This is a genomic window from Prescottella soli, assembly GCF_040024445.1.
GTDB lineage: Bacteria > Actinomycetota > Actinomycetes > Mycobacteriales > Mycobacteriaceae > Prescottella > Prescottella soli.
In genome coordinates this window covers 1656430-1712592 of record NZ_CP157276.1, presented here as the reverse complement: position 1 = coordinate 1712592, position 56163 = coordinate 1656430, and the positions used below count along the sequence as shown (strand labels likewise).

Below are 56163 nucleotides of genomic sequence, written 5' to 3'. Positions count from 1 at the left end.
GAGGTAGTAGCAGAAGCTCCCAACCCGTTCGAGCCGTTCGGTCATCACGACTGCACTGGCTCGTCGCTGTTCCTGGCCACGTGGCAATTCTCGCACCATTCACAACGACGTTCACGCCTCGCTGATCATCAGGAAGTAGCCCACTGACCCGACGATCTGCCGTGAGGCCGGTCGGTTCGCGTGGGGGCTGGTCATCTGGTTGCGGTCGGGCTCGGTAGTGAGGTGGCGGGCGACACCCGCGTCCGCGGCCCTTCCAGTCAGATGGCCAGGGCGGCCACGATCACTGCAATAAAGATAGCCAAAGCGGCTGTTGCAGTGACGATTACGGATGCTTCCAGTAGGACGGGAAACAGTGTTGCGGCTGCGCTGGATCCGGAAGCGACCATGAGGGGGTATCCGTGTTTTCCTTTCGACTGTGCGGCGCCGTCGTGGTTGTCGTTGTGCGCAGCGGTGGTGTCGTTTCTGGCCTCGGACACGACGTTGGTGATCGGATTTGTCGATGGAAGCCCTGGGGTTCGATTCGCGTGGTGCATGTCGCGTCACTCCCGATATTCGAGGAACTCGTATCGGTGATCGAGGTGTGGAATCCGCGACAGCGCCGATACGAGCAAGTGCTCCAGCATCGGCTGACTGTTTCAACCTGCTGCCATGGTAGTGGCAGTTGTCACAGGCGGCAAGGTCGTCGGCTGCTGCGGTGCCGCTGTCACCTGTCATCCCTTACCTGCCCCGGTCGGGTGGGAGCCTGCGGCGCCGCCGCCATCATGCGCAGCCGCGATGGGGGAACAGCTGTGGTGCTGGACCGTTGGGTGTGCGACCTGCTGGAAGTCTGACAGGTCAGAACCAGTGGCGGCGGCCACGAACCCCGACATCGAGGATGCCGAGCAGTATGACGGTCAAGCCCATGGTGAGGAGCGCGACGCCGAACAACTCCAGGGCGTCCATGTGGTTCGAGAAACCGACCAGCGTCAGCGCTGCACCCAAGATCGTCATTGCTCGCTCCGTGCTTGGACAGATCCGGTGCTAGGACACACCACCTGATCGGCCCATGTCAAGAGATGACTGTGTACCTGGAAAACCGTCTGGTCGCGAGAAAAGTTCCTGGTACTTGTGCGTGCGGTCGTCAACGGCGGGTCTGGGTGCTTTCTTCGATGAACTGTTTGAACTGCGCCATGTTGCTGTGAACGAGGTGGTTGAGATAGCCGAGTTTGTCGGCGAGGTTTTCGACGAATCCTGTGGGGTCGATATCGATGTGGGCGGTCACACGAGTGTGAGTGTTGTCGATCGGGCGGAAGGTGATGACACCGGCGTTCTCGGGGCCGCTGTCGGAGTGCCAGCCGAGTCGTTGGTACGGGTGTAGGTCGATGATGTTGGCGTCGAATTCGCGGGTCACGCCGGCGAGGTGGACCACGAAGTGCAGGTGACTGTCGTCGAGTCGTCGAACTTCGCGGACTCCGGACAGGAACTGCGGGTACGTCTCGAACTGTGCCCACCGGCCGTAGGCGATGTAGACCGGGACGTTCACATCGACGACCTCGGTGATGCTGCTCATGGTGGGCGGCTACCCGAGTCTTCGGCCTCCGAAACCGGGCGGTGGGGAGGGAGCACGACGACGTTGGAGACGGTGGTGATCGTGTGGACGGGGGTCTCGCATCACCGGAAGACGGTGAATGTGCCGCCGGGGCTCGACCTGACGCGTGTGGATCTGGGGACGCGTTCGCGGCGCTGTCCGATGCCGGGTTCACGGGCGTGGACCGTGAGGGGATCGGGGTCCGGGTCCTCAAGCACGATGCGTCGGCTCCGGGGTTCGATCCGATCTGATGCAGGCAGGACCGGACCGAAGGCACCAGTCTGATCCCGCCTGTGAGTCTGGTCGATCGTGTTCGCGCGTTACCGATGATCTCGACCGCACGAAACCGACCTAGTGCGAGTGCGGCCGCGACGCCGCGCGCTGCGCTCGTGGGTCGGCGGCGGCTCGTAGCGGAGGCGTCGGCGCGGAGATGCCGCTGCGGGCCGCGGCGGCGGCTGTGAATCGTCACCGTAGTTGGCATTTCCCGGCGCTCTGACCTGCGGTGTGACAACTAGCGTGACGACGGCAGCGCGCGATCGTCGTCATCGAAGTTGGCAATTGTTCGCAGCCGTTCGTTGGCCAAATCATGTCGCCCGAGTGCCGGAGAAGATTGGCCATGCAACTTTCCTGGTGCACCGATCTGGCCCAGCTGGCCCTTCATGCGCTCAGTCGCCCTGAACGGCTCCATGTGGGAACGACGCCCTCGTCAGCGTACGAACCCCCAATGGAGCCCAGTAATGCGCTCACGAGCTCGGGTGTCCCAAAACGTCTTCGACGTGAACTGGTTTCGAGACACATCCAATGGGACGCGTACGCGGCCGTTCGCACCGCCGGACTGCTGGCAGAGGTCGGCCCCGACCGCGTCCCTGCAGTCTGGTTTTCGGCGGCATCGATCACCGTGGAATCGAGACGTAAGGTAGGTAGATAGGTAGGTCACGGTCAGCAAACCGCCAAGGGGGCTCGACGTGCCAGTCCGATGCCGACGAGCGGTCAACGGTCCTTCGCGCGATCCGACCGGCGGCGGGCTCCACGAGGGCGACATGGGGCTGGCATCGGTAGCTGGTGGCTCTCGGGGAACGGCGTCATGATCATGCCCCCGGTTCCCCGGCCGGGTAGTGGTCCGTCCCAGCAGAGATTGACCCGCTATGGCTGGAGTGCAGCCGACCCGCCGCTACGGCCGGTGTTGTTTGTCAACCCAAGATCGGGAGATGGTGCGGCGGGCCGGGCAAGGGTTGCTGAACGGGCACGGGATCGCGGGATCAAGGTGGTCGTCCTCGATCCGGGCCAGAGCCTCATGGAGTGCGTCGACGAGGCGGTGAAGCAGGGCGCGGATGCGCTGGGGATGGCTGGTGGTGACGGGTCCCTGGCGGTCGTGGCAGCCGCCGCAGCCGCGCAGGGGGTGCCGTTCATCTGCGTCCCGGCCGGGACACGAAACCACTTCGCGTTCGACCTCGGAGTGGACCGGCAGGACGTGGCGGGCGCGCTCGACGCGTTCACCGACGGGGTAGAGCGGCGGATCGACCTGGCAGAAGTGAACGGCCGCGCGTTTGTGAACAACGTCTCTCTCGGGATCTACGGTGAGGCGGTCCGCCATCCGGCCTATCGCGACGCCAAAATGCGCACCCTCGTGGAGACTGCCGAGCGGGTGGTCGGCCCCGGTGCAAGGACTCCGGCGCTGCGCCTCGTCGACGACGTAGGGCGCCAGCACGCTCAGCTCGCCGTCGTGCTGGTGTCGAACAACCCGTACGCGTTGGACCCTCCTGTCCTCGGCACTCGCCGCTCGCTCGGTGAGGGCCTTCTGGGCATCGTCATTCTCGACGCACCGGACAGTGGGCGGCATCCTCCAGGGCGCGCCTGGAGCGCAACGGACTTCGAGGTCTTCGCCCCCGCGCCCGTGCACGCGGGTATCGACGGTGAATCAGTGGTGCTGAGTCCACCGCTCAGGTTCGCCATTCGCCCGGTAGTCCTTCGCGTGCGCATCTCGTCCCGGCATCCTGGCGCCTCGCCCTCCGCTCGCCTCCGACCTCCAAGGTCACCGAGGAGCGCTTCACCGGTCGTCCGCCAGGAGGAGCCCGAGTAGTCGGCCGGATACGACGCCTTCCTCCCGCCCTGGCGGCCGATTCCTACGGTCGCGTGCGCCCGCCACCATGGCCGACGTTCCGGCTCCGAGGACGGAGCCGAGCACCACGTCACCGGGGTAGTGCACAACGGTGTGCACTCTCGAATAGGCCACCCCACTGGCGAGCAACCGGATCGGCACTGCAAACACCGGGTAGTGTCGGCCCACCGTATAGACGAACGCAAAAGCCGAGGCGGCGTGACCGGATGGGAAGGACGCGGACTCCGGCATGGGAACAAGACGGGCTTCGAGCCGACCCGGATCAGGTCGCTCCGGACGCTGCGCTCGGTGCGCTGATCGCGCAGTTTCTCCCGAATCCCAGCTGCCGCTTGCACGGCTGCCGCCGGCGGGCGCAGACATCGTAGTAGGTGGACGGCGCGATCTTGCAGCCGTGTGCGGTCAGCACGCGCCAGATCGGCTCGACGCCGTACTCCTGCTTGTGGTCGTCGATGTAGCCGACGATCACCGAGTGCGGCGGTCGAGCTCCGCCGCGAAGAAAGTCGATGCCGACTTCAGTATATCGTTGGCGCGCTTGAGTTCTCGATTCTCAGCTCGGAGCTTGCGGAGTTCCTCGGCCATGTCGCTGGTCACCCCGGGGCGCTTCCCTGCGTCGACCTGATCGCGACGAACCCAGTTCAGCAGGGTCTGTGCCGAACCGATGCCCAACTTGGCGGCGACCGACACGATCGCTGCCCATTCCGACGAGTACTCGCCGCGGACCTCGGCGATTCACAGCGGCGGCCGGTGTGAATGGCCAATCTAGTTGTCATTTCACGGGCGTCTGACCTGGGGATTGACAACCGCGGTGGCGAGAGACCCCTTCGAGGGTGGTCAAGATAGTTGGCAATTGTTCACACACCTGCCGCGCCCACCGAGCCGGTGGCGCTACGGGCGGGTTCGGTGGCTGTCACGTCCCGTACGGCGGGTGGGGGTTGATGGTGTCGGCTGTCCAGCCGAAGAAGTGGGTGTCGGGGATAGGGAAGGCTTCGAGACGTGGGTCGGTGAGGATGGCGTCGATGCAGGCGGCGCTGCCGCCGACGTAGGTCGATTTGAGGTCGATATCTGTTGCCACGCACCAGGTGTGATCGTCAGGCCACCACAGGTTGGCGCTGTAGCCGCCGCCCCGGTGGTGCGGGGTCGTGCCGAAACGAGCCTCGGCGGCGTCGATCGGCCCGTGGAGGACGACCATGTTCCGGTAGGCATCGAGGAGTTCGATACCGGGCGGGGGCCTGCCTTCGTCTCCGTATCCGTCCCAGATCGCGAACCAACACACATCCGGTGTGGTGGTGTGGTTGCGGAGGATCGATGCGAGGACGCGGGCCTCCGGTTGAGGCAGGGAGCCTTCTTCCGGGTCGTAGCCGGGACGATGGGTCCCGGTGATGGTCTGCCAGCTCATCGCAGCGTGAGCGATCGTGCCGTGTTGCTCGGCGACCGTGCGCCAGTTGATTCGAGTCCACTCGTCGCCGCCGCCAAGGTAGACGGGGTGGAAGACACGGGCGTACGCGTCGAACACCGGCGGAACGAGGGCACCGACCTCCGCTGCATCTCGGCGCAGCGCCTCCGCGATCCAGCGACCAGCTTCCGGACCGGCGGAGAGTGTCAGTTCCTAGGGCGCCCAATGCCAGCGCTGCTCGTTTCCGGCCATGTGCTCACCTTAGAGACCAGTGAGCCTGTGGCCGGGGGATCGGTCGTCAAACGCGAGGTCGAGGTCGTCGACGCTCCCGTCCGGGCGGAGCGCGGTTACGGCGCTGTCGGCCAGTCAGACCGTGCCGTCGGTGGTGGCGGCCGGCCGTGGTCAGGGGAGTGGACAGGGGCACGACTGTCGTCGGCCTGTCCGAGTCCTTGTCGAGCAGCACGAACAGCCACTGACCGGCCTCGCGGGGTGGCAGGTCGTCCGGGCCGGTGCCAGGCCACCACCCTCTGCGGCCGATGCCGCGCGGCCGGTACGTGACGGTCCACGGCCGGTCGCCGATCAGTCCCAGGCGAAGCCCGTGATGTGACACGGGACGGATCGGCTCGACGGTCAGATCGTCGAGGACTCGGTAGACCGTCTTCTGTGTGTACAGCCGCAACGGGTTCGGCGACAGACTCGCTGACGACAGATTCGAATACAGCTCGAGGATGGGCCCGAGCCGCACAGCCCCGTCGGTTGCGATCGACACGAGCTGTCGGCCGCGCGGTTCCGGAGCGCTGAGCGAGACGGTCAGCAGGAGAACGAATCCGCCGTCGGTGGCCGTGACGGCGTCGACCGTTCCTGTCGGTAGATCGACCGGCGCTGGGTCGCGGCCGGGGACGAGGATCCGCGCGGGGCGGTCCAGGATGTCGAGTGGCGCGAGGTGGCCGGACCTGGGGTCGCGTCGCATTCGGTGCTCGGTGTTCCCGATCGCGAGCAGGACCCCGTCGCAGAGCGCGATCTGCACGGCCGGCTGGCCGTCGAGACAGGTCACGTCGGCGCCGCCGTCGGGGCGCACCTCGACCCGGTGAACACCGTCGGGACCTGCGACCCAGCAGCGCCCGCCACGACCCGCGGCCGCGGGTCGGCAGGAGGGATGTCGGGATCGAGATCGACCAACGCCCTCGCGTCGCACCAAATGCTCACCGCCGCAAACGGTCTCGGCGTAGGAGCCATGAGCGCTGAAAGGCGCCTCGTCGACGTCGCCGAACGGGCTCGCAGCGGCACGGTGGAGTCGGACTGGATCGATCGGGTGATAGCCACTCTGCAGTCGGCGTTCGCACCGCCGCAGGCCCTCGGGGTCTCATGATGTCCCGACGTTGGCCGTCGATGTGATGGGTGAAACGAGCACCGGGGTGAATCGGGAGGTCAACGCTGGGTCGTCCTCCGGCCAGGATGGCGACCGGTGGAGTGGAGGCGGTCCGACTAGCGGGTGTGTACGAGTCCAGGCGACGCACGCAGCCGCGCCGGAAGAGTTCATGACGCAGCGGCGGTTGCACGTAGGCGTCGGGAGCTGCGGTCGCGTTCGGTCAGCGCTCCCCAGACCCCGACCAGCTCGGGTTGGGTCGACGCGTCGTGTCTGCAGTCGATGATGACGGGACAGTCTGCACAGATCTCCTTGGCGGCAGCCTCTCTCCGTACCTGGGCCCCGTGACGCTCGTTGTCCGGAGGGAAGAAGAGATGCTCGACGGTGTGTCGGCATCGGGCGTGCAACCGCCACCCCAGGCCACCCGCCTGCGGGTTTCCGGAGTCGCGCCGCCCTCGACGTAGGTGATCCATGATCGGTCTCTTCTTCAAGCACCGCCGCTGTCAGGTCGTGTGCAGATCGGCGCTGTCGGCGAGGAGAGGGCGGAAAGGCCATCTGTTCCAGACGGAGTCGTGCAGGATCAAGGTGGGTGCCAGAATGTTCAAGCCGGACACCGCAACCCACAGTTGCGGCGGCACCTCGGTCCACGACTCGAATCGTCCGGCGATCCCGATCAACACGGCATACAACACGGCGGCCAGGACGCACATCACCGCAAGTGACAGTGTCCGTTCCGTCGCGGCCGAACGGATACCCCGCAACAGACGCCCGTCGAAGGCGATGGTCATGACGAACACCGCCGTGATCGCCATGGCCGCTGCGGCCGCGATTGCGGTCGAGGACACGTCGAACTCTCGCCTGGCGACGACGTACAGCGCTGTTCCTACCATCGGGATGGTCGTGCCGGTCACCGCGATCCGCACCCGGCGAGAACGGATCCCGTCGAAGGGCCAACCGCGCAGCAACACCATGACCACGACGTCGAGGCAGGCGATCCAGGCGAGCCATCCGACCAGTTCCAGGGCGTCGACCGGGCCACCGGGATTGAGCACGCCCAGCACCTGCAGGACGGATGGATCGATGCCGTCCCAGTTCGCGACGACGAAGTAGGTGGCGACGGCCAGGACCGAGCAGAAGGCGAATGCGAGGAGTCCGTCCCGGATCGGCTGGGCGGTGTCGAACGGCCATTTCTCCAGGACGAACGTGACGTGGAGCATCGACACGAAGGTCAGCACCCCGAGCGTGGTGACGAAGGGGAAAGGTGTGAGAACACCCTCGCTTTGGGCGGCGGCAGCGGAGAACAGGCCGGCAACGTCGAACCGCCCGACCACGGCCAGCGCCAACCCGGCAAAGGCGACGGCCAGGACGATCAGGGCCAGGGTGGTGCCGAACGCCGCAACGATCGGGGGCACCGTGCGCGAGCCCCACCGGGTCCATCGTGGCCACCACACCGAGAGAACCAGCAAGGGTCCCAGTCCGAACGTGCTGAGGGTTCCGATGGTCTGCAGCGACCGGAGGGGGCCGGGAAGCAGCATGGTCAGGACGAAGACCACTGTCGTGACCGCGAGCGTGCCGCAGGCCCTGCCGAGGAATCGGCGGGTGTCCTTTCCGTCGATGGGTGTGGGATTCGAACTGGTTTCGGGGGCAGTCCCGATGAGGGTGTCGTCGATATTCATGGTGGAGCCTTTCTGCGCGGGTGCGGCCGCCGGGGCCGCCGCAACGGTGGACGTCGAAGGCGGCCAGGGCGCTGTGACGTCAGCGCTGGGCCGGGCCGGCGCACTCGAATTGCACGGAGCTTTTCGCTGTGACGTGGGGTTCGACCAGGTCGGTCACGAGGCGCAGGTGCTGCGGCGCCGCCAGGTACGCGGTGAGGGCGGCGCGATCGCGAAACACCGCGGCGATGGCATAGTCGGCGTTGCCGTGACGGAATTCGAGGTCGCGGCCGTGTCGGTAGCTTTCGATTCCCTCGGACGAGGCTGCGAGTGTGTCGAGCGCGTCGGTCAGCCGCGTGATCGTTTCCGGGGATGTGCCGGGCAGGAAGGTGAAGGTGATGACATGACCGATGGACACTGGGTGGGACTCCTTCTTGGCTGCACCGGCGGCGAACCATCGGTGGGGAAGCTGTGGTGGACGGCGGGGATCGGTGAGCACCGCGCGATGCCGAGCGGCCGCCACCGGCGGTGTCCCGGCACTCCGGTGGCTGCCACCGGAGTGCCGGTTCGCTCAGCGGCCGGGGGAACTGGCCTGCATGACTGCTGCGGCGACGGCCGGCGCGACTCGCTCGTCCAGGGGGCTCGGGACGATGTGCTCGCAGGTGAGATCTTCGGCGGCGATCGTCGCGATCGCATGAGCTGCGGCGATCTTCATGGCCGGAGTGATTTTCGTTGCGCGGGCATCGAGTGCGCCTCGGAAGATACCGGGAAAGGCCAGGACGTTGTTGATCTGGTTCGGGAAGTCGCTGCGGCCGGTGGCGACGACGGCGGCGAACCTGCGGGCGACGTCGGGGTGGACTTCGGGATCCGGGTTGGACAGCGCGAAGACGACGGCGTCCTTGGACATTCGTGCCAACGCCTCCTCCGGAACGGTGCCCGAGGACACACCGATGAAGACATTCGCACCGTCCAATGCGTTCTCGTAGCCGCCGGTGACCCCGCGGGGATTGGTCCGGGCCGCGTACGTGGCCTTGATGCCGGTGAGATCCCCTCGATCCGGGTGGATGATGCCGCGCGAATCCACCAGTGTCACATCCGGCACGCCGGCGGCGAGCAGGATGTCGGTGACGGCGATCCCCGCGGCTCCGGCTCCTGAAATGACGACACGCAGCGCGGCGAGCTCACGGCCGATCACGGTGGCGGCGTTGGTCAGGGCGGCCAGGACCACGACGGCGGTGCCGTGCTGGTCGTCGTGCGTGACCGGCATATTCAGTGCTTCGATGAGGCGGGTTTCGATCTCGAAGCATCGCGGGGCCGCGATGTCCTCCAAGTTGACGGCCCCGAAGCTCGACCGCAGCCGCACGATAGTCTCGACGATCTCGTCGACGTCGGTGGTTTCGAGGACCAGCGGAATGGAGTTCAGCCCGGCGAATCTCTTGAACAGTGCCGATTTACCTTCCATCACCGGCAGCGACGCGCCCGCGCCGATGTTGCCCAACCCGAGCACCGCGGTCCCGTCGCTGACCACGGCGACCAGCCGCGAGGCCCACGTGTGGGTGTAGGCGACGGCGGGGTCGCGGTGGATCGCGCGACTGACTTCGGCCACTCCTGGGGTGTAGGCGATGGACAGGTCACGCCTGTCTTCGAGTGGCGCGGTCAACCCGATCTCCAGCTTGCCTCCCAGGTGTGCCTGAAAGATCGCCTCGCCGGTCAGGTCGATTCCTGCCGAGGGCGTGGTCGAAACCCTCACGTGATGTCCTAATCTGTTCGGAAGGTGAGCGGCAACGTGCGCGTTGTCAGACGCCTGCGGGGGCGAGGACGATGTCGAAACGCGCTCGCGCCCAAGTGCGGTCGCCGAGGCTACGGCCGTCCGGGGTGGGAGATCCCGGCGCCTGCACCGCGAATTCCTTGATCAGTGACTCCTTGACCCCGAAGACGCTGTCGCCGATGTCGATCTGCGGATCGCCGTCGACAAAGATGTGCGTGACCAGGGGACGTAGACCGTCGGCGGTGACCATGAAGTGCAGGTGCGCCGCACGGACCGGAGAACGGCCCACGGACTCGAGCATCTTGCCGACCGGCCCATCGTGAGGGATGGGGTAGGGCACCGGTGTCAGGCCCCAGAACCGGTACTGCCCTTGGTCGTTGGTGAACAGGTGCGCGCGACCGGCAACCCGCTCGTCGGTGTATTGCACGTCGTAGTATCCGTCCTCGTCGCACTCCCACACCTCGATGCGGGCGCCGGGAACCGGTTTGCCGTCGGTGTCGGTGACGGTGCCTTCGACCCAGCACGGCTGCCCCGAGGCGCCACCGGCGATGTCACCGCCGAGCGGGATCTCGGGGGCATCCTCGACGAAGAACGGACCGAAGACCGTCGCGTCGGTGGCGCCCTTGTGTGCCTGGTTGTTGACGGCGATGGTTTGCATGGATGCGCCGAGGACGTCGGAGAGTAGGACGAATTCCTGGCGCTTGTCGTCGGTGATGTGCCCGACGGCGGTGAGGAATTCGATCGCCGTGTTCCATTCTGCTTCCGTCAGCCGAACGTCGCGGATGAATGCGTGCAGGTGCCGGGTCAGCGACTGCATGACTTCCTTCAGTCGCGGGTTGGGGGCGGCGTCGAACGATGCGACGACGGTGGCGACGAGTTCGTCCTCGAGTGCCTGCTGCTGTGGGTTGATCGGCGCTTCGGTGTGAGTGGTCATTTTCGTGTTCCTTTCACAGCACGGGGGTTTCGCCTGCATGGGCTGCGCGCAGGAGCGCTTCCAGATCGGTGGCGGTCACCGGGCGGGGATTGGAATCGGGGACGACGGGCAGGATCAACTCCACGGCCTCGGGAATCTGCGTCTCGTCGAACCCGTAGTCCTTCAGGGCTCGGGGGGCGTCGAGCGTCGCCCGCAGCGAGCTCAGTCCCGCGACCGCGGTACCCGTCCCGAACGCCGCGGCGATCCTCCGCTCCGCCTCGTGTGCGGCGGGGGCGTTGAAGGCGAGGACGTATGGCAGGACCGTCGCGTGGGTTTGGGCGTGGGGCAGGTTGTAGGCGCCGCCGAGGACGTGACAGATCTTGTGATGCAGACCCGATCCCGCGGACGCGAACGCGACCGCGGACAGGTACGCGCCGTACAGGGTCTGCTCGCGTCCGCTCACGTCCTGCGGATCTCCCTTGATCGCGGGCAGTCCCTCGGCGAGCGCCCGGATGCCCTCGGCGGCGAGGGCGCGGTTGATCGGGTCGGTGCGTGGCGCCCACATCGAGTCGATGCAGTGGGCCATGCCGTTGAGGCCGGACGCGACCGACAGTTCCACCGGCAACGATAGCGTCAGGTGCGCGTCGTAGATCACCGTGACGGGCAGCACCCGGTCGTCGACGCCCGTGGTCTTACGGGCTGCCTCGGTCAGGCCCCACACGTTGGTGGCCTCGGAGCCCGCGTAGGTGGTGGGCACGGCGACGATCGGCAGTCCCGTCGCCAGGGCGACGGCCTTGGCCAGCCCGGTGGTCGAGCCGCCGCCGACACACACCAGCAGGTCGACAGCCTTGTCCACCGCAACTGCACGTGCCGACTCGGCCTTGGCGATCGGAACGTGCGGGGCGACGTCGTCGTGGAACACGGCCACATCGATGTGTGTCGTGACCGCCTGGGCGACTCGGGCTTCGGATCGGGACGCGACGACCATGACCCGTCGGGCCCCGAGCCGGGCGACCTCGTCGGCGAGGCTGTCGGCAGCGCGTCCAGATCCGAACAGCACCCGCTGTCCGAGCGTGACGTGATCGAAATTCAGGTTCATGGGAACAGCTCTCTTCATCGGGTCGTGACCGGTGCGCGATCGGTGGTGGTCAAATGCAGCCCGTCGAGAATCGTGCCGAGTGAGTCCCGCAGTGCCGCCGCGTCGGGGGCGGTGGCCGCGACGTAGAAGTCGGGGCGCAGGATCATGAAGTCGGCGCCGATCTCGTCGAGCCACCTCCCGTAGGTGCCGTCCACGTCGACCACGTCGCAGTCGGCACCCGCCGGCCCGATCCGGACATAGCGTCCGTCCAGACGGTCCCACAGGCGGCGCTGCTCGTCGGTGAGCACGTCCGCGGTGGATGCACCCCGGCCGATCACGGTCCAGCCTCGGCCCACGACGTCGTCGAATCGGCCCCGTCGGCCATTCGCCTCCACGACGCCCTGAACGGACAGTTCCCCGGCATGAGCGGTACCCGAATGCCACAGGCCTGGTCCGAGCGAGGCCATGTCGGTGTCGACCGGGGTGCCGTCGGAGGCGGCGAGTTCGGCGATCATCTGCTGGTCCCGGGCAGCCGCGTCGTCGGCGTCGGAAATGCAGATGATCTTGCCCAGGCGAATCGAGAAGTCGATGTAGTGCTGGACGTGCCCCTTGCGTTCGGTCCCATAGGTATCGAGCACGTCGTCGCTGGATCTGCCCGACAGCACGAGATCCAGGCGCCATGCCAGGGCCAAGGCGTCCCGAAGGCCCGCGCACATACCCTCGCCGGCGAACGGCGGCATCAGATGTGCGGCATCGCCCGCGATCAGTCCACGGCCATTGCGCCAGTTTTCCGCCCACCGTGCCTGGAATCGGTAGACCGCAGAACGCTCGAGTTCGGCGTTGGCCGGGGTGACGCCCCACGGTTCGAGCAGATGCCACGCGGATTGCTCGGAGGCCAGTTCCACTGGGTCCTCCCCGGGCAGCACCATGTACTCCCAGCGGCGGCGGCCGGGTCCGCCCGGGACGATCGTCGTCGGCCGGGCCGGGTCGCACAGCTGCCAGTGCGTCGGGCCGAGATCGAGACCCGAGATGTCCGGCATGATCATGTCGAGGATAAGCCAGTCGAAGAAGAATCCGTGGTCGGCGAAGTCCAGGCCAAGTGCCGTACGAACGAAGCTGTTGGCACCGTCCGCCCCGACGACGTACTTTGCCCGGATCACCTCGGTGGCCGAGTCGCCGTTCGTGCAGGTGACCTGACCGGTCAGCACGACCGCGTCGTCGTTCTGCTCGAGGTCGGTCGCCGTCCAGCCGCGCAGCATCGTCACGCTCGGCAAGGTCGCGGCGATCTCACGAAGCCGCTTCTCGAGTTCGGGCTGGGAGAACCAGTACCGCGTGCGCCACCCCGATGCTGCGATGGATTTCCAGTCGACCTCGAGGAGGTCTTCCCCTTCGGCGTTACGCCAGTAGTAGAGATCGTCGTGGTACTCGACCGCCGGATCGTTGTCCGAATCGATGCCCAGAATCGCGAGAATGCGGGCGATCTCGTGGTCGTAGGTGACCGCGCGGGGCTGTGCGTACGGAGCGGGCCACTTATCGACGATCGTGACTCGGTGACCGCGCTGACCGAGCAGCACGGCCAGCAGCGTCCCGACGGGGCCACAGCCCACCACTGCCACATCGGTGTCGTATGCGGCGGCCTCGGTGCGAGCCGTCTGGGTGTCCGTCATTGCACGTCCTCTTCGAGAGTGAGCTGGGTCATAGGAATGAAACAAGAGTGACACAGTCGTCAACATTGAGCAAGAACTCATTTATGGGTCTTCGCTCATCCGTGACCCATCCCCGCCCTGCTCGCGGGGCGATCGCGTAGCGTTTGCGATGTGCCTGCACCGTCGAAATCCTCCGCGACACCCCCTCCGGCGTCGCGCCACCAGCGTCGGCGCGAGAAGACCCGGGCACGGCTCATCGACGCCGCACGCGCTCTCGTGGCCGAACGCGGAGTCGACGCGGTGGGCCTGTCGGACATCACCGAAGCCGCAGACCTGGGTGTCGGGACGTTCTACAACTACTTCCAGTCCCGTGACGAGATCGTCGAGGCGGTGGCCGAGGAATCGATCGAATCACTGGGCGCCAGAATGGATTTGATGACCGTCGACATGCCCGACGCTGCGGAGGTGTTTTCTTCGTCGCTGCGTCACCTCGTGCGCCACGCGATCAGCGATCCCTTGTGGGGGTGGTTCGTGGTGCGACTCGGTGTGGCTCATCCGAAGCTCATCGACATTCTCGGCCCCCGGGCAGCGCGTGACCTGCGCAAGGGCGTCGACAGTGGACGCTTCACGATTTCCGATGTGGAGATTGCCACGGCGTGCGTGTTCGGCGCCCTGCTCTCGACCCTGCATCACGTGGTGTCGGCGCCGACGCAGGACGGCACCGACGAAGTCTTCGCCCAGGCGATGTTGTGCATGGTCGGAGTCGTCCCCGACGAGGCACGAGTCGTCGCCTCCCGGCCACTGCCTCCACTCCCCGAAGTGTCGACCCCTCAATAACGTTCCGTGGGATCCCCCGGCACTTCCCGCCAGCAGACCACTGACTGGGAAGCGCTGACCAGTGCGAACCCGATAGCCCATCCGGTGGGACTCCCGTTGCCTTGGTTAGCGCCCGCTCTGGCAGACGGTGTTGGCGCCCAGCCACATGTGCTGTGAGTAAGCCTCCTGAAGGCGCCCAATGTGAGTGCCCTGTAAGTGGAAAGGACTCCGACCTCCGGTGGATGCCGCCCAGACTTACGGTGATGACCCGGAGCCGCCTGTCGCGAGCACGAAGATCAGGCTGGAGCGCTACATCGAGGTCGAACTGGTCGGCTCAGACAACGCCGAGCTGCGCAAGCTCACCCGCGCGACCATCGAAGTAGCCCAGGCTGTGAAGCACTGGCGTTCCACGATTTCGAGGACCGAGTCCGGAATCGCAGCTGACGCCGTGATCTGCTCGCGAGTATGTTGCGGCGGATTCAGTCGACGAACGGAATGATCTCGGACCGATAGGTTCCCACTTCGGAACGCAACCCGCGCCAACGAGCGACGGCGGCCTGTCACCATCCGCCGGCTGGCCAACAACGATGACCGTTCACGCGCCGGTGTGAATCGTCATCGTAGTTGGCATTCGTCGGGGCTCTGACCTGCGGTGTGACAACTAAGGTGACGACGACAGGGCGCGATCGTCGTCATCGAAGTTGGCAATTGTTCGTGGTCGTTCGTTGTCCGAACCATGCTCAGCTTCGACTGCCAACTCCAATACGCCGGGTGCATCACGACGAAGTGATCACAGGGCGGCCGCCCTCGCCTGAGAATGGGCACCTACGCCTCAGCTTCTTGAATCAGCGCGCCACTCATCGGGATCGAACCGGTATCGCCGCCGCGTTCGTCGATCGGGTGTTCTCCCGCCGTCCCCGAGGTGCTGCCCGCGGAGCGGGCGATCTCTGGAGAATGAAGTACTCCGGGACGATCACGCAGATCAGGACCGACGCCCACACGCTCGATGAGTAGATTTCGGCGAACGTGAGCCCCGGGAATGATCGTTGCAGCGCGAGGCCGAGGCCGAGGAACGCGCGGAGGAGCACCGCCGCGAACGTGAGTGAGTAGTTGCGGATCATCCAGATGCGGTGCAGCTGCACCTGGCCACGGCGGATTGTTCGATATCCCTGAACGAGGGTGTATGTCCATGCCGCGATGAGGAGCGTGAACCCGACCTGCACCGGCACCCCGTCGAGGGTGAAGGCGGTGGCGAATACCGCGGCAATGGTCGCGAACACGATGCTCACCATGTAGACCCTGCCGAGGATGCGATGCACCCGCGGGAACGAGTTGCGCAGAGGTGTCGCGAACTGGAAGGGACCGATCAGAAGGGCGAGGCTCGCCGGCAGCGCGTGCGCCACTACGGAGAGGTAGTGCGTCGCTATCTCGGGATCGATCGGAATCCGGCTCCGCGCCGGGTCGCCGGAGAGATAGGCGATCACCGAGAACAAGGCGATCCCCACTGCGGACAGGGTCATCAGGATGAATCCGGCCCACCACCAACGACGGTGGATGGATTGGGAAGGTGTCGATGTCGACATCTGCGTCTCCAATGCTAGTGAGTGATCACTATCTTTAGGCTTGAAGAGAGGGACCTTTGTGCCTCAAGGACTTACCCGGAGTGCAGGAAGCGACGCCCCCAGTCAGCGTCCGTCGCCTCCTCGTCCAACTTCATGACGCCCCCGGCCATGAAGATGAGCCCTTCGGCGAAGAAGCGGTGCGCCTCTGCGGCCCCAAGGCCCGGCATCCGCTCGACCCGCTCGAAGATATGCCGGGTCATTCGCTGCATGACAGCCCGGACGTCGGCATCGTGGCACGCCGCAAATCCTTGGAGGTACATCGACATGAAGTCGCCATCCTCGAGCAGCGATGCCCAAGCGGCCTCCATTGCCGCGAGTGGGTCCGCTGCCCCGGCACCGCGCCGCAGCATCTCGCGTTCAATTCGCGCCGAGACGAGTTCGAGCACCGCGATGAACAACTCCTTCTTCGTCGCGAACAGCCTGAAGATGTTCGGCTGAGAAACCCCGGCGTCCGCCGCAATGGTCACTGTCGAACCCCCATGGAGGCCTTTCTGGCTGAACTCGCGAAGCGCGGCCGCCAGTATGTCTTCTCGTCGCTGCTCGGCAGACTGGCGTTGACGCCTCGGGGGGGACGGTTCAGGCATGTTGATAGTGTGCACTCACTATCAATGTTAGTCAACACCCATCTGGGTTCCTCCTCGACGAGCGAGGCCATGTGGGGGCTTGAACGTTCCGGTCTCCTGCACGCTGAGCGCGGACGCGAGCTACTCATGCGGCTGCGTGACGGGCTGATCATCGAGGGCGCCGCGTTCTTCGATAGCGCCCACAACCAGCGCGTCACCGACCACGTCGCAGTGTGGTTGTGGCTCGGGTGCGGTCGTGAGTGGGTCGTGCGACTGCGGGTGGCCAACTATCCTGACCAATGGCCATCTGTGGTGACGGTTCACAGCCGCGGCCGGTGTGAATCGTCATCGTAGTTGGCAATTGCCGGGGCTCTGACCTGCGGTGCGACAACTATCGTGACGAGAACAGAGCGGGATGGTCGTCATCGAAGTTGGCAATTGTTCGGAGCGGTTCGTTGGCCAAATCATGTTGCCGGCGGAGGTTGGCGATGCAACACCTTCCTGAGGCGCCGATCTGGCTCAGCTGGCCGCGACGCGCTCAGTGGGCTCTGAATGACTCCGTGTTCACTTCAGCAGCTGGTCGGGAAGCGGCGAGCCCTGCGGCGGCGTCACACCAAATAGGTTTGGCCCGAAGCCTGGCGTGGCTTCACACCAAACACAGTCGAATATGAAGCGCAGGGTTAGCTGGTGGTGAAGAAGCTGGGCTTTGAACCGTCCATGGCCGACATCGCCGCCCGCCCGTGGCTTCGCGTCAGGTCCCACCGAACGGCAGGCAAACTTAGCTGGAACCGTAGCTGGAGCCGGTTGGAACCTTCGGCGCTGTCGTTGTTGTAGGTGGAGCCACGGTCGTGGTTGGAACTTCGGTTGTGGTCGGGGCTGTGGTGGTAGGTGGAGCCACGGTTGTGGTTGGAGCTTCGGTTGTGGTTGGAGCTTCGGTTGTGGTCGGAGCCGTGGTTGTGGTTGTGGTCGGCCCGAGATCGGCGCTGAGCACAGTCACGACGGCGGCGGCGTCACCGCCCAGACCGTTTGCGTGGAAGTAGGCCGTGCCCTCGTGGGTTGGGGTCCACTGAATGGTGGCTGTGCAACCTGCACTGGGGACGGTGCCCAGTTCCTCAACATAGTTGCCCGGCCCCCTAGTCACGACGTAGAACCGAACCCCCATTCCACAGACGAAATTATGTGTGGCCGTCGCGGTGTACGTTCCGCCGACGTGGAAGGTGTCACCGATAACTGTGAGGCTCACAGCGCCATACGGGTCATAGCCAATGACGTCAGACGAGGCGGTTGGCGCCAGAGCCGTTGCGGCGGCGGCAGCTGCCGCAGCAAGCCCGGCCCCCGCGAGCATCAGGCGGGTGCGGGTAGATCTCATGCTGTTCCTTTTCTCAACGGCGCGACTCGCGACATTTCGGGATGTCGGATCTGCCACTGACGCTTCGAGGGTCAAATGCGGTATCGCCGCATAACGTCCGCTCGTGGAACGCGTCGGTCGCCCGCCGGGTCCGTTTCGTGGTCAAGCACCGTTCCCCTTCGAAATGCCCCGTGGCACTTGGTTTATGCCGCCCGGTACGGGCGGCTTGCGCATGTTATCTGAATAGTGAAATGGATGTGCGAAATTGGGGCCGTCGGAGTTAGATGCGTCGCCGCGGGCCGAGGTTCGGTTCCTCCGGCTTGGTGACCGGGTCAATCCGCCGGCGGTTCGACTCGGCGGCCTGTTCCGATGAACTTCGGGCACGCTCGTACTCGGCGCGGCGTCGTTCGATGGCGAGCGAGTCGGCCGCGGCTTCGCCGTTCGCCGGCCGGGGGCCGGTGAGGCTGTCGAGGGCGGTGATGTCGTTGTCGTTGTCGGTGATCCGTTGGCCGTGCCAGCGGAGCATGTTGACCGGGTCGACGTCGGCGGAAGCCGCGCGTCGGAGTAGTCGGCTCAGGCGCCACACCGACCGGTTGCCGGTGATGTCGTTGGCAAGGTCGGCGCAGAATGCGGCGGTGGTGGCGTTGTGGACGCGGTCGGTGTCGAGTGCGGCGAGGCTGTCGCGGTACTCGCGGATCGCGGCTCCGATCGGGTTGGCGGCGGCGGTGTCTCGGCCCTTCGCGGCGGTGTAGCGGGCGGCGCATTCGCGGGCGAAGTCGTGGAGCTGGTGGTCGGTTCCGGCGTCACGGACCGGCAGCGGGGGGGGGGTGCCGGGACGTGTGCGGGCGTCTCGCGCTGGCTCGGGTATGTCCACCACAGCTCGGATCATTCACGATCCCCATGAGCCGTTGTGTCGGCGACCGCCCTAATTCATCGGTCGATTAGTGGTAACGCGACGAATTCAACTGTGACGAATTCGGCCTGCCATCACTGGCACTGCCGTTCGGGCTAACCAACCCCGAGCGACCTAGGAACGCCATCAAGCTCTACCTCGACGCCGGCCTCAACCACCTTGCCTTCGACGGCCCCGGCCACGACCAGACCCGCTTCCTCACCCAATTCGCCACCGACCCCCTCGTGATTCTCCGGTGTCGGAGGAGTGCCGGCCTCTGGTTCAAACGGCCGCACTGAGGGTTGGGACGGCGGCACTGAGACTCGCCGCCAACTCTCGTCGTCCGGCCACGCCGAGGCGGATGGTTTGTTGGCGTCGGAAACGTACGTGTCGGGGCGTGTCGGTAGGTTTGTCGGGAGGTTTCGGAAACGGGGAGTGGTTGTGGCTGATGACGTTTGGACCAGTCTGTTTGAGGACATCCAACTGGTGCTGTACCCGGACTGGGATGACAACGAGACGCTGATTTCGCCGAAGGATGGCGACAGCCTTCAGCTGCGCGACACGTTGACCGGGCAGCGGATCCTGTTCAGGGAGGATGACAAAGGGCTTGATATCAGGGTGACGGTGCCCGATGAACCGGTGACGGCTGCCCGATTACGGGCGGTGATCCAGTCGCAGCGGACCACCTTGTTTTCCCAGGTCCGTGACCGTGAGTCCGGGCGCTGGGTGGCACTCGACGAGCCGTTGTGGACGCCTGTCGAAATCCGTATCGGCCGCGATCACGACGTCGAACACGGGGGCCGGCGTGTCGAGGAGTATGCGCGGGAGTGGAGAACGGGATGGCGCCACACTGCCGACGACCAACGACACGAGATCGCCGCTGCAATCGTCGCGGTGTTGCGCGACGGATTAGGTACGACTCCTGACCGGCTCCGTGTCAGCTCTTACAACAACTTCGGCCCCACCCGCACACAGGCTGTGGGCGAGGTCGCTTCCGACCGTCCGACGTTGTCCGGCCTTCCGGCACGGTGCTCAGGGTGGGACGAGTTCGTCACGCGGTTCGAGTGGGTTCTGGCGACTTTGCCGTGGCTGGGCAATGTCATCCTGGATGTCCCTCGACAGGGACCGAACAAGCAGGTTGTCGTACAGTTCTACAACTCCGGTGGTGACATCGACAGCGAGTGCGGTTTCGGGGATGCTGCAAGATCGGACCTGAAGGAAATCGACCGGCTGATGAGCGTTCTCGGGTGGCAGTGGGCGCCCGATCATCACGGGGCTGTCGACGCGCCGATCTGGCTGGGCCCGCCGGCCGGAAGGGGCACCACACATCCCACCATGCACGAACTGGCCGTTCGGACAATGGTGACCTTGCGCGACGTCGCTGGAGTGGCACATCCCAACGAGCTTGCTATCGAGGCATTCTCGAATTTCCAGGGCGTCGACGACATGTCGTACGTGGGTGCGGAACTCGGTATCGCCCCGGCCTGAGGACCAGGACTCGTTCATCATCCTCCCGCGCCCACCACGCCATTGGCGATGGACTCTTGCATCAAATGATCGATCCGGCGGGAGAATGCAGGTCAAAGCTGCTCAGGTTACGTCAACGCACACTGATCCTGACAGCAATCCGCGAACGGGCCGTCTCCCGGAAGGCGTAGCGCACAACCGGTTTCATAGACGACTAGCAGGGAGTCACGAGTTCGTGCATCCAATGCAATTCGTCATCTTCGGCGGCCGATAACAAATATTGCGATATTTCAGACATCGGCAACTGGCTCAAGTGATCGTGCCCGCGGCCTGCCGATGCCGCGGGTGTCGAGTGCCGTCGGTGGGGTCGCCGATCGAGGGGGCGCTGTGATGACGTGCGCCTGATCCGGGCTCGAGCGACGGTGTGACGTGACGTCCCTTCGCCAACTATGGTGACGACTTCGCCAACTATGGTGACCATCCGCCAACTACGATGACGATTCACAACTGCGGCGCCATCGACCGCGTGGCGAACACGCGGGTTTGCTGGCTAACCCGTGTTATCCGGCAAACGCTCTTGCACTCCCCAAGGCCGACCCGGCGCACACGACGTACAGCAAGTGAAGCGCCACCGTCGCGCGGGGCAGGTTCGGTTCACGAGTGTGGCCGGGCGACACCCTCATCGCGCGGCTCTAGGCCGTCGGCCTGCGTGAGGACGAGCAGAGGCTCGGCCGAAGTAATGCTCCGGACCACGAATCAGTATGGGGTGCAGGTGTTCAGCGGTACGGCCGAGGTCGGTGACGACCGACCTCGATCAGGTCGCTGCGCTGCGTTCGTGAAGTAACCGTCGATTCACCAACCCTTGACCGCAGTCCCGTCCCACCGTGGATCGGCCAACAGCTCCGGTGCCGGACCGACGAAGGCGCGTGCGGCGTCGGCGTCGTCGGTGAGGGTGAAGCGCAGCCACGCGGTGAGGTACCCGCGGAAGCCACCTCCGTCGCTGGGCCAGTTGTGCCCCACCCCCAGCAGGCGACCGCGGGCCGCGGGCACCGGGCTCACGGCGTGATAGGCGGCCTGCGGTATGGCCGTCGAGACCGGATCGTCGGACCCGGTCAGGTAGAAGACCGGAGCTGTCAGTCGAGCCACGTCGATCACGTCGACGGGACGAGAGGCCCACCAGGGATCGGGCAGGTCGAGCACAGCGGTGGACGTGATGAGTCCGTCGGAGTGGGTGCTGGCATTGATCGAGCCCCCGGCGCCCTGCGAATGTCCGACGGCGGCGACGTGAGCGACATCGATGCGATCGTGAAAGACGCTCTCCGGGTTGTCGTTCTGCGCCAGGATGTAGCGCGCTGCGGCCAGGATCTCGGTCCCGTCGCCGGTGACGCTGCTGTCGGCGACCACGACGACGAAGCCCCAGGAGGCCAGGTGGCGAAGTAACTCCTCGTACTGCTCGTACGTCGCGTAGCTGCCGTTACCGAACGTGACCACCGGATGGCGGTCGGGGCTGGTGGCGATGTCGGCGGGGTGGAACACCTGGTATCCGGGCACCGCAAGCGATGTGACGGCGTAGATGCCGGGGGCCGCGTACCGCTCGCTGACGGATTGCCGTTCCGGAGCAGCGGGAGCCGCCGGCGCCGCGGGACCTGGCGCGGGAACCGAGGCGAGGGCCGGTGCCGAGAATCCGGACGCCATCGGCATCGCGATGAGCGCGGCGAGGAGCAGCGTCCGGGTGTGTCGGGTCGTGGGCAGCAGTGGTCGTCGTATCGTCACGAACGCAGCCTAGCCAGAGACGGCGGAGGAGGAGTCGGTTGCCGTCGTACGCATTCCGCGCGTCGACGCAGGGCACCTCGACGAAATCCCTTGCGAACAGCGGCATCCGATTCAGCGGGTGGCATCGTCTGCGAGTGGCGGCGGGTGCGGGGTGTCCTCCGGGTTTCCGGACATCGCGACGCAGATCCACCGGATCAGGGTCTTTGGGTGCCCTCGGCAGGATTCGAACCTGCGACACCGGCTTTAGGAGAGCCGTGCTCTATCCCCTGAGCTACGAGGGCGGGGGCGGGGCGAACTCGGTTCGCAGTATTCCGCAGTTGGGAGTGTAACCGCCGACGCGGTCCTTCGATGAATCGGTCGCGCGTCCGGCAACGCGCCGGTGATCGCGGCCCGGTCACGGTGTCGGCCGCACGGTGATCCTGACGTTCTTCATCAGAGGCTGGTTGCTCTGTGTGCTGTAGTCACCGATCGCGCACAGGACGTTCATCTCGGGCATGTAGCCGGCGGCGCTGCCCCGGGGGATGTCGTAGGGGATGGCGGTGTAGCCGGGCAGGGAGCGGGTGCTGCCGTCGCGGGCGATGCTGGTGATCTCGACGGCGGTGAAGCTGTCGATCCCGCGCTCTGCCATGTCGGCGGCGTTCATGAAGATCAGCGTGCGCAGATTCCTCACACCGCGATAGCGATCGTTGTCGGAGTAGATCGTGGTGTTCCACTGGTCGTGCGACCGCATGGTGCCGAGCACCAGTTGCCCCGCGGCCGGGACGACGTCGGGCAGCGCGGCGGTGGAGAACTCGGCCCGCCCGGACGGCGTGTCGAAGACCAGCTCACGGGCGGGTTGGCGGATGCGGAATCCCAGGGGCAGGCGGACCCGTCGATTGAAGTCCTCGAATCCGTCGAGCACGTGCGACATGGTGTCGCGGATGCGGTCGTAGTCGTCGACGTACCACTCCCACGGCGTGGCGCTGTCGGGCAGCGTCGCTCGGGCGATGCCGGCGATGACGGCCGGTTCGGACAGCAGGTGCGCCGAGGCGGGGCGCTTCATCCCGACGGACAGGTGCACCATGCTCATCGAATCCTCCACCGATGTCGCCTGGACCCCGGATCGCTGCCGATCCTTCTCGGTGCGGCCGAGGCACGGCAGGATCAGCGCGTCACGGCCGTGCACCAGGTGACTGCGGTTGAGCTTGGTGCTGACGTGAACCGTCAGCCGGCACTTCCGCAGTGCCGCGAAGGTGTACGGGGTGTCGGGAGCGGCGAGGGCGAAGTTCCCGCCCATACCGACGAAGACCTGCACGTCGCCGCGGTGCATGGCCTCGACGGTGCCGACGGTGTCCAGGCCGTGCTTTCGGGGCGGGTCGATCTCGCAGACGTCGGCCAGTCGGTCGAGGAACTCCGACGCGGGGCGATGGTCGATACCGCAGGTTCGGTTGCCCTGGACGTTACTGTGCCCGCGCACCGGTGAGGGGCCCGCGCCTTCCCGGCCGATGTTCCCGCGCAGGAGCAGCAGGTTGACGATCTCGCGGGCGGTGTCCACGCCGTGATCGTGCTGGGTGACGCCCAGACACCAGCTGATGATGCTGCGGTCCGCCTGGCGATAGACCTGCGCTGCCTTGGCGATGTCGGCGCGAGCGACTCCGGACTGGCGTTCGATCTCCGCCCACGGCGTCGCCTCGCACAGGGCGCGATACGCCTCGAATCCGGTGGTGTGACGTGCGATGAACTCGGCGTCGAGGGCGTCCCGGTCGGTCCGCGCGTCGTCCAGCACGACCTTCGCCATCCCGCGGAGCAGCGCCATGTCGCCGCCGATGCGCGGCTGCAGGTTCAAGGTGCTGGTGGGAGTGGACCGGAAGGTCGCCATCGCCGTGAACTCGTGCGGAATGATCGCGCGTCGTGCCGCGGCCTCGACCAACGGGTTGATGTGGACGATCTGGGCCCCGCGCTTGTAGGCCTCGACGAGCGAGGTCAGCATCCTCGGCGCGTTGGACGCCGCGTTGACCCCGATGACGAACAACGCGTCCGTGACCTCCCAGTCCTTCAGGTCGACCGTGCCCTTGGCCGTGCCCAGCGATGCCTGCAGGGCGCGACCGCTCGCCTCGTGGCACATGTTCGAGCAATCGGGCAGGTTGTTCGTGCCGAACTCACGGGCCAGGAGTTGGTACAGGAAGGTTGCCTCGTTCCCGAGCCTGCCCGACGTGTAGAAGGCGGCCTGATCGGGTTCGTCGAGTTCACGCAGGGTGCGGCCGACGAGGTCGAAGGCGGCCGCCCAGGTGATCGGAACGTAGCGGTCCGTTCCCGGGTCGTATCGCATGGGCTCGGTCAGACGGCCGCGGTCTTCGAGGGCGGCGTCGCTCCACCTCGACAGCTCGGCGACGGTGTGTGCGGCGAAGAAATCCCGGTCGACGCGCTTGTGGGTCATCTCCCAGGTGACGTGCTTGATCCCGTTCTCGCAGATATCCAGGTGCAGGCCCTTGAGATCGTCCGGCCATGCGCATCCCGGGCAGTCGAAGCCGTCGCCCTCGTGATTCATTCGCATGACGGCCCGCGGCCCGTCGAGGAACGTGCGCTCCCGGGCAAGGAAACGGCTCACGCTCTTGGCAGCACCCCAGCCGGCGGCCGGATGTCGGTACGGCTCGAACCGGAATGCGTCGTCGTCGCCGTTCCCGCCGACCGTGGGGCCTGTCGTCATCGCCGCGACCTCCTGGGTGCCTGACACGCACGATTGCGCTCCGTCACCACGGCGCGCCCCCCAGCAGGGGCTGCTCCCGAAGGGCCGGATGGCAGACGAGGGGGCCGTGCCAGCGGCGGAATGCCGAGAAGTCTATCGATCGCCGCCTCAACCGAAAATAAAGATCAGGTAACGCTAGCGAAGACGTATATGGATTTGTTACCTTGGCCCGGCAGCAAGATCGAGTGCACTGCGGAGTTCGTGGCCGAAGAAACGATTGACGAGGTAGCTGACTGTGGGACGCCATCGCCGGACGGATTCCGACGCCCTTCTCATCGAGATCGATCCGACCGCCCAGCGGGGCCGTCATCGCGACGCAACTTCCGGTCCAGGCGCAGGTCTGAAGGCCGCCACCGTCGCCGCCGCGACGGGCGCCATCCTCACCGCCGGAGCGCAGCTCGGAGCCGGATCCGCGGCCGCCGACACCGCCCCGACCACTCAGCAGTTCCAACTCCCCGAGGGCCTGCTCCCGGCCGGCGTCGAGCTGCCGGCGCTGCCCACGCTCCCGCAGGCGCCGACCGCGCAGCAGGTGATCGACACCGTCAAGGCGTTCGAGATCCCGGCAGGCATGCCGCAGGTCGAGCAGGTCGTCAACGACCTCACCGCCGCGGCCGAGGCCAGCTTCGGCTCGATGAGCGGCTCGCTGAGCGCGCCGCGCGCGGTCAAGCCCGTATCCGGCACCCTGACCTCGGACTTCGGTCCGCGTTGGGGCAGCCATCACGGCGGCCTCGACATCGCGGCCCCGATCGGCACCCCGGTCTACGCCGCCGCCGACGGCGTCGTGGTCGACGCGGGTCCCGCATCCGGATTCGGTCTGTGGGTGCGCGTCAAGCACGACGACGGCTCCACCACGATCTACGGTCACGTCAACGACTACCAGGTGGCAGTCGGGCAGCACGTGGTCGCGGGCCAGCAGATCGCGACCGTCGGCAATCGCGGCCAGTCGACCGGTCCGCACCTGCACTTCGAGGTCTGGAACGCGAACGGCGCGAAGGTCGACCCGTCGGCGTGGCTCGAGGAGCGCGGCGTCGCGGTCACGTGGCGCGGCGCCTCGGCCACCATGTGAGCCGACCCCCGAGACGACGAAAGTCCCCGCCCGGTGCGAACCGGTCGGGGACTTTCACGTTCGGGTCGAAACTCAGGCGGCCGGGGTGGCTGCCCGGCGGGCGGAGTAGGAGAGGCCGCACACGGTCATGACCTGGCCGAGGCTCAGCGCACCCTCGTCGCCGAGCGCCCGCGAGAAGCGCCCGTCGGGCCGCACCCACAACCGGATCGTCGCCGCAGTGTCAGTGCGGGCGAGGACGTACTCGTCGCGGCCGTCGGGGCAGGGCAGCGTCTCGAGCACGACGTTCTGGGTGTGTGCGAGTTCGATCAGGTCGTCGATCACGAAAGCTGCTCCTAACACCCCGGTGCGACCGGGTCCTACATCACCGTTCGGTAACGCAGATTAGGCTAGCCTTCGCCCCGTGCCTGCTGTCAACCCCTCGTTTCACCGTGTGAGTGAAGACTCGGGCGTCGTGCCGGTCCTATCGCGCCGACAGCGCGACCGAGGCCTCGCCCGTGTAGGTGAGGAACGTCAGCGACTCCTGGAAGTACAGGTCGACCGTCTCGGAGTCGTGCGACAGGTAGCCGATCGACAGATCCTGTCCGATCTGCAGGTCGAAATCGCCGCCGCGGGTGGTCAGCACGAACGCCCCGTCGATCGCCGGCGCCCAGATGATGTCGCCGTCGATGAGCCGCCGGATGTGCTCGCGGATCGGGTAGCCGTGATCGGAGGTCTCGCTGACCTGCGTGTACGCCTCGGCGCTCAGCAGCACCGAGTACGGGCCGTCGACGCCGGCCAGGCGCAGCTCCGACAGCGCCTGGCTGATCACCTCGGGCACGTCGCGGACGTCCTCGGGCAGGCGCAGCGGCGGGTTCGAGGAGCTCGCGCGGATGCCTTCGATGCCGGCCGCGGCGTAGCCCTCGAAGATCGCGCGGTCCTCGGCGAACGCGATCTTCTTCGCGGCCTCCTTGACGGCGTCCCAGTCGGCGTCCTGCGCGCCGCGTTCGACGTTGTCGATCTCCTCGCGGGACAGCGTGAACGGCACCCGCAGCTCGACCAGCGGGGCGACGCGGCGCTGGCGGGCCAGCACACCGGAGGCCGGGGCGTCGATCGCCGTGGTGCGGCCGAGCCCGACCGCGGAGAAGTCGGTGCCGTGCGGGCCCGAGACGTCCACGACGGTCCGTCCCGCGATGTGCCGCTTGAAGGTTCGGGTTGCCTCCTCCTCGATCGACGCCCAGGCGGCGTCGGTGATCGGGGCGAGACCGCGGTAGAGGTTGTTCATCGGTTGGAACTCCTTCTCAGACTGCCAATTCCGAGTGATCCGTCAGCGGCGGGAGACGGGCTCGCGTCTTCGGTGCCGGCCTGCCGGATCCCCGGCGCCGGCGGGAGGTTGTCGAGGAACTCGACGGTGGGGGAGAAGAACAGGCCGCCGGTGACGGCCGTCGAGAAGTCGAGGATGCGGTCGGTGTTGCCCTCGGGCTTGCCGACGAACATGTTGCGCAGCATCTCCTCGGTGACCGAGGGCGTGGCCGCGTACCCGATGAAGTAGGTGCCGAACTCGTCGTCGCCGAGGCTGCCGAACGGCATGTTGACCCGCAGGATCTGACGTTCGTCGCCGTTCTCGTCCGTGATGGTGTTCAGCGCGACATGGGAATTGGGCGGTTTGACGTCGTCGTCCATTTCGATGTCGTCGAGCTTGGTGCGGCCGATGACGCGCTCCTGCTCCTCGGTGGAGATCGCGTTCCAGGAATCCATGTCGTGCAGGTACTTCTGCACGATCACGTAGCTGCCGCCGGTGAAGTCGGGATCCTCGTCGCCGACGAGGGCCGCCTCGGCCGCCTCGACGTCCTCGGGGTTCTCCGTGCCGTCGACGAAGCCGAGCAGGTCGCGCTGCTCGAAGTACCGGAAGCCATGGGTCTCGTCGACGACGGTCGCCGCGCCGCGCAGGCGTCCGACGATCTTCGACGCCAGCTCGAAGCACAGGTCCATCGACACCGCGCGGATATGGAACAGTAGATCGCCGGGCGTCGCGGGCGCGCGGTGCCGGGCGCCGTCGAGTTCGACGAACTCGTGCAGCTCCGCCGGGCGGGGGCCGTCGAACAACCGGTCCCATGCCGACGCGCCGATGGAGGTGACGCACACCAATCCCGAATCGGGCACCCGGAATCCGACGGCCTTGCGCAGGCCGTCGACGTCGGCGAGCACGTCGCGGACGGTGTTCTCGCCGCCCTCGTCGATGGTGAGGACGAGGAAGATCGCCGCAGGTGTCAGCGGCGTCAGGATCAACTGAGGTCGGGCCACACCTCACCGTAGAACACTCCCGGCGGCGTTGCCCGGGAACACAGGTCGTCGGCGACGTGATGTCGCCGACGACCGTGGCTCTCGATCCGGGTGACTACGCGGTGGCACCGGCCCAGCTGTCCGGGCCGAACACCTCGTAGTGGATGTTCTCCTCCGGCACGTTCCGGGCCATGAGGGACTCCTTCATCGCCAGCATGAACGGCAGCGGGCCGCAGAGGAAGGCACGCGTGCCGGGCTCGAGGGTGACGTCGGTCAGATCCGCACGGCCCAACCGGGTTCCGGCGAACGCGTCCCGCGCACCCAGGTCCTCGTACCAGCGGTGCACCACGCCGGACGGCAGCCGCTCGACCAGTTCGGTGAGCTCGGCGCGGTGCGCGTGCTGCGCGGCGGAGCGGTCCGCGTGCAGGACCGAGACGCTGCGCTTGTCCTCGGTGGACGCGAGATGCTCGAGCATCCCGATCATGGGGGTGCAGCCGATGCCGGCCGAGACCAGCAGCAGCGGGGCGTCGTCGTCGGGCAGGACCAGGTCGCCGAACGGCAGCGACACCGTCAGCTCATCGCCCTCGAAGACGTTGTCGTACAGGAAGTTCGACACCTCGCCCGCGGGGGTGGTGGCACCGTCGGGCAGCGCCTGGCCCGCGATCCGCTTGACGGTGATTCGCCACTCGGCGTCGGTGGGCCCGCACGCGAGGCTGTACTGCCGGATCTGGCGGGCGCCGTCGGGCAGGTGGACGGCGACCGAGATGTACTGGCCCGGCGCGAACGTCGGCAGCGCGGAACCGTCGGCGGCGGCCAGCGTGAAGGAGACGGTGTCCGCGGACTGGTGCGCCCGGCGCGTGACCCGCACGGGCCGCCACACGTCGCCCGCCTCGACACCGGCCTTCTCGTACAGTCCGGCCTCCATCGCGATGAGGGTGTTGGCCATCAGCCAGTACACCTCGTCCCACGCCGAGGCCACCTCGGGCGTGACGGCCTCGCCGAGCACCTCGACGATCGCTTCGAACAGGTGCTTGTGCACGATCCAGTACTGGTCGGCGGTGATGCCGAGCGACGCGTGCTTGTGGGCGATGCGCGACAGGATCGCCTCGACCCGTGCAGGATCGGGGTCGAGCTGCAGCGTCGCGAACGCGGCGACGGCCCCGGCCAGTGCCTTCTGCTGCTCGCCCTGGCTCTGGTTGCCGCGATTGAACAGGTCACGCTCGAGCTCGGGATGGGCGTCGAACATCTTGCGGTAGAACAGCGGCGTGATGTCGCCGATCGCGGCGCCCACGGCGGGCAGCGTGGCGCGGACGGTTTCCTTCGAGGCCTCCGAGAGCATCGGATTCTCCTGTCGGTCGGGGCTTACGGTTCGTTCACCGCCGGCGCGGTGAGCGTCAGCAGCACGTCATGGGGGGAGTCGTCCGCCAGGTCGCGGACGGTCAGCGCGTCCAGGGCGCCGTAGAAGGCGTCCTGGGCATTGCGCAGTGCGGAGCGCAGTCGGCAGCCGCGGCGCAGCGGGCACGGTTTGTCGCCCTCGCACGTCACGACCTCGCCGTCGCCCTCGAGCTGCCTGGTGAGCCAGCCCAGCGACGCCGAGCGGCCCAGTTCGGTGATCGCGAGGCCGCCGCCGCGGCCGCGGCGCGTGGTGACGACGCCGAGTTCACCCAGTCGCGCAACCACTTTCGTGGCGTGGGTGTACGACACGGCCAGCTGGTCGGCGATCGCGCGGGTGCTCGGGGCCGCGCCGGATCCGTCGGTCGACCCGGCGGCCAGTCGCATGACGATCCGCAGGCCCAGATCCGTGAACTGCGTCAGCTGCATGGCTCGACAATAGGAAATTGGAATCTGAGACTCCAATTAAATGTGATGCGCATCTCGGGCCCCATCGGGAAGTCCCGACTTCCGGCCCTGCACGGCGGGACTTTGGTCCCGAACTACACGGGACTCATGCACCCCACGGAATGCGGTCCGAGTGACTAACGTCGAAGTCGGCACCTCGATCGGTTCGGTCCGGGGCGGATCGACCACGACTTGCCGCACCGATTCGTCACAAACGGAAGAGGGTGAGCGGGATGACCGCACAGGGCATGCAGCACGGCGCCGAGGAACCGTCGATCGCGCGGGACGCGAACGCGGTGATCGTCGGCGTCGACGGGTCGGAGTCCGCGGAAGCGGCCGTCCGCTGGGCCGCGCAGATGTGCGCGGACCGTAACCTGTCGCTGCGGATCATCCACGCCCTGAACTTCTCGCCCTACACCTACGGTGCGCCGTACCTCGACGTCGCAGGCATCTACGACTGGATGGAGGACGAGGGCAAGGAGATCCTGTCCCGCGCGGCGGCGGTCGCCCGCGAGGTCTCCGCCGACCTGGACATCTCCACCGAGATCTCGACGATGGGCGGCGCCCGCTGGCTGGTGTCGCTCTCCGAGGACTCGCGGGCGCTGGTGCTGGGGGCGTCCGGCAGCGGCTCGGCCGGCGGCATCGGCTCGACCGCGGTCAACGCCGCGAGTCACGGCGTGTGCCCGGTGGTGGTGGTCCACCAGCGTGACGGCCAGGTTCCGCAGGAGGGACCCGTGGTCGTGGGCGTCGACGGCAGCCCCACGAGCGAGCGGGCCACGGGTGTCGCGTTCGAGGAGGCCGCGCAGCGCGGGGTCCCGCTGGTGGCGATCCACGCGTGGAGCGACACCCCGCACGGGACGCTCGCCGGTGGGCGCAGCTCGATCCGTGACCCCCGCGCGTTCGAGGACGCCGAACACGAGGTTCTCTCCGAACGCCTCGCCGGGTGGTGCGAGCGGTACCCGGACGTCGAGGTCCAGCGCGAGCTGTACATCGACGGCCCCCGCACCCACCTGCTGGCGTGGTCGCAGAAGGCGCAGTTGGTGGTCGTCGGCAGCCGCGGGCGCGGCGGCTTCCGTGGCCTGCTGCTGGGCTCGACCAGCAACGAATTGGTCCAGAAGGCGCAGTGCCCGGTGATGGTGGTCCGGCCCGAGCGGTCGTAGAGTCCACTTCGTCGTAACGTCCGTCACAGATAACACGGAATGGGGTCGCCGAAGTGCGCATCGGTATGGGCTTGAACTACAGCGGGGGATTCGCGGAGACCGTCGAGGAGGTCGCCGACCTCGAACGCGCGGGCCTGGACATCGTGTTCGTGCCCGAGGCGTACTCGTTCGACGCCGTCAGCCAGCTGGGGTACCTGGCGGCCAGGACGTCGAAGATCGAGCTGGCGTCGGGCATCTTCCAGATCTACACCCGCACCCCGAGCCTGACCGCGATGACCGCGGCCGGCCTGGACTACGTCTCGGGCGGCCGGTTCGTGATGGGCATCGGGGCGTCGGGTCCGCAGGTCATCGAGGGCTTCCACGGCGTCAAGTACGACGCCCCGCTCGGCCGCACCCGCGAACTGGTCGACATCTGCCGCCAGGTGTGGCGCCGAGAGAAGGTCAACTACCAGGGCAAGTACTACCAGGTCCCGCTGCCGGCCGACCAGGGCACGGGCCTGGGCAAGCCGCTGAAGCTGATCAACCACCCGGTGCGCGAGCGGATCCCGATCGTCATCGCCTCGCTGGGCCCGAAGAACGTGGCACTGACCGCCGAGATCGCGGAGGGCTGGGAGCCGATCTTCTTCTACCCGGAGAAGGCCGAGTCGGTGTGGGGCGAGGCGCTCGCGGCCGGCAAGGCGAAGCGGGACCCGGCGCTGGGTGATCTGCAGATCTACGCGGGCCCGGCGCTGGCGATCGGCGACGACGTCGAACCGTTGCTGCAGTGGATCAAGCCGCACCTGGCGCTGTACATCGGCGGCATGGGCGCCAAGGGCAAGAACTTCTACAACGACCTCGCGTGCCGCTACGGCTACGAGGAGGAGGCCGAGAAGATCCAGGACCTGTACCTGGCCGGCAAGAAGGAGGAGGCCGCCGCGGCCGTGCCCGACGAACTCGTCCGCGCCGTCTCGCTCATCGGCACCGAGAGCTTCGTCAAGGAACGTGTCGCGGCGTTCGCCGCCGCCGGCGTGACGACGCTCAACGTGACGCCGCTGGCCGCCGACCGCGCGGGACGGGTCGCCCTCATCGAGAAGCTGCGCGCGATCGTCGACTGAACGGAACCCGGCGGGCGGTGACGTGCCCAGCGTCACGGCCCGCCGGGGGCCGAGACCCACGCGACGGCGGACGGAAACCGGGACAATGGTCTCGACAGGACCGCAGGTGTGAAGGAGAAACTGGATCCATGAGCGCAACCGAAGCGATCGTCGTCGCCGTCGACGGCTCCGAAGCGGCATCGAACGCGGTGGTGTGGGCGGCCCGCGCGGCCGCGGTCCACCAGCGTCGCCTGCACATCGTCACCGCCGTGCACATCCCGGCGTTCTACTACTCCGAGCCGTACCTGGCCCGCAGCTTCCAGGACGAACTGCGCGACACGGCCCGGTCGCGACTCGACAGCGCGCACGTCCTCGCCAAGCAGTCGGCCGAGGACATCGGTTCGATCGAGATCACCACCGAGCAGGTCGACGGCCGTCCGGCCCCGACGCTGATCGACCTGTCGGCGCAGGCGTGGATGGTGGTCCTCGGATCGCACGGGCACGGCGAGATCACCGGCCTGGTCGTCGGTTCCGTCACCGCGGCGGTGTCCGCGCACGCCCAGTCCCCGGTCGTCGTGGTCCGTGGCCGCACGCTCGACGGCCTGCCGCCGACCGAGGGCCCGATCGTGGTGGGCATCGACGGCTCCGAGTCGTGCAAGCCCGCCGTCGCGATCGCCTTCGAGGAGGCGGCGATGCGCAGCGCCAACCTCATCGCCGTGAACGTCTGGAGCGACGTGAGCGTGCAGCCCTCCCTCGGCGCCACCCCCGACGACCCGCACTGGAGCCGCATCCAGACCGGCGAGGAAGTGGTGCTGGCCGAGCGGCTCGCCGGCTGGCAGGAGCGGTACCCGGATGTCGCCGTCGAACGCGTCGTGGCCCGGGACCGGCCGGTGCGGGTGCTCAGCGAGTACGCCGAGCAGGCCCAGTTGATCGTGGTCGGCACCCGTGGACGCGGCGGCTTCCGGGGCATGCTGCTGGGCTCGACCAGCCGGGCGATGCTGCACACCGCCGACTGCCCGGTGCTGATCGTGCCGTCGGGCGACTAGTTTCGAGCGTCCGATCCGGGGCCGCGTGGCGATCGCCGCGCGGCCCCGGTGTCGTTCCACGACGTTCCGGACAGCGCGAGCACCCGATAGCCGGCCTCGTTGATCCGGTGGTGCCGGGACCACCTCCGCTCGGTCCACTCCGGATCGGTGTGCGCGGCCACCAGCGCAGCCGTCGTCGCCGAGTGCAGGTCGAATTCGAGTCCGCGGCAGAGTTCACGCGTCTCGGACCGGTCTCGCGTGGCCTCGATCCGTTCGATCGTGGTCGCGACCCTGCCGTCCGCGTCCTCGAGGACACGGCGGTACGACGCCGGCAGCACCGTCCACAAAACGATGACGGCGACGACGACACCGATCACCGTCTCGAGCAGGCGATCCCGGGTCACCCCGGTGAGGTCGTCGGGGGACCCGAGACCGGCGAGCAGCAGCGCCAGGGTCGTGATGAACACCATCGCCAGTCCGTAGTTGCGGACGAGGTACGCCTGCACTCCGGCCATCGATGCGGCCAGCACGAGCACGAGGACGGCACCGGTCGGGTCGATCGGCTTCAACGCTGCGAGTACCAGCAGACCCAGCACCGTTCCCGCGAAGCGGTGCACGGCCCGATACGTTCCGAGGACCCGGTCCGGGCCCTGGTGCAGAATCATCGCGGCGGTGATGACCGCCCAATCCGGCCGCGCGACACCGAGACTCATGGCGACGATGCCGGCCGCCGGGCACGCCACGAGCAGTCGGACGACGATGAGCGTCGACCGGCCCCGCAGGTGTGCCGCACGTTCCAACCGGAACCGGATCGTCGGGCGCGGGGCGGGGACCCGTCGCCACAGGTCTTCACGGTCGGTGTCGAGGGCCGTCTCGCTGCCGTGCAGGAGTGACACGCAGCGATCCTGCGCCTCGAGCAGGTCCCGGGTCAGGGGATGGTCCTGCGTGGCGATCCCCGCGTCGTGCAGGCACTGCCATGCGGCGTGGACGGCCTTGACCGCCGCGTGGCGACGCGGCGCCGAGTCCCGGGTGCGATCGAAGGCGTCGACGGCCGCGACGGCAGATGCGACCGCCGCGCGTTCGGGGGTGCGGGGGCGTGCCACGCAGCCGGACATCGCGACCGCGACGGCGGTGACCCCACCGACCGCCGTCCAAGCGACGACGTGGCCGACGGGAACGCCGGCCGCGGGCAGCGCCGACGCGATCTCGACCGCGAGCAGCGGCAGGAACGCGCCCGGTGCACCGAGTCGCAGAGCGTCGACCATGAAGGCACCCACGGCCACGAACGCGGACATGGTGAGCACCAGCACCAGCGGCCACAGCGCGGATCCGCCGGACGCGGCCGCGTCGTGGACGGCGCTGCCGACAACGGCCCCGATGAGGGCCCCGACCACCATCACGCACGCCGCGACCGAGACCGCCCGCCACCGCACCCGATAGGGACGACTCTCGCCGTACACCACCGCGAAGGCGCCGAGCGTCGCGGTCGCGGCCGCCGGATCGTGGCCGAGCGCGAGACCGAGGAGCCCGGGCAGTGCGACGGCCACCGCCGCCCGCACGGTTCCCGGCCAGCGCCGTCCGTCCCGCGGTACGCGCACCAGCGCGGGCCATGCCCGGGTCGGTGTGGGAATCGGGGGAGGGACTTCGATCGACACGGGTACTTACGTTACGAAACGGTGCGGGCGCGATCGAATCAGGCAAAACGGGAATGCCGTCGGGGTGATCGGCGGCACTGTGTCCGGTTCCTCCCGCTGCTCGTCCAGTCCACCGCCCACCCGCTCCGCCCGGTGGGCTCCTCCCGTGCGTCGGGTGGGCGCCCGAGCCCTTCCGCCTTCGCGATTCCTCCCCTCGACGGACCGGATCGGAGTTAAATAGATTCGAACAGGCGCAATGGATTTCGACAGGATCAAGCAGAGCCCAGTCCACCGCCCACCCGCTCCGGTCCGGTGCCACCTGCGGGAGGCAGATCGTTTCGGGGATGCGCGATGAACGAAGCAGCCTTGGGCGTCCATGCGGGAAGCCGCGAGCCCGCCGCCACCCGTCCGGAACCACCCGAGCGGATCGATGACGACTCGGGTGGTGGCGGTGTCAGTGTCACGCTCCCGCGGCTGCTCGCGGTCGCGCGGCTGACACCGGTGCAAGCTGCGCAATTGGTCGCAGACTTGGCGGACCAGCTCGAACCGGTCGCCGGGAGTGGCCGTCCGGTCGCTGTGCGGGACGACACCGTGATGGTGTCCGACGGCGGACGGCTCACGATCGACGGCGCCGGCAGCGCCGCGTCCCGCGTCGCGGCGAACGGTGCGATCGCGAGCCTGCTCCGCGATATCGCGACGAACTGTCGCGGGCCCGAGTTCGACGGATTCCTGACCGAATCGATATCGGAGACAACGGATCTGGATGATATGGTGCGCCGATTCGGTCGGGCCGTCGCGCCCGAGTTCGACCCGGCCGACGAGTCCCGGCGGAGGCGCCAGATCGGCGAACTCGTCAGGGCGACGACGGTTCGATCCCGACCGGATTGTCGGGTAGGGGAAGACCGGGAAGATCGGGCCGACGTACAGAACGGTCCGTCCGTGCCGGCCGGGTCGCTCGTGACGAGCACCGGCTGGTTTCCGCCGGTCCGAAGCCCCTGGCACAGTCGTCGGAGGCGGCCGTCCCGGCGACAGGGGGTGTTCGCCCTGCTCACGATCGTCGTTCTCGCCGGCGCGGTCGTGGCGGCCCCGCACGCCTGGGAGCAGCTCAGCCGGGGCTGGGACACCCTCCGCGATCCGGTGAACCCCTCCGCGCAGAACCTCATCGAGCCGGTGTCGCCGCCGCCCGAGCCGGCGGACCCCGCCGCGGCCGGTGGGGTCGCACCGCCGCCGGTCGATACCGGTGCCCCGGCGTCCGCGGGTCAGATCGCCGGGGTCGCAGCAAGTTTCGCCGACGGATCGTGCAGCCCCGGCAAGCCGTGCGCCGTGCGGGTGGACGTTCGCCTCGACCCGACGGCCGTCGGCGCGGTCACCTGGAAGCTGAACGTCTACGACCGATGCTCGGGCGAGGTACACGAGGGTGGTGACGTCACCATCCCGGCCGAGCAGGGGCGGGACGGCGTGTACGGCCTGAGCCGGACCGCCCTGCCGAACAGTCCCGCCTTGGCCATCGCCGCGGTCACGAGCGCTCCGGCGGTCGCCGCGTCGGTGCCGCTGTACGTGCCCGCCGAGAAGGCGGCCTGCTGATGAGTGGGGACGGTGGTCGGGCGAGGGGACACGATCGAGAGTCGGACCCCTGGATCGTGTCGGCGGCGGTCGTTCTCGCGGTCCTCGGCCTGCTCAACCTGGTCTCGATCGGGCTCACGTCGCAGGCGATCCGCCATGCGGTCTTCACCGTGATCGGCCTCGGGGCGATGTGGGCCGTGTCGCGAATGCGGGTGAACAATCTGGCCCGATTCGGCTGGGTGACCCTCGCGGTCTCGGTCGCGATGCTGGCAGCGGTGCCGCTCGTCGGGGTCGCGGTCAAGGGCGCGCAGCGTTGGCTGGACTTCGGCTTGTTCACCGTTCAGCCGGCCGAAGTCGTCAAGCTCGGTCTGGTCATGGTGTCGGCAACCATCCTGGCCGGCGGCTACACGTTCGGCCGGTTGGTGGCGGCGTTGGCGATCGCCGGTGTCGTGGTCGCACTCGTTGCTCTGCAGCCCGACCTGTCGAGTGCCGTGGTGCTGGCCGCGATAGCGGCGCTGATGCTGATCCTGGCCAGGGTGCCGATGGCACCGCTGATGCCGCTGTTCGCGCTGGGGATCGCCGCGCTGCCCATTGCCGTTCTCTTCCTCCGCCCGTACCAGCTCGAACGGATCCAGACGTTCGTGTCGAGCGACGCCGACCCGGGCGGATCGGGCTGGGCATCGATGCAGGCCGACATCGCGGTCGGCAGCGGTGGTCTGTGGGGCCTGGCGCGAGACCCCACGTACGACCTGAGAGCGGCATACCTTCCCGAGTCGCAACACGACCTCGCGTTCGCGAGCCTCGTGTACGGGTGGGGGCTGTTCGCCGGCATCGCGGTCATCGCGGCCAGCCTGGTGATCACCTGGCGTGCTGCCCTCGCCGCACGACGCGCCCGGACCAGGGAAGCTGCGCTGGTGGCCGCGGGCATCGGCGGGCTGTTCGGGATCCACGCGGTGCTGTCGATCGGTGCGAGCCTGTCCGTACTGCCCCAGACCGGAATGCCGCTCCCGATGTTCAGCTACGGGGGCACGGTCGCGGTCGTCGGATTCGTCTCGATCGGACTGGTGCTCGCGGTGCGGCGCGACGGTGTCGGTCGGCCGCTGTGGGCACAGCCGTCGACACGCCGGCGACGGCCGCGGGGCGTCACGGCAGGTTCCCTCGCGGTCACCGCGCTCCTCGTGGCGATGTGCGTGTTCGCCTGGCAGTTGCAGAGCGATCGCGGTCCGGAGTTACGCGCGCTGAGCGATACCCAGATGACTCGCTGCATCCGACTGCCCGCGGAACGCGGTGAGATCCTGGACCGGAACGGCGTTCCGCTGGCGACCAACGTTCCCGAGTACTCCATTTCGGTGGTCAGCCGAATGTTCGACGAGGATGACTCCGGTTCGCGTGCCGTCCTCGCCTCGCTGCTGGGTGAGCCCGACGCCGAGCTGACGAAGACCCTGGGGGACAGCGGCGACGAGATGCAGGCCGTCGTCGGCCGGGTTCCCCCCGATCAGGCTCGCCGGATCATCGACGCGAAGCTGCCCGGCGTGCTCGTCGTGCCCTCCGGAAAGCGGCACTATCCGTACGGCGCCACGCTCGCCTCCGTCCTCGGCTACGTCAGCGTCGGAGATCCGCAGGACATGGAACGCTGGCCGCAGCTCGCACTCGGGTCGCGGGTGGGCCGGGCGGGTCTCGAGAAGCAGTACGACGCGCTGCTCCGCGGCACGGACGGCAGGCAGTGCGTCTACGTCGATCCTGCCGGAAATCTGGTCGGCCCGGCCGAGCGCGTGGATCCGGTGCCCGGCCACGCTCTGCGGCTGCACCTGGACATCGGCTTGCAGACCCTGGCGACGGATGCGCTGGCTCAGGCGGTTCGCAGCAGCGGAGGTGACCTCGGCGCGGCGGTGGTGATGGACGCGCGCACCGGTGGGGTGCTCGCGCTCGCCAGCGTCCCCGGGTACGACAACAACGTCTACGGTCCGCCCGTCGACGCCGTCGCGCTGGCCGCCCAGACCGAGGGGGCCGGTCCCGGCAAGATGCTCAACCACGCCTACCAGACCGCCGCGCCGCCCGGCTCCACCTTCAAGATCGTCGTGGCGTCGGCGAACCAGGAGGACCAGGTGCTGGATCCGGAGCAGGTGATCGAGACCGGCGCCGCCTACAGCTACGGCGGGCACACGTTCGCGAACTGGCAGCCGATGGGGCCCAACAACCTGTTGGGCGCGATCCAGTGGTCGGACAACGTCTACTTCTACAAGCTCGGCGAGCTCCTCGGCCCCGAGCGGATGGCGAAGACCGCCGCACAGCTCGGGGTGGGCAGCCGATCGGGGATCGACCTGCCGGGCGAGTCCGAGGGGTTCCTGGGCACACCGGAAAATGTCGCCGACATCGGTGGCACCTGGTATCCCGGCTCGACCCTGTTGATGGGCATCGGGCAGGGCACCGTGATCGCTACCCCGATCCAGGTAGCGCGGTGGACGTCCGGCATCGCCACCGGGGCGATGGTCACCCCACAGCTGGCCGCCGCCGACGCGACCGGAGACGGCGCGCCGATTCCGACGGGGGAGCCTCAGAGGCTTCCCTTCGCCGACAAGCTCGGTCCCGTCCGCGCCGGGATGCGGGCGTCGGCCAAAGCCGGCACGGCAGGCCAGCTCGCCACGCTGCCGGTGACGGCCGGCGCCAAGACCGGTACGGCGGAGGATCCGTCGGCGCCGGGCGGTCTCAACGCCTGGTTCTCCGCGGTGGTGCCCTTCGAGTCTCCCGAGATCGTCGTCACGGCGCTGGTGCGCGGCGGTGGATTCGGATCGGCGACGTCCGGTCCCGTGGTCAAGGCCCTCCTCGAGCGCTACCTCGCGGGGCGACCGGGCCCGGCTCCGGCGCCGGCTCCGGGTCGGTGATCAGCTGGAACAGGTGGTCCCCCGCAGCGGATTAGACGCTGCGGGGGACCAGAGGATGTGGGAGATCAGCCGCTGTACGCGGCGACGACCTCCGGGTGATCCAGGCAGGCGGTGGCGCCCTCGGCGACGCACGTGAGCGGGCGCTCGGCCGTCTTGACCGGCAGGCCGAACGATTCTTCGAATAGCTGGGACAGCCCGCGGAGCATCGAGCCACCCCCGATCACCAGGACGCCTTCGGACATCACGTCGCTGATGGCTTGCGGGGGAAGATCTTCCAAGCAGGCGGTGAGCGTCTGCACGATTCCGGTCGTGGTCGGCCGCAGCGCTTCCACGATCTCCTCGACATCGAGCGAGATCAGCCGCTGTACGCGGCGACGACCTCCGGGTGATCCAGGCAGGCGGTGGCGCCCTCGGCGACGCACGTGAGCGGGCGCTCGGCCGTCTTGACCGGCAGGCCGAACGATTCTTCGAACAGCTGGGACAGCCCGCGGAGCATCGAGCCACCCCCGATCACCAGGACGCCTTCGGACATCACGTCGCTGATGGCTTGCGGGGGAAGATCTTCCAAGCAGGCGGTGAGCGTCTGCACGATTCCGGTCGTGGTCGGCCGCAGCGCTTCCACTATCTCCTCGACATCGAGCGAGATCAGCCGTGCGCGGCCCGTGACGGCGTCGAGTCCCTCCACTACGAGCGACTGCTCGTCGGCGGTATCGGGTGCGCCCATCTTGGCGCGTTCCGCGGTGAGCTCGCCGACGATGATCTGATGCTCTTCGCGCAGGTAGTGGTGCAGCGCCTCGGTCAGTTCCTCTCCCGCCAGTTGGCAACTGCGGTGCGAGATCACACCACCGAAACTGATGGCAGTGACCTCCGAGGTGCCGCCGCCGACGCTCACTATGAGATGGGCGCGAGGTTCCAGGGGGTTGACGCCGCACCCGAGTGCACCCGCCACCGGTCCGGGGATCAGTCCGACCTTCCGCAGGCCGGCCTCGTGCCCGACCTCGAGCAGTGCCCGGCGCTCGAGCGGGGTGGCCCCGGCGGGAGCCGAGATGACCGCCGTCGGCCGCCGACCGTACCGTCGGTGCGGGGCGACCTGCTCGATGACGGCCGTGACGAATGCCCGGGCCGACTCCAGATCCACGATCACCCCGTCACGCATGGGGCGAACCTGCGTGATGCCCGCCGGCGTGCGGCCGACGAGGTTGCGCGCATCCTGGCCGATCGCGAGGGCGCGGTGCGGATCTTTGTTCCGAACCAGCATGAAAGACGGTTCGTTCAGGACGATTCCGCCGTCCAGGGTTCCCACGACTGTGTTAGTTGTTCCGAGATCGATGCCAAGTCCGCGCACGTCGGCCTCCCGAAGGGAATCGAACGAGATGGTCTAGATGCTACGCAAGCCGTGGAGGTTCATGGCCGGTTTCGCGAGGCAGGCTCGGTGCGGTTGTCGTGCGTTGTGGCGTCGTACTACCGAGTTGTCGGCAATGCGGCGGTTTGCGTCGCGTCGTCGTGCGCGTCGGATGGTGTGCGCCAGCAGGTTCGCGAGCAGCTTCGCGAAGTGCGCAGGGTCCTCCGGCTCGCTGCCTTCGGCGAGAAGCACCGTGCAGTAGAGCAATTCGGCGGTCCCGGAATGGGCGAGGGTGCAGATCAGGTCGATCACCGCGTCGCGGGACATACCGATGCCGTTGTCGCGCACCGTGAGAGTGCGGGCATCGGTGTCGAGCTCGATGTGCAGAACCGATATGTCAGCTTCGAGGTCCTTGTCGCGAATCGCCTCGAGCTCGAGCTTGTCGAGCGCGTCGGATGCGTTGGAGATGAGCGCGCGGAGGTAGGTGTCCTTCGTCGACCTACACCGAATGGATCATCAGATCCAGGATCTGGCGAGTCTCGGTTGGGAAGCGGATTCGTAACTGGCGCAAACCACTCCAAACCCCGGAACGCCGCAAATCGCATACGGCAATTCCGGCTTCCGCTACCCAATCGAAATGCTAGGTTGACTTCGCCTATACGCATGTGAGGCGTCAACCGTTCAGTCGGGGGTCTGGCGGAGTTTCGTGGGGGCGATGGTTGCGTTTCGATGAATTTGATTTCATGCGTTTTGGGCGGATTGTTTCGAATTCTGCGTAGGTCAATCGAGGAGGTCGTGAAACGATGTCAACCCACCGGATCGGAAATCCCCGCACTCTGAAGATGAAGACCCGCATCATGATTGCCGCGACGGCGGCCACCGCGCTGACGGTCAGCGCGCTTGCGGTCGGTCACGCTGATCCTGAATCTGGAAGCCACGGGTCTGCGGACTCCCTCGCCGTCCCGATGTCGGGCAGCCTCGACGGCTCCGGAAGTCACGATGGCAGCTCCGGCAGTAAGGATGGCAGCCACGACGGCAGCAACGACGGGGGTCATGGCGGCAGCCTGGGGAGCCTCGCTTCCGGCAGCAAGGATGGCAGCCACGACGGGAGCCATGACGGCAGTTCCGAGGGCAGCCTGGGCAGCCTCGCTTCCGGCAGTAAGGATGGCAGCCACGACGGGAGCCACGAAGGCAGTTCCGAGGGCAGCCTCGGCAGCCTCGCTTCCGGCAGTAAGGATGGCAGCCACGACGGGAGCCACGAAGGCAGTTCCGAGGGCAGCCTCGGCAGCCTCGCTTCCGGCAGCAAGGATGGCAGCCACGACGGGAGCAACGACGGAGGCCACGGTGGCAGCCTGGGGAGCCTCGCTTCCGGCAGCAAGGACGGCAGTAACGACGGGGGCCACGGCGGCAGTTCCGATGGCAACTTCGGGAGCCTGGGGGCACTGGGGAGCCTCGGGGCCGTGGGAAGCCTCGGTGCCGTCGGGAGCCTGGGGGCCCTGGGGAGCCTAGGTGCCCTGGGAAGCCTCGGTTCCGGCAGCCACGACGGCAGTAAGGACGGCAGCCACGACGGCAGTAAGGACGGCAGCCACGACGGCAGTAAGGACGGCAGCCACGACGGCAGTAATGACGGCAGCCACGACGGCAGCAAGGACGGCAGCAAGGACGGCAGCAAGGACGGCAGCAAGGACGGCAGCAAGGACGGCAGCAAGGATGGCAGCCACTCGGGCTGACCGTTTTTGAATTGCTTCGTCGGCCTGTCCCGAAGGTCGTGAAGCGATGTCACCTCACGGGAGGGGGAAATCTCCCGCACTCTGAAGATGAGGACCCGCAGGACAGGCTGATCCTGTCGACCTCATGAGGAAATGAATTTCTCCCCAATGGTGCCGGCAGTTTGTTGCCTCGTGCGACAACGAACTGCCGGCACCATCGTTTCACGCTGATGCGAGCAGGGAGTGCGACTCCAGCGGGCGCGCTGAGCTGATCGGGTGGACGCGTCAGACGGTGCGCGCCAGACGGTTGGCGAGCAGCTTCGCGAAGTGCGCCGGGTCCTCCAGCTCGCCGCCTTCCGCGAGAAGCGCCGTGCCGTAGAGCAATTCGGCGGTCTCCGCGAGGCTCGGGTCGTCGCCGCGCGCTGCGTGGGCGCTGCGCAGACCCTCCACCAGTGGGTGCGTCGGGTTGAGTTCGAGGATCCGCTTGAAGTGCGGAACCTGCTGGCCCGATGCTCGGTACATCCGCTCGAGCGCCGGCGTCATGCCGAACTCGTCGCCGACGATGCACGCGGGGGAGTCGGTGAGGCGGGTCGACAGGCGCACCTGCTTGACCTGGTCCTCGAGGGTCGTGGTGAGCCAGGAGAGGACGTCGGCGAACTCCTTGTCCTGCTCCTCGCGCTTGGCCTCGGCCTCCTGCTTCTCCTCCTCGGTGTCGAGGTCCACCTCGCCCTTCGCGATCGACTGCAGCGGCTTGCCGTCGAAGTCGGGGACCGACGTCACCCACATCTCGTCGACCGGGTCGGTGAGCAGCAGCACCTCGAGGCCGCGGGCCCGGAACGCCTCCATGTGCGGCGACGCCTCGAGTTGTTGGCGGGACTCGCCGGTGAGGTAGTAGATCTGCTCGTGCCCGTCCTTCATCCGCTCGACGTACTGGGCCAGCGTGGTCTGCTCGTCCTCGCTGTGCGTCGACGGGAACGACGAGATCTCGAGCAGGGTGTCGCGGTTGTCGAAGTCCGAGAGCAGACCCTCCTTGAGAACCCGGCCGAACTGCGACCACACCGTGCGGTACTTCTCCCGGGTCGCCTCGTCCTCGGACGAGAGCATGTCCTTGATCGTGGTGAGGACCTTCTTGGTGAGCCGGCGGCGGATCGCCCGGATCTGCCGGTCCTGCTGCAGGATCTCGCGAGAGACGTTGAGCGACAGGTCCTGCGCGTCCACCACCCCCTTGACGAAGCGCAGGTACTCGGGCATGAGTTCTTCGCAGTCGTCCATGATGAACACCCGCTTGACGTACAGGTGGATGCCGGCGCGGTGTTCGCGGGAGAACAGGTCGAACGGCGCGTGCGACGGGATGAACAGCAGCGCCTGGTACTCGAACGTGCCCTCGGCCTTCATCGGGATGACCTCGAGCGGGTCGTCCCACGAGTGGCTGACGTGCTTGTAGAACTCGTTGTACTCGTCGTCGGAGACCTCGCTGCGCGGCCGGGCCCACAGCGCCTTCATCGAGTTGAGCGTCTCCGTCTCGACGACCGTCTTCGGCTCCGTGTCCTCGGTGTCGTCGTCACCCTTCGGTGCGGGACGCTCGACCTGCATCCGCACCGGGTACGCGATGAAATCCGAGTAGCGCTTGACGATCTCGCGGAGCTTGCGCTCGGACGCGTAGTCGTACAGGTGGTCCTCGACGTCCTCGGGCTTGAGATGCAGCGTCACCGTCGTGCCCTGGGGGGCGTCGTCGACCGTCTCGATCGTGTAGGTGGCGTCTCCGCTGGACTCCCACCGCGTCCCGTGCTTCTCGCCGGCCTTGCGCGTGAGCAGCGTGACCTTGTCGGCCACCATGAACGTCGAGTAGAAACCGATGCCGAACTGGCCGATCAATTCCTCGGACGCCGCCGCGTCCTTCGCTTCGCGCAGCTTGCGGCGCAGCTCGGCGGTGCCCGACTTGGCGAGGGTGCCGATCAGGTCGATCACCTCGTCGCGGGACATGCCGATGCCGTTATCGCGCACCGTGAGAGTGCGGGCGTCGGTGTCGACGTCGAGCTCGATGTGCAGATCCGACGTGTCCGCTTCGAGGTCCTTGTCGCGGAACGCCTCGAGCTTGAGCTTGTCGAGCGCGTCGGACGCGTTGGAGACGAGCTCTCGGAGGAAGGTGTCCTTGTTGGAGTACACCGAATGGATCATCATATCCAGAATCTGGCGAGTCTCGGTCTGGAACTCGCGCTGTTCGATACCCGTGGTCATACGTGGTCCCCTTCGGCAGCAGAACTTTCGACCGAAATGTTAGGACGGCGACGAGCGCTGCGGTGACGAAGGGCCCCGATCGTCACCCTGTGGTGAGGAAAGGTTCCTCGATCGCCACGAAGCCGTGACATAGTGCCGTCACGATCTTCCGACCGCGCTCGGGATCGAACCACCGGTCGACGTGCGCCCAGTGGTACGGGTGGGTCATGTAGGGGCCGGTGAGGCCGTCGAGGCTCGCGTACTCCTGCTCCCACACGTGCGTCCAGGCCGCGGAACCGGTCGTATCGCGCACCCTGGCGAGCTGGGAGGCACCGATCGAGCGGATGTAGTGGGGCATCGCCCCGGTCTCGGCCTCGAACTGTCGGACCAGCCCGGGATCGGTGGCCGGATCGACGGCGACGAGCAGCAGCCGGTACACCGTCGGCGCGGCGGCGCTGTCCGACGGGGAGACGGTGCCGGTGTAGCTGACCCCGTCGACCCGGTCGACCGCCGGGCTCCAGAACCAGGAATCCACGACGTTCTCCACTGCGCGCCAATCGGATTCGGTGTCGAAGCGGAATCGGGCGATCACGTCCCCGGTGTTGATCCCGCCGGGAAGCGCGGTGTCGATCAGCACGGCCGTGGCGTGCGGTTGCACGTCGGCGCGCAGACCCGCGACGATGGCCCGGCGGAACTCGGCGCCGGCGGTGTCGGCGAAGTGGATCAGCCGGGTCACCTCAAACATCGGTCACCACCTCGAGATCGTCGAGCGCGGACGACGTCGTGCGTCGTCGGCTCACCAGCGACTCGTCGGCCGTCGACCACCACGCCGCGACATCCGGGTCGCGACCCGCGGCCCACCGCTGCTGCCACCACGCGTCCGCGCCGGTGACGGTCCATGTGACGGTGACGGTGTTCGACTGGTCGGTGAGCCACACCGGGGGGCTGACGAGGATGCGGTCGAGGGTGAGGCCGCGGGCGCGGGCGCCCGGCGCGTACTGGTCGAGATACGACGCGACGAACTCGCGCGCCCGGCCGGGCAGGACCTCCATCTCGTCGACGATGTAGACGGTCGGTGCAGCGTCGGCCGCAGGCTCGGCGAGCAGGCGCTCCATCGAACTCCCTTCGGTGTACCTCGACAGGACGCTAGGGCGTCGTGGAGTGTGGTGCCTACGACCGTTCCACGCAGTGGGAGGCTGGCGAGCGCACCGGGAGGGACAGCGGCGATGCGGATCGGGATCCTCGCCTACGAGGGGTGCCTGGCGGCGGAGATCTTCCTCTTCTCCGACATGTTGCTGGTGGCCAATCGGGTCGCACGGCAGGCCGGCGCCGCGCAGGACCCGTTCGCGGTGTCGGTGATCGCCGCGTCGGCGACGCCCGTGCGGGCCGCCGGGGGATTCCCCATCGGCGCCGAGCCGTGGCACCACGACTTCGACCGACTCGTCGTGCCCGGGTTCGAACTCGTGCCGTCGGAGGATCCGGAGGCGCGGTTGCGCGCGTGGCGCCGCGAAACGGAGTTCCTGGGCGCCGCCGCGGCCCGCGGAACCGAGCTCGCCTCGGTGTGCGTCGGCGCGTTCCTCCTGGGCGAGGCCGGACTCCTCGACGGGCGCCGGTGCACCACGTCGTGGCTGTTCGCTGCCGAACTCGCGCGGCGGTACCCGGCCGCGACGGTCCAGGGGGATTCGCTGGTGATGCACGACGGGCCGATCACGACGACGGCGGCGTTCAGCGCCGCGCTCGACCTCGCCACGGCCGTCACCCGCGCGCACCTCGGGGACGGTGTCGCGCGGGCCACGGCCCGGATCACCCTCGTCGCCGAGAACCGGACGAGCCAGGCGCCGTACATGGTGGACGCGATGCTGCCGAACGGTCACGGGCCGTTCTCCGAGGAGGTGGGCAGATGGTTGGTCGAGCACCTGACCGAGCCCTACGACCTCGCCCGGCTGGCGGGGGCGTTCCACGTGAGCACGCGCACGATGTTGCGACGGTTCCGCGCCGAGACGGGACAGTCCCCACTCGCGTTCCTCCGGCGGTCCCGCGTCCGCGCCGCCAAGTCGCTGCTCGAGACCACCGACCGGCCGCTGGCGCAGATCGCCGAACTCGTCGGCTACCAGGATGCGGGGACGTTCCGCCGACTGTTCCTCGAGCAGGTGGGAATGAGCACCGCGGAGTACCGGCGCCAGTTCCGGGCGGCACCGTCAGCCGGGGGTGGCGAGATCGCCCCCGAACGTGGCGACGGCGCCACTCGTGCGACGGCGCGGTCGCCGAAACACTGATCGGGCACGCCACTCGGATCAGTGATGGAGGAACGACGGTGCCGAACCGCAGCATGAACGAGGACGACCCGCTCGAGGACTTCGACCGTCGACGGATCGAGTTCGACGGCGTCGCGAGGACCGTCTACGCCGCGGGCAGCGGACCAGCGGTGGTCGTCATGCCGGAGATGCCGGGGATCAGTCCGCACGTCGCGCGCTTCGCCCGCTGGGTGCGAGACGCGGGTTTCACCGTGTACATGCCTTCCCTGTTCGGCCGCGATGGCGCGGTCCCCACCGTCGAGGAGGGGCTCGCCGTGCTCCGACGGGCGTGCGTCAGCGCCGAGTTCCGTGCGCTCGGCACGAACGACCCGAGCCCGGTGACGGTGTGGCTGAGGAGCCTCGCGCGACACGCGCACGCCGAGTGCGGCGGCCGCGGTGTGGGCGTGATCGGGATGTGTTTCACGGGCAACTTCGCGCTGTCGATGATGCTCGAGCCAGCCGTGCTCGCGCCCGTCCTCTCGCAGCCGTCGCTCCCGCTCGACGACCCCGACGCCGTCGACAGCGGTCCCGCCGAGTTGGCGGCGGTCCGCCGCCGCCTCGACGGCGAGGACCTGACCGTGATGGCCTACCGGTTCCGCGGGGACCGGTTCTGCCGGGCGCAACGCTTCGCGGCGTACGCGGACGCGCTCGGCGACCGCTTCGTGGCGCGGGAGCTGCCCGATTCGGCCGCCAACCCGGACACCTCGCCGTTCTTCGAGCACGTGATCGGCGGCCCGCACAGCGTGGTGACCGCCCACCTGGTGGACGATGCGGGGCAGCCGACGATTGCCGCGCGCGACGAGATCCTGTCGTTCTTCCGCGTCCGCCTCGGCCCGTGAGGCCGGGCGAGCGCGGGCGCGGTAGCGTCATTGTCGAGTTACGGAAGGTGGCACCGATGACCCGGGTCTTTCTGGTGGACGATCACGAGATCGTGCGGCGTGGACTGGTCGATCTCCTCGGCAGTGCGCCCGACCTCACGGTCGTCGGCGAGGCCGCGTCGGTCGGCGAGGCGATGGCGCGGATCCCGTCCAGCGGCGCCGACGTCGCCGTGCTCGATGTGCGCCTGCCCGACGGCAACGGCGTCGAGCTGTGCCGTGACCTGCGGGCCGTGCTGCCCGACCTGCGGTGCCTGATGCTCACCTCGTACGCCGACGACGAGGCCCTGTTCGACGCGGTCATGGCCGGCGCCTCCGGGTTCGTCCTCAAGCAGATCCTCGGCACCGACCTGATCTCGGCGGTCCGGACCGTCGGAACCGGCGGGTCGCTGCTCGACAGCCGCGCGACGGCCGCCCTCATGCAGCGGATCCGGTCCGAGCGCACCGTCGACCCGCTGGCCGAACTCTCCGATCAGGAGCGGGCCGTGTTCGACCTCATCGGCGAGGGCCTGACCAACCGCGAGATCGCCGAGCGGCTGTTCCTGGCCGAGAAGACGATCAAGAACTACGTCTCCCGGCTGCTCGCCAAGCTCGGCATGCAGCGCCGCACCCAGGCCGCGGTCCTCGCGACGGAGCTGCGGAGCAACCGGCGCAGCTAGCACGAGTTCGCCCATGACGTGGCCAGCCTGACTTTGGTAGTCGACGGCGGAACGTCGAAAGCGCTGCCGGAAAATGACTCTCGGTAGGTACCTGGACCGAAGGTGCTGCGACGGTCAGCAGACCGCCGCGCGTCGGGCGCGTGGATCGGGGACCCGATCGCACGACTCGCTCATGGCGGCGGTGATGGCGTAGAAACTCGAATTATCACCGGGTCGTGCCCGACCCAATCCCCGCTCCCCGTCAGGCACGATCTCGCGCTGAAACCGCAGATCCTCGGCCATCGCTCATGACTTTGCCGGGGACCTGTCGTTGAGCATCTTTTCGACAAAATCTCGTGCTGCGATCGAGTCTCGATCCTGAGTGAACGAGAGCGTGATTTCCGCGACTTTCTGAGCGGCTTCTACCTGCGCCTTCTGGATCGTGTCCGCAGCAGGCGGCTCAGCTGAACGTCGCCGAGGCGCAGCGCCTGCGGCGTCAGACGTACGTCGGTGACTCTGGCGTCCGCATCGACCGCGATGCTGAGTTCGCAGTTGCGGGAACTGGTTCGAACAATCACCGAACTCAGTGCTTCGCGTAGCTGTGTGTTCTTCCGCCGCCAACTGGCCACAGCCTCTTCTTGCGAGGCGTTCCATTCGTCCAAGTAATCCATTGCGATCCTTCGAAAAATAGCTATGACCAGTGACGGGCCGCCCTCTACTCTCGGAAGAATCCGACCTGATAGTCGCAGGATTCGTCCACGATCACGGGCTCTTCGGTGTACTTGCCTAATTCGGGAACGAGCGAAGTTGGAACGTCGTACCCGAATATTTCAACCTGTAGGTCGATACCGAGTAGTCGCTTCAGGTCCGTAAGTTCTATGCCGTTCAAGCGGTATTCGCGTACCAGAAAACCGGATTCTCTATCGTAGGCTTCTAAATAGTTCACTTTCATCTCATTCGCCGAGATGTTTGCCGCTCTTGTTGTATTTCTCGACTGCGCCGTGCTGGTAGTCCCACTCGTACGTGGTTCCGTCGGCGTCTTCCCATCGCTGCCGGTACCGCGGGGCCAACTTCTTCACGGGACGTGCGTTCGGGAATCCAGACAGGTTCTTCGGTGGCGTGACGTAGTGGTGCCCGCCCCCGCCCCCGCCGCTCGTGCTCGCGTTGAACACGGTGGGGTTCGCTTCGAGTAACGGTTGCAGGTCGGTGACCACGCCACCGACTGCGACACCGGCGGCAACTGTGGCTCCGACCGCAACCGCGGCTGCGGCATCGAAGGCGACGAGGACGGTAACGATGGATGCGCCTGCCACACTGCCGCTGCACCTGCGGCGGCGACCGCCCCGGTCCCAACCGTGAAGAAGCCCGCGATGCCCCCGACGATCAGGCCAACGCCCAGCGCGCCGGCGAGAATCGCGAGGACCTTGCGGTGAGCGTCCTCAATCTTGTCGGCCCAGTCGTTACATGACGACGCAAGGTTCTCGAACTGGGTTGCTACGTGTTCTGTGTCGGTGAAGACCAGATCCATCTGGGCCAGTATTTGAGGTACTTCACCCGAGTCGATGTCATCGAGCTGCGCAAAACCGGACCCGGTGTCGTCGGCGGCCTCCCGCAGTCCTTTCGCCGCCTCGCGCCATGCGGAGCCGAGTGCCCGCAGTTTCTCGGGGTCTCCGTTTGGCCAGGTGTGACCTTGCAACCAGTTGCTGACCAGGCCCCACCCGAACGGCTCGTCGGTATCACCGCCATACGCGCCGTTGAAGGTTGGCGAGTTGCTGGTCGGGAGTTGCGCCGGTGGTCCGTCGGGAGGTTCGGGCGGATTCTTGTTGGCGTTTTCGGTGTTTGCGTGGTTGACGGCGGTGAAGGCGAGAAGATCATGCATCTTGCCAAAGGCGTTGGCGACGGTGGTTCCGGCGGCGAGGGCGTCGTATGCTGCCGGATCGTAGCTTGCCGCCCATGCTGCGCCGGCACTGTCACTTCCGGCGCAGCCCCAGTTCGAGTCGAGCGCGGCGGCCAGTTTGTCGATCACTTCCTGACTGGATGAGTGCGCGGTCTCATACGAACCCGCGATGTCAGCGAGCAGCGTGGAGTCCATGGTGATCGGCGGCATCAGGGCCACATCCTCATGTTGTGCTCGACATTGGTGACGTATCCGTCATGGGCGCTGTGCACGGCCGCCTCGAGCGCCCCCAACGCCGTCTTCATATCGTTCATCTCGCGCTGCCAAGTGTCGGCTTTGGCGCGATGGGCGTCGGAAGCGTCGCCTTGCCACTCGACGTGAAGCGCAGCAATTTCATGTTCTACCTGGGAGATGCGTCGGTCGATTCGCTCACCGATTCGCCGGGCTTTGTCGACAAGGGCCAGAATCTGTTCTGTGTTGGCGACATAGCGTGCCATCAGGAGTCGATCTCCAGTCGAAGGCTCGACGCTGCGCTCGCGTTGTGTTCGTCAGTGCTCGTGTACGCGTCGGCTGCTTGATGCAGAAGCCCGGCATTGTCGCTCAAAGCGACGGCCACACGCCGCGCCGAATCGACCCACTCCTCCCACAGAGCTGCGTGTGTGTCGGCGGCAGCGCCGATCCAATCGCCCGCCATAAGGTCCTCGGTCCCCCGGCGGAGATCCTCGATGTCGTCCCAGAATTCGTCGGCCAGTGCGGTCATTCGATCAGCCGTCGAGTGAATCTGCTCCGGGTCAGCTCTCACCATTCCCCCTGGCCGTATACAACCGGGTGACCCCCACCCCGCGGTGAGAGTATCAGCGCCGCGGATCGACGAGACCCACCCGACCCGTGTGGCCCAGCGAAGCAAACCCTCGCGGCGGATCAAACAGACGAATGTGGGTGTGTCGTGCCGACTGGTCACGGGAGATGGTGCCCTGATGTGTGTTCCGGGGTTCATCTGTTCCGGGTGATCCGGCAACGGCCCGTGACGGCATACGGTCGCAGCCGTTACGTGCCGTGTCCGCGAGGTAGGGAGCTGCGATGACCGATGCCGGGGGATTCGACCGCCCGAAGATGACCGTCGACTACGCGCGGGCGGTGGGTGCCACCGCGTATCTGTGGGGATGGTCGCTCGTGAACATGCACAATCGGCGGAACCTCATGGAGCAGCTGCCGGAGCCGGGCCTGCTCGCCGGAATCGTGCCGGCCGGGCCTCCCGGGACGATCGGAATGCTGCACGACTACATCCGTCCGGAGGAGCGAGTCGTTGCCTGCCCCAACCAGGATGTCGCGTACGGCTTCGGGGTCCTCGATTCCGAGCGCGGCCCCTCGGTGGTGCAGGTCCCCGACTTCGGTGACCGGTTCTGGGTGTACCAGGTGGTGGACCAGCGCACCGACTCGTTCGTCGAGCTCGGCAAGATGTACGGGACCCGTCCCGGCTTCTACCTGCTCGCGCACAACTCGTGGGACGGTGACGTGCCCGCCGGCATCACCGGTGTGTTCCGGTACGACACTCGCGTCGGCGTCGTGATCCCGCGAGTGTTCATGGACGACACCGCGCAGGATCGCGTAGCCATCGCCCCGCTCGTGGGCCGCATCTGCATGTATCCGCTGTCGGAGTTCGACGGTGAGGTCAAGGTTCGGGACTGGGCGGACGTTCCGACGTTCGGTGACGGCCGAGCGACCGGCGACCAGACCGAAACCCAGTGGGTGGATCCCGAGAAGTTCTTCGACGTGCTCGGCCAGGTTCTCGACGAGGTGCCCCCACTGCCGGGTGAGGAGGCGCTGTACGAGTGGTTCCGATCGATTCTTGTTGCCTCAGAAGGCGACCGGGTCGTCGCGGACGCACTCCGGCAGGCCGCGATCGATACCGATGCCGTTGTCCGGGGCCTGTTCGAGTTCCGCAACATCGGCAATCCCGTCGCTCACAACTGGACCACGCAGCGCAACGGCGCCGCGTTCGGCACCGACTACCTGTCTCGGACCGCGATCGGGAAGTCGAACATCTTCGTCAACACCCCGAACGAAACCGCTTACTACTACCAGGATCTCGACGACGCGGGCGACCGCCTCCACGGCTCGAACGCGTACACGGTCCGGTTCCCCGCCGCTCAGCTCCCGCCGGTCCGCGGGTTCTGGTCGTTGACGGTCTACAACAAGCACCACTTCTTCCACCCCAACGACCTCGACCGGTTCTCGCTGGGGACCAAGAACCAGGGCCTCACGCACGGAGACGACGGATCGCTGACCCTCACGGTCGGAGGGGCCGCTCCCACCGACCCGAAGCTGCTGGCGAACTGGCTGCCCGCACCCGACGACGAGTTCACGCTCTATCTGCGCGCCTACTGGCCCGAACAGAGCATCCTCGACGGCATCTGGGAACCACCCGCCGTCACACGGCAGTAGCGGTCTCGACGTCAGAGGTCGAGAACCACGTCGTCGACCGGTGTCGAACAGCAGATGAGCACATCCCCGGTACCGGGCGGGTCGATCGGCTCGGGGGCGTACGAGGTGTGACCGCTCATCATCGCGGTCTCACAGGTGTGGCAGACCCCGGTCCGGCACGACCATCGGACCGGGACATCGCACGCCTCGGCCAGTTCGAGGATGCTGGCGTACCGCGCGGCGTCGAACGTCGCCGTCAGACCGCTGCGGGCAAACGACACCGCCGGGCCGGCATCGACAGCGTCGGGCGGTGCGTGCGGTGGCACCGCGGCGGTGGCCGCGATGCCCGGGGTGGTGCTCGGCCCGGCGCCGAAGATCTCGGTGCGCACCCGGTCCGGGGCCAGCCCGAGCGTGACGAGCGCGTCGGTGACATCGCGCATGAACGCGTCGGGACCACAGATGTAGGCGCGGGCGTCTCGCGGCGGATCGATGCGCGCGAGTAGTGCCGCGTCGATGTGCCCGGTGTCCGTGAAGTCGACGCCGACGCGGTCGTCGGGGCCGGGTCGGCTGTAGCAGATGCGAAAACGACTGTTGGGCAAGCGAACCAGCTGCTCGCGCACCTCGTCCGCGAAGGCGTGCTCGGTGGTGTTCCGGGTCCCGTGCAGCCACCACACCTCCCGGGCGGAGTGCTCGTCGGCCAGCGACCGGAGCATCGCCAGCACGGGCGTCACGCCTACGCCGGCGGAGACGAGGAGCACCGGCGCACGATCGGTCGACAGGAAGAAGGTGCCGCGTGGCGCGGCCGAGCTCAGCCGGTCGCCGGCGGACAGGGTGTCGTGCAGTCGGTTGCTGGCCGCCCCGTGTGGTTCGACCTTGATGCTGATCCGGTAGGTGGCGGCGCCCGGCTCGCCGGACAGCGAATAGCTGCGGACGAGCGACGGCCCGGCGGTGTCCGGTTCGAGCTTCACGGTCAGGTACTGGCCGGGCAGCGCCGCCGGAAGCGCCGCGCCTTCCGGGTCGGCGAGCAGGACGGAGAAGATGGTGGAGGTCTCCTGCCGGATCCCGGTGACACAAAGCGGTCGAAACCCCGACCACGCCGGGGGAGGGCCTGCCGCGGCCGGGCTCAACCCGACGTTGCCGCCGACGACCGAACGATCGGCACTCTCGAGCAGGGACCGGAACGACGCCTGCCATCCCGGACTGAGGGCGTCGATCCGCAGGGCGCGCTCGAGCTGATCGCGGGGGTGGTTCGCGGAGTACAGCAACTGGTCGGCCTCGACCACCGTCAGCGACTCCGGACCGCCGGAGACCTTGGCGATCTCCTGGCCGGCCTCGACCGCCCCCTCCTCGAGGACACGGAGGTAGAAGCCGGGGCGACGATGTGAGACGAGCAAGGCGGCCATGCGGGGCTCGTCCATCCGCAGGCCGACGCGGTAGCACGTGACCCTCGGCTGGGTGACCTCGAAGACCGCCCCGCCGATTCGGTACCGGTCCCCGATGCACACCTGATCGTCCGGGAGACCCTCGACCGTGAAGTTCTCCCCGAACTGTCCGTGCGCGAAATCGTCACGTCCGAACTCGCGCGCCCAGTGCCGATAGGAATCGAGCTGATAGACCATGACCGCGCGCATCTCGCCGCCGTGTCCGGCCAGATCGCCCTGCCCGTCGCCGTCGAGATTGAGCCGCCGGGCGGTGACCGGACCCGATACCGGCGATTTCCAGATGCCGGTGTGAACGGTCTTCCCGCGCCACGGAACGTCCTTCGGAAGGCCGACGTTGATCGAAACCAGCCGACCGGCGGCGGAACGAGTCATGGCTCCGACGCTAGCCCTCTCGGCGTGTCACCTCACAACGGCACCCGCCAGGTCAGCTCGGTGCCGGAGGTGGCGCCGGCCGTAACGGTGCACGTGCCGCCGCACTGCTCGGCCCGTCGGGCCAGGTTGTCCAGGCCGCTGCGACGCGGATTGTCCGGGACGCCGACACCGTCGTCGCAGATGCGGATGGTCAGGTGGTCGGCGGCGTCGACCGCGACCGTGATCGTGGACGCGCCCGCGTGCCGCAGCGCGTTGCTCAGCCCCTCCCGCAGGACCGCCTCGGCGTGCGGATGGATCCGCGTCGGCACGAGCGTGTCGATCGCACCGGTGAACTGCACGTTCGGGGTGAGCGCCGAGCGGGTGGTCAGGTCGCCGATCGCGTCGAGCAGCCGTCGGCGCAGGCTCGTCGGGGCCTCCTCGCCCGCGGTGTGCAGGTCGAAGATCGAGGTGCGGATCTCGCGGATGGTGCGGTCGAGCTGGGAGACCGTCTGGGTGAGCGTGTTCGCCGCGGACTCCGGGACCGGGTGGGCCTCGTCGAGCAGCAGGCTCTGCAGGCTCATCCCGGTCGCGAACAGCTGCTGGATGACGTTGTCGTGCAGGTCGCGGGCGATGCGGTCGCGGTCGGCCAGGACGTCGAGCTGCCGCCGCCGGTGCTGCTGATCGGCGAACTCCACCGCCAGTGCGGCGGAGTCGGAGATCGAACCCAACCGGGTGACCTCGTCCTGCGTCCACCCCTGGCTCTCGCGCGTCACCACCAGCATGCCCGCGACCCCGGACGTCGTGGACAGCGGCAGCGCCGCGATCCGGACACTGCCCGACGCGTCGAACGGGGCCACCCGATCCCGCTCGGTGAGCAGAGCGGGACGTCGGCCCCGGACGACCGGCAGCAGGTCGGACTCGGACAGGTCGAGGTGGCTGCCCGCCCGGGGACCGACGTCGGAGGCGGCCGCCTCGACGGTGGCGTCCTCCTCGTCGACGACCATGACGTACGCGCCGCTCGCACTGCACAGGTCGCGGGTGCGCGTCACGAGCAGGTCGAGGGCCTCGTCGATCGACCCGCCCGACAGCAGCCGCGCGTTGAACGACGCGAGCGCCGTCAGCCACCGCTCCCGCGTCCGGGACTCCTCGAACAGGTGCGCGTTGTCGATCGCGACGCCGGCCGAGGTGGCGAGCGCGTCGAGGATCGTCTCGTCCTCGTCGGTGAACTCGGGGCCGGTGCGCTTCTCGGTGAGGTAGATGCTGCCGAACACCTGGCCCCGCACGATGATCGGCATGCCGAGGAAACTGTCCATCGGCGGATGGTTCGGCGGGAAACCGACCGACGCGGGATGCTTGCCCAGGTGCGCGACACGCACCGGTCGCGGATGCTCCATCAGCAGACCCAACAGGCCGTGACCCTCAGGCAGGTGGCCCATCCGCGCGCGTTCGGCCGCGGTGATGCCCTCGTACACGAACTCCGAGAGGCCACCGTCGGGATTCCGGACGCCCAGCGCCCCGTACCGCGCGTCGAGCAATGTCGTCGCCGCCTGCACGATCCGCTGCAGGACCGAGTCCAGCTCCAGGCCTGCACCCACCACGAGGACCGCCTCGAGCAGTTCCCGCAACCGGGCGGGCGTCGCGACACTGTCGACGAGGCGACTGCGCATGTCCGCGAGCACTTCCTCCAGGTTCTCGAAGTCCCCGAAGTCCCAATTCGCGCTGTCGACCATGCAGGCAGCATAGGTGGCCGAAAGAAATCCGGGAG

General features: G+C 67.5%; 56 protein-coding genes, 1 tRNA gene, 2 pseudogenes and 1 other annotated feature (1 of these 60 only partly in view). Of the genes and pseudogenes, 17 read left to right on the top strand and 42 right to left on the bottom strand.

Annotated elements, in window-relative coordinates:
* From ABI214_RS08055 to ABI214_RS08040, 4 genes are all read right to left on the bottom strand, one after another.
* Positions 1-45, bottom strand: the beginning of a protein-coding gene (locus tag ABI214_RS08055; protein ID WP_348608422.1) for a PAS and ANTAR domain-containing protein. Its footprint begins 573 nt before the window's first position; 45 of the gene's 618 nt are visible here — the first part of the coding sequence; the start codon lies at positions 43-45; its stop codon lies beyond the left edge, outside the window.
* A 212-nt stretch (positions 46-257) separates the two neighbouring features.
* Entirely contained in the window at positions 258-533 is a 276-nt protein-coding gene (locus ABI214_RS08050) for a hypothetical protein (RefSeq protein WP_348608419.1), read from the bottom strand.
* Between the two features lie 301 nt (positions 534-834).
* On the bottom strand, positions 835-990 hold the full coding sequence (locus ABI214_RS08045; RefSeq protein WP_348608417.1) for a hypothetical protein: 156 nt from the start codon (positions 988-990) through the stop codon (positions 835-837).
* A gap of 130 nt (positions 991-1120) precedes the next feature.
* The gene (locus ABI214_RS08040; protein WP_348608414.1) at positions 1121-1549 is read right to left on the bottom strand and encodes an SRPBCC family protein; all 429 of its coding nucleotides are present in this window, start codon (positions 1547-1549) and stop codon (positions 1121-1123) included.
* A gap of 994 nt (positions 1550-2543) precedes the next feature.
* Between ABI214_RS08040 and ABI214_RS08035 the strand changes: the two genes are divergently transcribed.
* The gene (locus ABI214_RS08035; RefSeq protein ID WP_348608411.1) at positions 2544-3647 is read left to right on the top strand and encodes a diacylglycerol/lipid kinase family protein; all 1104 of its coding nucleotides are present in this window, start codon (positions 2544-2546) and stop codon (positions 3645-3647) included.
* On the opposite strand, the gene ABI214_RS25450 is transcribed toward ABI214_RS08035, so the two are convergent.
* From ABI214_RS25450 to ABI214_RS08015, 5 genes are all read right to left on the bottom strand, one after another.
* On the bottom strand, positions 3615-4046 hold the full coding sequence (locus tag ABI214_RS25450) for a phosphatase PAP2 family protein (protein WP_408585923.1): 432 nt from the start codon (positions 4044-4046) through the stop codon (positions 3615-3617). The two genes, ABI214_RS08035 and ABI214_RS25450, sit on opposite strands and share 33 nt — an antisense overlap.
* The gene (locus ABI214_RS25445) at positions 3949-4152 is read right to left on the bottom strand and encodes a hypothetical protein (protein WP_408586144.1); all 204 of its coding nucleotides are present in this window, start codon (positions 4150-4152) and stop codon (positions 3949-3951) included. Before ABI214_RS25445 ends, ABI214_RS25450 begins: the two co-directional genes overlap by 98 nt.
* Positions 4060-4188, bottom strand: a sequence feature (AL1L pseudoknot). (Overlaps the previous gene by 93 nt.)
* Positions 4149-4415 (bottom strand): transposase, encoded by a 267-nt coding sequence (locus ABI214_RS25440; protein WP_408586129.1) that lies wholly within the window; start codon positions 4413-4415, stop codon positions 4149-4151. (Overlaps the previous feature by 40 nt.) The genes ABI214_RS25445 and ABI214_RS25440 overlap by 4 nt, the downstream gene beginning before the upstream one ends.
* A 178-nt stretch (positions 4416-4593) precedes the next feature.
* Positions 4594-5199, bottom strand: coding sequence for a hypothetical protein (locus ABI214_RS08020; protein WP_348608408.1), 606 nt, complete (start codon positions 5197-5199; stop codon positions 4594-4596).
* A 178-nt stretch (positions 5200-5377) separates the two neighbouring features.
* Positions 5378-6157 carry a hypothetical protein gene (locus tag ABI214_RS08015; protein WP_348608405.1) on the bottom strand — a complete coding sequence of 260 codons (780 nt, stop codon included), beginning with the start codon at positions 6155-6157 and terminating at the stop codon, positions 5378-5380.
* Between the two features lie 156 nt (positions 6158-6313).
* Here ABI214_RS08015 and ABI214_RS08010 point away from each other — a divergent pair, with 156 nt between their 5' ends.
* Positions 6314-6448, top strand: coding sequence for a hypothetical protein (locus ABI214_RS08010; RefSeq protein WP_348608402.1), 135 nt, complete (start codon positions 6314-6316; stop codon positions 6446-6448).
* Positions 6449-6615: 167 nt separating this feature from the next.
* On the opposite strand, the gene ABI214_RS08005 is transcribed toward ABI214_RS08010, so the two are convergent.
* The 7 genes from ABI214_RS08005 to ABI214_RS07975 all read right to left on the bottom strand — a co-directional run bounded on the left by ABI214_RS08005 (position 6616) and on the right by ABI214_RS07975 (position 13523).
* Positions 6616-6918 (bottom strand): WhiB family transcriptional regulator, encoded by a 303-nt coding sequence (locus tag ABI214_RS08005; RefSeq protein ID WP_348608399.1) that lies wholly within the window; start codon positions 6916-6918, stop codon positions 6616-6618.
* A gap of 30 nt (positions 6919-6948) precedes the next feature.
* A complete protein-coding gene (locus ABI214_RS08000) occupies positions 6949-8121 on the bottom strand; it encodes a hypothetical protein (protein ID WP_348608396.1) in 1173 nt (390 codons plus the stop codon).
* Positions 8122-8200: 79 nt separating this feature from the next.
* A complete protein-coding gene (locus tag ABI214_RS07995) occupies positions 8201-8515 on the bottom strand; it encodes a Dabb family protein (protein WP_348608393.1) in 315 nt (104 codons plus the stop codon).
* Positions 8516-8668: 153 nt separating this feature from the next.
* Positions 8669-9847: an NAD(P)-dependent malic enzyme gene (locus ABI214_RS07990; protein ID WP_348608390.1), complete on the bottom strand. Its 1179-nt coding sequence runs from the start codon at positions 9845-9847 to the stop codon at positions 8669-8671.
* A 46-nt stretch (positions 9848-9893) separates the two neighbouring features.
* Positions 9894-10799 carry a dioxygenase gene (locus ABI214_RS07985; protein ID WP_348608387.1) on the bottom strand — a complete coding sequence of 302 codons (906 nt, stop codon included), beginning with the start codon at positions 10797-10799 and terminating at the stop codon, positions 9894-9896.
* A 13-nt stretch (positions 10800-10812) separates the two neighbouring features.
* The gene (locus tag ABI214_RS07980) at positions 10813-11877 is read right to left on the bottom strand and encodes a maleylacetate reductase (protein ID WP_348608384.1); all 1065 of its coding nucleotides are present in this window, start codon (positions 11875-11877) and stop codon (positions 10813-10815) included.
* A gap of 14 nt (positions 11878-11891) precedes the next feature.
* Positions 11892-13523 (bottom strand): bifunctional 3-(3-hydroxy-phenyl)propionate/3-hydroxycinnamic acid hydroxylase, encoded by a 1632-nt coding sequence (locus ABI214_RS07975; RefSeq protein WP_348608381.1) that lies wholly within the window; start codon positions 13521-13523, stop codon positions 11892-11894.
* 150 nt (positions 13524-13673) lie between these two features.
* Between ABI214_RS07975 and ABI214_RS07970 the strand changes: the two genes are divergently transcribed.
* Both ABI214_RS07970 and ABI214_RS07965 read left to right on the top strand, forming a co-directional pair.
* Complete coding sequence (locus tag ABI214_RS07970) at positions 13674-14339, top strand: TetR/AcrR family transcriptional regulator (protein ID WP_348608378.1); 666 nt, start codon at positions 13674-13676, stop codon at positions 14337-14339.
* 217 nt (positions 14340-14556) lie between these two features.
* Entirely contained in the window at positions 14557-14817 is a 261-nt protein-coding gene (locus ABI214_RS07965; protein ID WP_348608375.1) for a hypothetical protein, read from the top strand.
* 358 nt (positions 14818-15175) lie between these two features.
* On the opposite strand, the gene ABI214_RS07960 is transcribed toward ABI214_RS07965, so the two are convergent.
* Both ABI214_RS07960 and ABI214_RS07955 read right to left on the bottom strand, forming a co-directional pair.
* Positions 15176-15838 (bottom strand): DUF2306 domain-containing protein, encoded by a 663-nt coding sequence (locus ABI214_RS07960; protein ID WP_348608372.1) that lies wholly within the window; start codon positions 15836-15838, stop codon positions 15176-15178.
* Positions 15839-15972: 134 nt separating this feature from the next.
* The gene (locus tag ABI214_RS07955; protein WP_348608369.1) at positions 15973-16407 is read right to left on the bottom strand and encodes a TetR/AcrR family transcriptional regulator; all 435 of its coding nucleotides are present in this window, start codon (positions 16405-16407) and stop codon (positions 15973-15975) included.
* A 12-nt stretch (positions 16408-16419) separates the two neighbouring features.
* Between ABI214_RS07955 and ABI214_RS07950 the strand changes: the two genes are divergently transcribed.
* Complete coding sequence (locus ABI214_RS07950; protein ID WP_348608366.1) at positions 16420-16857, top strand: hypothetical protein; 438 nt, start codon at positions 16420-16422, stop codon at positions 16855-16857.
* 1274 nt (positions 16858-18131) lie between these two features.
* Here the strand turns inward: ABI214_RS07950 and ABI214_RS07945 are convergent.
* Entirely contained in the window at positions 18132-18740 is a 609-nt protein-coding gene (locus tag ABI214_RS07945) for a hypothetical protein (protein ID WP_348608363.1), read from the bottom strand.
* A gap of 444 nt (positions 18741-19184) precedes the next feature.
* Between ABI214_RS07945 and ABI214_RS07940 the strand changes: the two genes are divergently transcribed.
* Positions 19185-20231: a TY-Chap domain-containing protein gene (locus tag ABI214_RS07940; RefSeq protein WP_348608360.1), complete on the top strand. Its 1047-nt coding sequence runs from the start codon at positions 19185-19187 to the stop codon at positions 20229-20231.
* A gap of 831 nt (positions 20232-21062) precedes the next feature.
* Here ABI214_RS07940 and ABI214_RS07935 read toward each other — a convergent pair.
* From ABI214_RS07935 to ABI214_RS07925, 3 genes are all read right to left on the bottom strand, one after another.
* Positions 21063-21983 (bottom strand): alpha/beta hydrolase, encoded by a 921-nt coding sequence (locus ABI214_RS07935; protein ID WP_348608357.1) that lies wholly within the window; start codon positions 21981-21983, stop codon positions 21063-21065.
* Positions 21984-22191: 208 nt separating this feature from the next.
* Positions 22192-22264: transfer RNA gene (locus ABI214_RS07930), tRNA-Arg, on the bottom strand.
* Between the two features lie 113 nt (positions 22265-22377).
* The gene (locus ABI214_RS07925) at positions 22378-24669 is read right to left on the bottom strand and encodes an FdhF/YdeP family oxidoreductase (RefSeq protein WP_348611403.1); all 2292 of its coding nucleotides are present in this window, start codon (positions 24667-24669) and stop codon (positions 22378-22380) included.
* Between the two features lie 274 nt (positions 24670-24943).
* Between ABI214_RS07925 and ABI214_RS07920 the strand changes: the two genes are divergently transcribed.
* Entirely contained in the window at positions 24944-25774 is an 831-nt protein-coding gene (locus tag ABI214_RS07920; RefSeq protein ID WP_348608354.1) for a M23 family metallopeptidase, read from the top strand.
* 72 nt (positions 25775-25846) lie between these two features.
* Here the strand turns inward: ABI214_RS07920 and ABI214_RS07915 are convergent, their stop codons facing one another.
* From ABI214_RS07915 to ABI214_RS07895, 5 genes are all read right to left on the bottom strand, one after another.
* Positions 25847-26095, bottom strand: a complete 249-nt coding sequence (locus tag ABI214_RS07915; RefSeq protein WP_348608350.1) for a hypothetical protein — start codon at positions 26093-26095, stop codon at positions 25847-25849.
* A gap of 139 nt (positions 26096-26234) precedes the next feature.
* On the bottom strand, positions 26235-27035 hold the full coding sequence (locus ABI214_RS07910) for a family 1 encapsulin nanocompartment shell protein (protein WP_348608348.1): 801 nt from the start codon (positions 27033-27035) through the stop codon (positions 26235-26237).
* Positions 27032-28054: a Dyp-type peroxidase gene (locus ABI214_RS07905; protein ID WP_348608345.1), complete on the bottom strand. Its 1023-nt coding sequence runs from the start codon at positions 28052-28054 to the stop codon at positions 27032-27034. Before ABI214_RS07905 ends, ABI214_RS07910 begins: the two co-directional genes overlap by 4 nt.
* Before the next feature lie 94 nt (positions 28055-28148).
* Positions 28149-29372 (bottom strand): globin domain-containing protein, encoded by a 1224-nt coding sequence (locus tag ABI214_RS07900; protein WP_348608342.1) that lies wholly within the window; start codon positions 29370-29372, stop codon positions 28149-28151.
* 23 nt (positions 29373-29395) lie between these two features.
* Entirely contained in the window at positions 29396-29854 is a 459-nt protein-coding gene (locus ABI214_RS07895; RefSeq protein ID WP_348608339.1) for an RrF2 family transcriptional regulator, read from the bottom strand.
* A 251-nt stretch (positions 29855-30105) separates the two neighbouring features.
* On the opposite strand from ABI214_RS07895, the gene ABI214_RS07890 reads away from it, so the two are divergent.
* The 3 genes from ABI214_RS07890 (at position 30106) to ABI214_RS07880 (ending at position 33151) form a co-directional block, all read left to right on the top strand.
* Entirely contained in the window at positions 30106-31032 is a 927-nt protein-coding gene (locus ABI214_RS07890; protein ID WP_348608336.1) for a universal stress protein, read from the top strand.
* Between the two features lie 53 nt (positions 31033-31085).
* Positions 31086-32126, top strand: coding sequence for an LLM class F420-dependent oxidoreductase (locus tag ABI214_RS07885; RefSeq protein WP_348608333.1), 1041 nt, complete (start codon positions 31086-31088; stop codon positions 32124-32126).
* Positions 32127-32254: 128 nt separating this feature from the next.
* Positions 32255-33151: a universal stress protein gene (locus ABI214_RS07880; protein ID WP_348608330.1), complete on the top strand. Its 897-nt coding sequence runs from the start codon at positions 32255-32257 to the stop codon at positions 33149-33151.
* Here ABI214_RS07880 and ABI214_RS07875 read toward each other — a convergent pair.
* Positions 33148-34785 carry an FUSC family protein gene (locus ABI214_RS07875; RefSeq protein WP_348608327.1) on the bottom strand — a complete coding sequence of 546 codons (1638 nt, stop codon included), beginning with the start codon at positions 34783-34785 and terminating at the stop codon, positions 33148-33150. The two genes, ABI214_RS07880 and ABI214_RS07875, sit on opposite strands and share 4 nt — an antisense overlap.
* 330 nt (positions 34786-35115) lie before the next feature.
* On the opposite strand from ABI214_RS07875, the gene ABI214_RS07870 reads away from it, so the two are divergent.
* Positions 35116-36348, top strand: coding sequence for a hypothetical protein (locus tag ABI214_RS07870; RefSeq protein ID WP_348608324.1), 1233 nt, complete (start codon positions 35116-35118; stop codon positions 36346-36348).
* Positions 36348-39209: an FtsW/RodA/SpoVE family cell cycle protein gene (locus ABI214_RS07865; protein WP_348608321.1), complete on the top strand. Its 2862-nt coding sequence runs from the start codon at positions 36348-36350 to the stop codon at positions 39207-39209. Before ABI214_RS07870 ends, ABI214_RS07865 begins: the two co-directional genes overlap by 1 nt.
* A 65-nt stretch (positions 39210-39274) precedes the next feature.
* On the opposite strand, the pseudogene ABI214_RS07860 reads toward ABI214_RS07865, so the two are convergent.
* The 3 genes and pseudogenes from ABI214_RS07860 to ABI214_RS07850 all read right to left on the bottom strand — a co-directional run.
* Positions 39275-39571 (bottom strand): annotated as a pseudogene (locus ABI214_RS07860) (rod shape-determining protein); the annotation flags it as partial.
* Positions 39565-40554, bottom strand: coding sequence for a rod shape-determining protein (locus ABI214_RS07855; RefSeq protein ID WP_348608315.1), 990 nt, complete (start codon positions 40552-40554; stop codon positions 39565-39567). The gene ABI214_RS07855 and the pseudogene ABI214_RS07860, both read right to left, overlap by 7 nt.
* A gap of 261 nt (positions 40555-40815) precedes the next feature.
* Positions 40816-41068, bottom strand: a pseudogene (locus ABI214_RS07850) (molecular chaperone HtpG); the annotation flags it as partial.
* A 286-nt stretch (positions 41069-41354) separates the two neighbouring features.
* Here ABI214_RS07850 and ABI214_RS07845 point away from each other — a divergent pair.
* A complete protein-coding gene (locus tag ABI214_RS07845) occupies positions 41355-42281 on the top strand; it encodes a hypothetical protein (RefSeq protein WP_348608312.1) in 927 nt (308 codons plus the stop codon).
* A 264-nt stretch (positions 42282-42545) separates the two neighbouring features.
* Here ABI214_RS07845 and htpG read toward each other — a convergent pair whose 3' ends face one another.
* The 3 genes from htpG to ABI214_RS07830 all read right to left on the bottom strand — a co-directional run bounded on the left by htpG (position 42546) and on the right by ABI214_RS07830 (position 45592).
* Positions 42546-44498, bottom strand: coding sequence for a molecular chaperone HtpG (gene htpG / locus ABI214_RS07840; protein ID WP_348608310.1), 1953 nt, complete (start codon positions 44496-44498; stop codon positions 42546-42548).
* An 82-nt stretch (positions 44499-44580) separates the two neighbouring features.
* Positions 44581-45222, bottom strand: coding sequence for a Dabb family protein (locus tag ABI214_RS07835; RefSeq protein ID WP_348608308.1), 642 nt, complete (start codon positions 45220-45222; stop codon positions 44581-44583).
* Positions 45215-45592 (bottom strand): hypothetical protein, encoded by a 378-nt coding sequence (locus tag ABI214_RS07830; RefSeq protein ID WP_348608305.1) that lies wholly within the window; start codon positions 45590-45592, stop codon positions 45215-45217. Before ABI214_RS07830 ends, ABI214_RS07835 begins: the two co-directional genes overlap by 8 nt.
* A gap of 111 nt (positions 45593-45703) precedes the next feature.
* On the opposite strand from ABI214_RS07830, the gene ABI214_RS07825 reads away from it, so the two are divergent.
* Genes ABI214_RS07825 through ABI214_RS07815 form a run of 3 tightly spaced genes read left to right on the top strand, consistent with a single transcriptional unit; the run spans position 45704 to position 48305 of the window.
* Complete coding sequence (locus ABI214_RS07825; protein WP_348608302.1) at positions 45704-46753, top strand: GlxA family transcriptional regulator; 1050 nt, start codon at positions 45704-45706, stop codon at positions 46751-46753.
* A gap of 38 nt (positions 46754-46791) precedes the next feature.
* A complete protein-coding gene (locus tag ABI214_RS07820; protein ID WP_348608300.1) occupies positions 46792-47610 on the top strand; it encodes a dienelactone hydrolase family protein in 819 nt (272 codons plus the stop codon).
* A 56-nt stretch (positions 47611-47666) separates the two neighbouring features.
* Complete coding sequence (locus tag ABI214_RS07815; protein WP_348608298.1) at positions 47667-48305, top strand: response regulator transcription factor; 639 nt, start codon at positions 47667-47669, stop codon at positions 48303-48305.
* Positions 48306-48706: 401 nt separating this feature from the next.
* On the opposite strand, the gene ABI214_RS07810 is transcribed toward ABI214_RS07815, so the two are convergent.
* The 6 genes from ABI214_RS07810 to ABI214_RS07790 are packed head-to-tail and all read right to left on the bottom strand — an operon-like array spanning position 48707 to position 50986.
* Complete coding sequence (locus tag ABI214_RS07810; RefSeq protein WP_348608295.1) at positions 48707-48955, bottom strand: hypothetical protein; 249 nt, start codon at positions 48953-48955, stop codon at positions 48707-48709.
* 44 nt (positions 48956-48999) lie between these two features.
* Positions 49000-49236, bottom strand: a complete 237-nt coding sequence (locus ABI214_RS25435; RefSeq protein WP_431357156.1) for a DUF7683 domain-containing protein — start codon at positions 49234-49236, stop codon at positions 49000-49002.
* A gap of 1 nt (position 49237) precedes the next feature.
* The gene (locus ABI214_RS07805) at positions 49238-49363 is read right to left on the bottom strand and encodes a colicin E3/pyocin S6 family cytotoxin (protein ID WP_348608292.1); all 126 of its coding nucleotides are present in this window, start codon (positions 49361-49363) and stop codon (positions 49238-49240) included.
* Entirely contained in the window at positions 49360-50400 is a 1041-nt protein-coding gene (locus tag ABI214_RS07800; protein WP_348608289.1) for a hypothetical protein, read from the bottom strand. The genes ABI214_RS07805 and ABI214_RS07800 overlap by 4 nt, the downstream gene beginning before the upstream one ends.
* Positions 50391-50678 (bottom strand): WXG100 family type VII secretion target, encoded by a 288-nt coding sequence (locus tag ABI214_RS07795; protein WP_348608286.1) that lies wholly within the window; start codon positions 50676-50678, stop codon positions 50391-50393. The genes ABI214_RS07800 and ABI214_RS07795 overlap by 10 nt, the downstream gene beginning before the upstream one ends.
* Positions 50678-50986 carry a WXG100 family type VII secretion target gene (locus ABI214_RS07790; RefSeq protein ID WP_348608283.1) on the bottom strand — a complete coding sequence of 103 codons (309 nt, stop codon included), beginning with the start codon at positions 50984-50986 and terminating at the stop codon, positions 50678-50680. Before ABI214_RS07790 ends, ABI214_RS07795 begins: the two co-directional genes overlap by 1 nt.
* A gap of 275 nt (positions 50987-51261) precedes the next feature.
* Here ABI214_RS07790 and ABI214_RS07785 point away from each other — a divergent pair, with 275 nt between their 5' ends.
* The gene (locus ABI214_RS07785; RefSeq protein ID WP_348608280.1) at positions 51262-52626 is read left to right on the top strand and encodes a DUF1214 domain-containing protein; all 1365 of its coding nucleotides are present in this window, start codon (positions 51262-51264) and stop codon (positions 52624-52626) included.
* Positions 52627-52637: 11 nt separating this feature from the next.
* On the opposite strand, the gene ABI214_RS07780 is transcribed toward ABI214_RS07785, so the two are convergent.
* Positions 52638-54419, bottom strand: coding sequence for an MOSC and FAD-binding oxidoreductase domain-containing protein (locus ABI214_RS07780; protein WP_348608278.1), 1782 nt, complete (start codon positions 54417-54419; stop codon positions 52638-52640).
* 32 nt (positions 54420-54451) lie between these two features.
* Complete coding sequence (locus ABI214_RS07775; RefSeq protein ID WP_348608275.1) at positions 54452-56128, bottom strand: sensor histidine kinase; 1677 nt, start codon at positions 56126-56128, stop codon at positions 54452-54454.
* Positions 56129-56163: the final 35 nt, after the last annotated feature.

Bases quoted from the DNA above. Each gene is read 5' to 3' on its own strand.
- ABI214_RS08050 (WP_348608419.1), bottom strand. From the start codon at position 533: ATGCACCACGCGAATCGAACCCCAGGGCTTCCATCGACAAATCCGATC.
- ABI214_RS08045 (WP_348608417.1), bottom strand. From the start codon at position 990: ATGACGATCTTGGGTGCAGCGCTGACGCTGGTCGGTTTCTCGAACCAC.
- ABI214_RS08040 (WP_348608414.1), bottom strand. From the start codon at position 1,549: ATGAGCAGCATCACCGAGGTCGTCGATGTGAACGTCCCGGTCTACATC.
- ABI214_RS08035 (WP_348608411.1), top strand. From the start codon at position 2,544: ATGCCGACGAGCGGTCAACGGTCCTTCGCGCGATCCGACCGGCGGCGG.
- ABI214_RS25450 (WP_408585923.1), bottom strand. From the start codon at position 4,046: ATGTCTGCGCCCGCCGGCGGCAGCCGTGCAAGCGGCAGCTGGGATTCG.
- ABI214_RS08010 (WP_348608402.1), top strand. From the start codon at position 6,314: ATGAGCGCTGAAAGGCGCCTCGTCGACGTCGCCGAACGGGCTCGCAGC.
- ABI214_RS08005 (WP_348608399.1), bottom strand. From the start codon at position 6,918: ATGGATCACCTACGTCGAGGGCGGCGCGACTCCGGAAACCCGCAGGCG.
- ABI214_RS08000 (WP_348608396.1), bottom strand. From the start codon at position 8,121: ATGAATATCGACGACACCCTCATCGGGACTGCCCCCGAAACCAGTTCG.
- ABI214_RS07985 (WP_348608387.1), bottom strand. From the start codon at position 10,799: ATGACCACTCACACCGAAGCGCCGATCAACCCACAGCAGCAGGCACTC.
- ABI214_RS07980 (WP_348608384.1), bottom strand. From the start codon at position 11,877: ATGAACCTGAATTTCGATCACGTCACGCTCGGACAGCGGGTGCTGTTC.
- ABI214_RS07975 (WP_348608381.1), bottom strand. From the start codon at position 13,523: ATGACGGACACCCAGACGGCTCGCACCGAGGCCGCCGCATACGACACC.
- ABI214_RS07960 (WP_348608372.1), bottom strand. From the start codon at position 15,838: ATGACCCTGTCCGCAGTGGGGATCGCCTTGTTCTCGGTGATCGCCTAT.
- ABI214_RS07950 (WP_348608366.1), top strand. From the start codon at position 16,420: ATGGAGGCCTTTCTGGCTGAACTCGCGAAGCGCGGCCGCCAGTATGTC.
- ABI214_RS07945 (WP_348608363.1), bottom strand. From the start codon at position 18,740: ATGATCCGAGCTGTGGTGGACATACCCGAGCCAGCGCGAGACGCCCGC.
- ABI214_RS07925 (WP_348611403.1), bottom strand. From the start codon at position 24,669: ATGACGACAGGCCCCACGGTCGGCGGGAACGGCGACGACGACGCATTC.
- ABI214_RS07910 (WP_348608348.1), bottom strand. From the start codon at position 27,035: ATGAACAACCTCTACCGCGGTCTCGCCCCGATCACCGACGCCGCCTGG.
- ABI214_RS07900 (WP_348608342.1), bottom strand. From the start codon at position 29,372: ATGCTCTCGGAGGCCTCGAAGGAAACCGTCCGCGCCACGCTGCCCGCC.
- ABI214_RS07895 (WP_348608339.1), bottom strand. From the start codon at position 29,854: ATGCAGCTGACGCAGTTCACGGATCTGGGCCTGCGGATCGTCATGCGA.
- ABI214_RS07890 (WP_348608336.1), top strand. From the start codon at position 30,106: ATGACCGCACAGGGCATGCAGCACGGCGCCGAGGAACCGTCGATCGCG.
- ABI214_RS07880 (WP_348608330.1), top strand. From the start codon at position 32,255: ATGAGCGCAACCGAAGCGATCGTCGTCGCCGTCGACGGCTCCGAAGCG.
- ABI214_RS07870 (WP_348608324.1), top strand. From the start codon at position 35,116: ATGAACGAAGCAGCCTTGGGCGTCCATGCGGGAAGCCGCGAGCCCGCC.
- ABI214_RS07865 (WP_348608321.1), top strand. From the start codon at position 36,348: ATGAGTGGGGACGGTGGTCGGGCGAGGGGACACGATCGAGAGTCGGAC.
- ABI214_RS07845 (WP_348608312.1), top strand. From the start codon at position 41,355: ATGTCAACCCACCGGATCGGAAATCCCCGCACTCTGAAGATGAAGACC.
- htpG (WP_348608310.1), bottom strand. From the start codon at position 44,498: ATGACCACGGGTATCGAACAGCGCGAGTTCCAGACCGAGACTCGCCAG.
- ABI214_RS07835 (WP_348608308.1), bottom strand. From the start codon at position 45,222: ATGTTTGAGGTGACCCGGCTGATCCACTTCGCCGACACCGCCGGCGCC.
- ABI214_RS07830 (WP_348608305.1), bottom strand. From the start codon at position 45,592: ATGGAGCGCCTGCTCGCCGAGCCTGCGGCCGACGCTGCACCGACCGTC.
- ABI214_RS07825 (WP_348608302.1), top strand. From the start codon at position 45,704: ATGCGGATCGGGATCCTCGCCTACGAGGGGTGCCTGGCGGCGGAGATC.
- ABI214_RS07815 (WP_348608298.1), top strand. From the start codon at position 47,667: ATGACCCGGGTCTTTCTGGTGGACGATCACGAGATCGTGCGGCGTGGA.
- ABI214_RS07810 (WP_348608295.1), bottom strand. From the start codon at position 48,955: ATGGATTACTTGGACGAATGGAACGCCTCGCAAGAAGAGGCTGTGGCC.
- ABI214_RS25435 (WP_431357156.1), bottom strand. From the start codon at position 49,236: ATGAAAGTGAACTATTTAGAAGCCTACGATAGAGAATCCGGTTTTCTG.
- ABI214_RS07795 (WP_348608286.1), bottom strand. From the start codon at position 50,678: ATGGCACGCTATGTCGCCAACACAGAACAGATTCTGGCCCTTGTCGAC.
- ABI214_RS07790 (WP_348608283.1), bottom strand. From the start codon at position 50,986: ATGGTGAGAGCTGACCCGGAGCAGATTCACTCGACGGCTGATCGAATG.
- ABI214_RS07785 (WP_348608280.1), top strand. From the start codon at position 51,262: ATGACCGATGCCGGGGGATTCGACCGCCCGAAGATGACCGTCGACTAC.
- ABI214_RS07780 (WP_348608278.1), bottom strand. From the start codon at position 54,419: ATGACTCGTTCCGCCGCCGGTCGGCTGGTTTCGATCAACGTCGGCCTT.
- ABI214_RS07775 (WP_348608275.1), bottom strand. From the start codon at position 56,128: ATGGTCGACAGCGCGAATTGGGACTTCGGGGACTTCGAGAACCTGGAG.